The sequence below is a fragment of the Geodermatophilus sp. SYSU D00525 genome, assembly GCF_054050475.1.
Genome location: NZ_JBJGZK010000008.1, coordinates 57,672 through 115,342 on the forward strand (window position 1 = coordinate 57,672; position 57,671 = coordinate 115,342).

Consider the following 57,671-nt stretch of genomic DNA (forward strand, 5'->3'; position numbering starts at 1 on the left):
CGTCGCCCTCGCCGTAGCCGGCGTCGAGCGCCGCCTGGTTCGGGCGGTACGGGGTGTAGCTGTACAGGCCCGCGGTCGCCTTGTTGAGGATGTAGACCTGGGAGGTGCCGCAGCTGTCGGGCACGTTCCACTTGATGGTGTTGTAGCGGCCGGCGCGGTAGCTGCCCGCGACGTTGGCGGCGTACCGCTGGAACTGCCGGGAGGCGAAGTAGATCTGGCTGACCAGGCCGGAGAAGGCGGGGTCGCACGCGGCGGTGTCCGGGCAGCCGAAGCCGGTGGCCTTCGTGTAGTGCGAGGTGCCCGGCTGGCTGCGGGTCACCAGCCCCTGCTCCTTCTGCAGCAGGACCAGGAGCACCCGGGGGTTGATCCGGCAGGCGGCCGCGACCTTGGCGATCAGCGTGGCCGCGGTCTCCCCGCGGGCGCCGCGGTAGGTCGAGCAGTAGGCGTCACCGGGCTGGTCCACGGTGTCCTGCCGGTAGTCCTTGAGGCAGGGCATGGCGCCGGCGACGCACCTGGCGCCCTTGGCGTCGAGGAACGCCTGGATGGCGCCCGCGTCCATCGCGCCCCAGTCGAAGAAGACCTCGTCGCTGATGATGTTGCCCGGGTCGAACAGGCGGGTGTCGGCCGCGAGGTCGAGGGCCGGCTGCGCGGGCCCCGACGTCGGCGCCGGCGCGGACGTCGGCACCAGCAGCACCGTCGCGACGAGCGCCAGCACCAGGGTCACGAGGGGCAGCCGCCGGGCCACCCGGGGGAGCAGCCCGGTCACGGGACCACCACGTCCAGCGGTTCCGACGTGCCCGAGTACTCGTCGGACTCGTAGGTCACCGTCGCCGTCCAGGTGCCCGACGCGAGCTCCTCACCGGGCACCGTGAGCCCGGGGCAGGAGGTCGACCCGGGCTCGCGCTCGCCGGGCACCCTCGCCGAGGCGGTGCGTCCCTGGCCCTCGAGGGTGAGCGTGCAGGTGCCGCCGCTCTCGGCCACGGCCTCGACGTACGCGCCGACGGTGACGCCGGGGACGCCCTGGTCCCAGTCGGCGTAGGTCAGCACGACGGTGACGTCGCCGCCCTCCGGTGCCTCGAGGGGCGGGTCGGTGGCGACGTCGGTCGGTTCCGCGCTCGTCGCCGGGGCGCTGCCGCCGGTGGCGCCGTCCCCGCCGGCCGCGGACGAGGTGGCGGAGGCGTCCCCCGTCGCCGACGCCGTGTCCTCCGCGGCACCGCTGCTGCACGCCGCCAGCGCCAGCGCGGTCACCGCCGTGATCGCCAGGCCGCCGACGGCCCCTCGTCTCGCACCCATGCCTGCTCCCCGGTCGTCCGTCCCGGCCGGGGGTCCGCGCCACGCGCCGGCCGGGGAGCCGCACCAGCGGCCGACGGTCAATGTCGCACGGTCACCAGGTGGTCACGGTGGGTCGACGCGCCGCCGGAGGGCGATGGGGCGGTTGTGACGGAGGAGTCGCCACCGCCCGCCGGACCGCCGCTCACTACGCTGCTGGAACCGTGGGTGTCTCGTCGTCAGGTCCGGACCAGCTCCCGGTCGTCGCCATGGTCGGCGGGGGCCAGCTGGCCCGGATGACCCACCAGGCCGCGATCGCGCTCGGCCAGTCGCTGCGCGTGCTGTCCACCGGTCCCGGCGAGTCCGCGGCGCTGGTCGCCGCCGACGTCCGGATCGGCGACCACCGCGACCTGGACGCGCTGCGCGCCGTGGCCGGGGGCGCCACCGTGCTCACCTTCGACCACGAGCACGTGCCCACCGAGCACCTGCGGACGCTGGCCGCCGAGGGCGTCCGCCTCGCCCCCGGCCCCGACGCCCTGGTGCACGCCCAGGACAAGCTCGTCCTGCGCCGCGCGCTGGCCGCCGCCGCGGAGCCCCAGCCGTCGTGGACGGACGCGCGCACGGTGCACGAGGTGACCGCGTTCGCCGAGGAGGTCGGCTGGCCGGTCGTGGTGAAGGCCCCGCGCGGCGGCTACGACGGCAGGGGCGTCTTCGTCGTCCACGGGCCGGACGAGGTGGCCGACCTGCTCGAGCGGCACGGGACCCTGCTGGTCGAGGAGCGGGTCCCGCTGGTCCGCGAGCTCGCGGTGCTGGTGGCCCGCTCGCCGTTCGGCCAGGTCGCCGTCTGGCCGGTCGTGGAGACCGTGCAGCGCGACGGCATCAACACCGAGGTGCTCGCCCCGGCGCCGGGCCTCGACGAGGACACGGCGCTGGCCGCGCAGGAGCTCGCGGTGCGGGTCGCCGACCGGGTCGGCGTCGTCGGCGTCATGGCCGTCGAGCTGTTCCAGACCCCCGCGGGCGTGCTGGTCAACGAGCTGGCCATGCGCCCCCACAACTCCGGGCACTGGACGATCGAGGGTGCCCGCACGAGCCAGTTCGAGCAGCACCTGCGCGCCGTCCTCGACTACCCGCTCGGGTCGACGGCGATGACCGCGCCCGCCGTGGTCATGGCGAACGTGCTCGGCGGCCGGACCGCGGAGCCGGGCTGGGACGGGCCGGGCCTCGACGAGCGGGTCCACCACCTGATGGCGCACTGGCCCGACGTCAAGCTGCACTGGTACGGCAAGGGCCAGCGCCCCGGCCGCAAGCTCGGCCACGTGACGGCGCTGGGGGAGGACCTCGCGCAGGTGCGCGCCCGCGCCGTCGCCGCGGCCCGCTACCTCGCCGACGGCGTGGTCGACCCCGCGTTCGCCTTCCCCGAGGAGCACTGAGATGACCGGGCCGCTGGTCGGGATCGTGATGGGCAGCGACTCGGACTGGCCCACGATGGAGCCGGCCGCGACGGCGCTCGCGGAGTTCGGCGTCCCGTACGAGGTGCACGTCCTGTCCGCGCACCGCACGCCGCAGCGGATGCTCGACTACGCGGCCTCGGCGGCCGGGCGCGGGCTGCGGGTGCTCGTCGCCGGCGCCGGGGGAGCGGCGCACCTGCCGGGCATGCTCGCCGCCGCCACCCCGCTGCCGGTGATCGGCGTGCCGCGGCCGCTGGACCGGCTCGACGGCCTGGACAGCCTGCTGTCGATCGTGCAGATGCCCGCGGGCGTCCCGGTCGCGACGGTGTCGATCGGCGGCGGCCGCAACGCCGGGCTCCTCGCGGTGCGCGTCCTGGCCGCGGGCGACCCGGTGCTGCGGGCCGCCGTCGAGCGGTTCCAGGCCGACCTGGCCGACTCCGTCGTCGCCCGGGACGCGGCCCTGCGCGCCCGGCTGACCGGCGACGGCGGATCTGCTGGGACGTCCTAGCATCTACCCGTGAGTACGAGCGGGCTGTACCAGCTGACCGAGGAGCACGACGCGATCCGGGCCGCGGTCCGCGACCTCGCCGAACGTGAGATCGCCCCGCACGCCGCGGACGTCGACGCGAACTCCCGCTTCCCGATCGAGGCGCAGAAGGCGCTGACGGCGGCCGGCTTCCACGCCACGCACATCCCGGAGCAGTACGGCGGCGAGGGCGCGGACGCGATCGCCACCTGCATCGTCATCGAGGAGGTCGCCCGGGTCGACGTCTCGGCGTCGCTCATCCCGGCGGTCAACAAGCTCGGGTCGGTGCCGGTCATCCTGTCGGCGTCGGAGGACCTGAAGCAGAGGGTGGTCCCGTCGATCGCCGAGGGCCGGGCGATGATCAGCTACGGCCTGTCCGAGCGGGAGGCCGGCTCCGACGCCGCCTCGATGAGGACCCGCGCCCGGCTCGAGGGCGACACCTGGGTGCTCAACGGCACCAAGGCCTGGATCACCAACGCCGGCGTCTCCGAGTGGTACACGGTCATGGCCGTCACCGACCCGGAGAAGCGGGCCAACGGCATCTCCGCCTTCGTCGTGCACCGCGACGACCCGGGCTTCGCCGTGGGCCCCAAGGAGCGGAAGATGGGCATCAAGGGCTCGCCCACCTGCGAGCTCTACTTCACCGACTGCGCCATCCCGGCCGACCGGATCATCGGCGAGCCCGGCACCGGCTTCAAGACCGCGCTGCGGACGCTGGACTTCACCCGCCCGACCATCGGCGCGCAGGCCGTGGGCGTCGCCCAGGGCGCGCTCGACGCCGCCGTCGAGTACACCCGCGACCGGAAGCAGTTCGGCAAGGCGGTCAGCGACTTCCAGGGCGTGCAGTTCATGCTCGCCGACATGGCCATGCAGATCGAGGCCGCCCGGCACCTGGTCTACGTCGCCGCCGCCCGCGGCGAGGCGGGCCACTCCGGCGGCAAGGTGGACCCCGACCTCGGCCGGCTGTGCGCGGCGGCCAAGGCGTTCGCCTCCGACGTCGCCATGAAGGTCACCACCGACGCCGTCCAGCTGTTCGGCGGCGCGGGCTACACGCAGGACTTCCCGGTCGAGCGCATGATGCGCGACGCCAAGATCACCCAGATCTACGAGGGCACCAACCAGATCCAGCGGATGGTCATCGCCCGCAGCCTGCTCCGGTAGGACTCCCCCCGCCCCGTGACGGCGCGCCGCCGGGGGGCGCGGGAGGCGACCACAAGCCCCCGCCGCGCGGGACGATGGCAGCTCCCAGCGCGGGCCGGGCGCCGTCCGGCCCCAGCAGCGGAGGGCCGGACCGATGGGCGCAGCGGTGCGAGCGGGCGACGTCAGGCTGTGGGTCGAGCAGCGGGGGAGCGGACCCGACGTCCTGCTCGTCAACGGCGGTGGTGACCCGCTGGAGGCCTGGCAGGCCCAGCTCGACGGGCTGTCCGACCGCTACCGGCTGATCGCCTTCGACAACCGCGACGTCGGCCGCTCCACCCGCCCGGACCTCGCCTACACGGTGGGCGACCTGGCCGACGACGCGGCCGGCGTGCTGCTGGAGTGCGGCGCCGGCCCCGCCCACGTCGTCGGCTACTCCGGGGGCGGGGTGATCGCGCAGGAGCTCGCCCTGCGGCACCCGGACGCCGTCCGCAGCCTCGTGCTGGTCGGCACCTGGGGTCGCCCCGACGTCCGCTGGCACCACGTGGTCGGCTCCTGGCTCTGGATGGCCGAGCGGGCGCCGAGCGAGCGCGCCTTCCTCGAGGCCTTCTTCGCCTGGGCCTACACCCACCGCGCCCACGAGGACGGGCGGGTCGACCGGGCGATCGAGGCCGCGCTCGCCTTCCCGTACCCGCAGTCCGCGGAGTCCTTCCAGCGCTTCGCCGACGCCTTCTGGGACCACGCGACCCTCGACCGGCTGCCGCGGATCGCCGTCCCGGCGCTGGTCCTCACCGGCAGCGCGGACCCCATCGCCCCACCGGCCTACGGCCGGGCGGTGGCCGGGGCCATCCCGGGGGCGCGCTTCGAGCTGATCGAGGACCAGGCGCACGCGCCGTTCGAGGAGGTGCCCGAGGAGTTCAACCGGCGGCTCGACGCCTTCTGGCGCGAGGTCCCACCCCTGCACGGACCTCGGTGAACAGCTCCTCGTAGGCGTCGAGGACGGTGCCCAGGGCGTAGCGCTTCCGCGCCCGGGCCCGGCCCCGGTCGCGGTCCGGCGGCGCCGCCGCGAGCCGGCGGAGTCCCTCGGTGAGCGCGGGCACGTCACGGGGCGGCGCCACGACGCCGAACCCGGTCTCCTGCACCGGCGTCCGGACGCCGGGCAGGCCGCTGGCCAGCACCGGGACGCCGGCCATCATGGCCTCCACCTGCACGATGCCGAACGCCTCGAAGGCGTTCACCGACGGCAGGGCGAACACGTCGATCGACGCGTAGAGGTCGGCGATCTGCTCCTCGGGCAGGAAGCCGAGCAGCCGCACCCGCGGGTCGCCGTCGGCCGCGCGCCGCACCTCCTCGACGACCGACCCGCCGACGACGTCGGCGAAGTCGCCGCCGATGAGCAGGCGCGCGTCCGGGTCCCCGAGGGCGAGGAAGGCGCGCACCAGGTACTGCAGCCCCTTCTCCTCGACGATCCGGCCGAGGAACCCCACGTGCAGCCCGCCGCCGTCGCGGAACCGTGGTTGCCCGCCCGGCCGCTCCCGGCACGGCGGCGGGATCGCGGTGGTGCGGCCGGCCATCGCCGGCCACAGCCGGCTCGAGCGCGCGTAGTCCTCGCTGGACACCACGACGCGGGCGCTGCGCCGCAGGGTGGCCCGGCTCGCGAGGTCCACGCCGAGCGTCTGCGCCCGGTTGACCGGCCCCGGCGGAAGGCTGACGTCGCAGTGGTAGGTGCTGACCAGCGGCGTCCGCGCACCGAGCGCGAGCAGGCCGGCCTCGGGCATGGGCAGGTGCAGGTCCACGACGTCGGCGCTCCGGCCGGCCGCGCGCACCCGCCGGACCAGCGCCGGGCTCACCACCCCCTTGCCGAGCCGGGCCACGACCGGCGCCCGCTCCACCTCGACCCCGCGCAGCACCTCCCGCTCCGGCAGGGCCCGGTCGTGCCGGCTGGTGAGCACCCGGACGCGGTGGCCGCGCGCGGCGAGCCCCTCGGCGACGTCGCGGGCCACGTTGGTGAGGCCGCTGACGTAGGGCGTGTAGTAGTCCAGCGCCATCACCACGTCCAGTCGCCGGGTCACCGGGCTCCTCCCGCGGGGGTCGGCACGTCGGCGTCCGCCGGTGTGGTCGGCCCGGTCCGGAGCAGCACGACGGTGCACCAGGTCAGCGCGGCCGCCGAGCCCGCGGCGAACGCCCAGGCAGCCGCGGCCGTGACGTCCACGGCGGCGACGGCGGCCGCCGTCCCCCCTGCCACGGCCAGTCCGGCGGCCCAGGCCCGGGCGCTGTCCCGGTGCCGGCCGGCGGCCACCACGGCGGGGGCGGCGACGAGCAGGGCGAGGTGGACGACGCTGCCGGCGGCGAGCACCGCGACGTCCGCGGCCACGGGCGTGTACCGGTCCCCGAACACGAGCGCGACCAGCCGCGGCCCGGCCAGCCAGCCGAGGACGGCGGCGCCGGCGGCGAGCGCGGCCACCGCGGCCGGCAGCCGGCGCAGCAGGCGCGCCCTCCGGGCGGACCGGTGGTGCGCGCCGGCGTCCACGAGCGTCGGCACGAGGGCGCTCTGCAGCGGCACGGCGACGAACAGCGGCAACCGCACGAGGGTGAAGGCGGCGACGAACGCCGCGGCGGCCTCCCGCCCGCCGGTGCCCGCCAGCGCCGTGACGAGGACCGGCGCGGCGTTCAGGAGCGCCTGCGCGCACAGGGTGCCCACCAGGAGGTGGCCCACCGCGGGCAGCACCATCCGCGGCTCCCCCGCCCCGTCCGCGGACGGGGCGGGGGAGCCGCGTCGGCGCAGGACCGTGACGAGCACCGGCAGGTGCGCGAGCCCGATCGCCACCGGCAGCGTCCAGCCCAGGTCGGCGGCGTCCGCCGGCACCACGAGCGCGCCCACGGCGAGCGCGCCGGCCACCCGCAGGGCGGTGTCGGCCAGCAGGACCGTGCCGTACGTGCCGTAGCGCCCGCGCCCGAGCAGCAGCCCGCGCAGCAGGAACTGCGCCGGGGAGAGCAGGGCGACCAGGGCCAGGGCGGCGACCAGTCCGGGCGACCCGCCGAGCACCGGCAGCAGCAGCGGCGCCGCCACGGCCACCGCGGCGACCGCTGCGACGGTGAGGAGGGCGCACGCGCGCCCGGCGCCGGGGGGCAGGCCGCCCCCGCGCAGGTGCGCCAGCCGGGCGACCTCGAGCTCGAGGGGGAGGGACAGGCCGGAACCGATCAGCAGCGCCAGGGACCAGTAGGCGCCGAAGGACGCGTAGTCGCCGGCCGGGACGGCGCGCGCCACCAGCGCCAGGTAGGCGTAGGTCAGCACCCCGGACAGCAGCACGCTCGCGGCGACCCAGGTCAGCGACGGCGCCCGTGCCGCCCGACGTCGGGCGCTCAGCGTCCGGTCCCGGGCAGGCGTGCGGCAGGCACGACCCGACCGTAGCGGCGGTCGCGGGGGCCCGGCACGCTCCCGGGACGCGCAGCCCCTTGCCCGCCGGTGTTGACTGGCCGCCTGCGGAGGACCGGCGGGGAGGGGTGCGTGGGCGTCGTCGAACGGTCCCCGGTCGGGTCCGTGCCGGCCGACGTCCCGGCCCGCCCACCTCGCCGGCCGCTGCCCTGGCTGCTCGCCCTCGCGCTGGTCGCGGTCCTGGGGGCGCTGCTGCTCCCGCTCGCGCCGGTGCAGATGAGCGTGCCCACCGTCACCTGGCCCCAGGACCCCGCGCGCCCGCAGTCGACGATGCTGCAGCTGACCGGCCAGCGTCCCCTCGCCCTCGACGTGCGGTTCTCCTGCGCGGCCGTGACCGCCGCGGCCGCCGGCGACGGCCTGGTCCTCTCCACGATCGTCCCGGCGCAGCCAGCGGCGGGCACCGAGGGCCTGCTGGTGACGGCCTCCGACGACCGGTTGCGCGTCCTCGTCCGCGGGAGCGAGCTGCTCGACGTCCCGGTCCCGTCCGGGGACTGCACCCACCGGCTGACCGGCGACGCCGGTGGCCTCCGGCTCACCCGGGACGGCGCGGAGCTGGCCACCGTGCGGGCCGCCGGCGACGCGACCGTGCTGCCGGACGTCGACGTCCTCGACACCGGCCTGACCCGGCTGCCCACGGACGACGACCTGCGCGTGACGCTGACCGTCGACGACCAGTTCGACACCACGCCGACGCCGCTCAAGGGGGCGCTGGTCGCCGCCGTCGTCCTCGCCGCCGCCGGCTCCCTGCTGGCGCTGGCCCGGGCCGACCGGCGGCGGGGACCCGGCCCGCCGGCGCTGCGCACGCCGGCCCGGCCCGGGTGGCGGCCGCGGGCCGTGCGCGTCGCCGTGGACGCCGCCGTCGTGGCCACCGCCCTGCTCTGGCTGTTCCTGGCCCCGGACTCCGACGACGACGGCTACTACTCGGCGATGGCCCGCAACGCCGACGACGAGGGCTACGTCGGCAACTACTACCAGCTCAACAACCAGTCGTTCACGCCGTTCACCTGGTCCTACCGGCTGCTGGGGTGGTGGCAGCACCTGGGCGACGCGCCGGTCGTGCTGCGGGTGCCCTCGCTCGTCGCCGGGCTGGTCACCTGGTTCCTGCTGCGCCGGCTGACCACCCGCCCCGGCGCGCTCCCGGGACCGGTCGCCGCCTCCGCGTGGGGACCGGCCGGCGTGCAGGTGCTGCTGGCCGCGGCCTTCCTGGCGTGGTGGCTGCCCTACGGGGTCGGCGTGCGGCCCGAGGCGGTGGTGGGCGTCCTGGCCCTGGCCACCCTGACCGGCGTCCTGTCCGGACTGCGCCGCCGCAGGCTCCTGCCGGTCGCGCTCGCCGTGGGCACCGCCGGCCTCGGCGTCGCCTGCCACCCCACCGGCTTCGTCGCGCTCGCCCCCCTGGTGGCCGCCCTCCCGCGGCTGGCGGCGCTGGTGGCCGAGGGCCGGACCCGCGCCGAGGTGGTCACCCGGACCGCCCAGCTCCTGGCACCCGGCGCGTTCGCCGCGGTCGCCGCCTTCGCCGACGGCACGCTGCGCGACTTCGTGCGCGGCCAGGAGATCTTCCTCGCCGCGCAGGACCAGTCGTCCTGGTACGACGAGTGGCAGCGCTACGCCTTCCTGTTCTCCGACATCCCGATGGGCGCCTACGCGCGACGCGGTGCGGTCGTCCTCGCGCTCGCCGCGCTGCCGTGGGCGCTGGTCGTCCTGGTCGCCGCGCGCGGCCGGGACGTGCGGGTCCCCCTGGCGCTGGGCCTGTCGACCGCCACGTTCGGCGCCGCCCTCCTGCTCCTGTGGCTCACGCCGAGCAAGTGGACCCACCACTTCGGCGCCCTGTCGGGGCTCGGTCCCGCCTGGCTCGCGCTCTTCCTCGGCAGCCTGCCCTGGCTGGTGCGCTCGCTGGCCCGGCACCGCGCGCCCCGCGCCGGGGTGCTGCTCGCGGGGCTCGGCACGGTCGTCGTGGCCGCCGCGCTGGCCCTGCACGGCCCCAACAGCTGGCCCTACACCTGGCTGCCCGGGATGCCGCAGGCCAACGAGGCGCCGTCCGTGGGGCCGGTCGCGCTCGGCAGCCTGCTGACCTGGTCGGTCGTCGCCGCCGCCGTGCTGGGCGCCGCTGTCCTGCGCCACCGGCGGGGCACCGGGCTCCCGGGACCGTGGTGGGCCGGCACGCCGCCGGTGCTGGCGGGGCTGGCGCTGGGCACCTCGGTCGCCTACCTCGTCACCACCTCGGCGGTCGCCGCCGCGGCGGACACCTGGTCCCCCCAGTCCGACGCGCTCACCGACCCGCTCGCGACCCGCTGCAGCGCCGCGCAGGCGGTCGAGGTCCTCGACGTCACCGCCGCCCGGCCGCTGGCCCCGGACCCCGACGCCCCGCCGCCGGAGGGACCTGCCGACCTCACCGTCGACGGCGGCTGGTTCCCGCCCGATCCGCCGCCGGCGGCCGCCGGCCGGGTGTGGGGGAGCCTGACCACGACCGGGCCGGCCGGCGAGTACACCGTCGGCGAGCAGGTCACCCCCTGGTACCGCTTGCCGGCGACCGCGGACGGCGAGGAGGTCGCGGTGCTCGCGGCCGGCCGGCTGACCGGTGGCAACGAGCTGCGCGTCGAGTACGCCCGGGCCGGCGGCGGGCCCCTCGAGGTGGCCGACGGCGCGGTCCTCTCCGACCCCCTGGACTCCGCCCGGTGGCGGACGTTCGTCCTCGATCCGCCGGACGTCCGCGACGGCGGCGAGCTGCTGGTGCGGCTGGTGGGCCGCGACCGCAGCGGCGGCCCGGGCGGCTGGCTGGCGTTCTCCGGCCCGTCGGTGCTGCCCCGGGTGCCGCTGACCGACCTGGTCCCCGACGGCGCGCCGGTCGCCCTGGGGTGGCAGTTCGCCTTCCGCTTCCCCTGCCAGCGCCAGCCGGTCGTCAGCTCCGGGATCACCGAGCCGGTGGAGTACGCCGTGCTCTGGCGCGACGGCCCCGGGGTCGACGGGCTCGGGGACGCCGCCTGGCAGACCTCGCGCGGCAGCCTGTTCGGTCCCGCGGGGCGGACCTCCGGGATCACCGATCTCGACGCCGTCCTGCCCGGCACGCCGGAGGTCGACGCCGTCCAGGTCCTGCTCCTCGACGTGCCCCACCCCGTCGACGCCTACGACCTGACCCGCTCGCGGGTCGTCCGAGCGGGATGGGCCGCGCCCCCCGAGTGACGCCACGCCGGGGGACGTGCGCGTTCGGGGCCCGGGCCCACCCCGAGCGCCGCTCACAGGACGTGACCGCGGGCACACTCCGGGGAGGACGACCGGTCGGACCCGCGACCGGCCGTCCTGTTGCGTGGGAGGAGGGGCGCCGATGAGCGTCGAGGAGGGCCGCCGGCCCGGCACGGGCCGGGTGCTGTTCGTCGGCAACGCCGCCGCGGACCCTCCCGCGGCCGGCGCCCCCGCCACCTGGCGCGGCGGCGCGGGGAGGGTCGCGGCGGGCGTGCTGCGCACCATGCGCCCGCGGCAGTGGACGAAGAACCTGCTCGTGCTGGCCGCGCCGCTGGCCGCGGGCACCGTGCTCGAGCCGGAGGTCCTGGGGCCGACGCTCCTGGCGTTCGTGCTGTTCTGCGGCGCCGCGAGCGGCCTCTACCTGCTCAACGACGTCCGCGACGTGGAGCAGGACCGCCGCCACCCGCACAAGCGGGCGCGGCCGGTGGCGGCCGGCGTCGTCCCGGTGCCGGTCGCGGCCGTCGCCGGGTGCGTGCTGGTCGCGGCGTCGCTGGTGACCGCGGCGTTCCTCGCCCGTCCCGCGCTCACCGCGGTGCTCGCCTGCTACGTCGCGATCTCCACGGCCTACAGCTGGGGCCTCAAGGACCAGCCGGTCATCGACCTCGCCGCCGTCGCCTCGGGGTTCGTGCTGCGCGGCGTGGCCGGCGGCGCGGCGGCCGGGATCGCGCTGTCGCAGTGGTTCATCCTCGTCGCGGCGTTCGGCGCCCTGTTCATGGTGGCGGGCAAGCGCTACGCCGAGCTGGTCGCGCTGGGGGAGCAGGCGGAGACACGCCGGACCCTGCGGTCCTACTCGCCGAGCTACCTGCGCTTCGTGTGGAGCCTGTCCGCGGGGGTCGCCTGCACGACCTACGGCCTGTGGGCCTTCGAGATGCGCGCCGGCGACGGCGTGCCCTGGACGACCGTCTCCGTGGCGCCGTTCGTGCTGGCCCTGCTGCGCTACGCCGTCGACGTCGACCGCGGCAGCACCGGCGCCCCCGAGGAGGTCGTGCTGCGCGACCGGGGACTGCTGCTGCTGGGGCTGGTCTGGGCGGTCACCGTCGGACTCGGCGTCCTGACCGGCTGACCCCCGCCCGGAGGCATGTCGCGGCCGGGCACACAGCTCGCCCCCGCATACTCGGCCCCGTGCCGAGGAGGACCAGCCTGGCCCTGGCGCTGCTGCTCGCCGCCACCGTCCCGGCGTGCGGCTCCCCGGACGGCGGGTCCGCGCCACGGGCCACCGTCCTGCCGGGGACCGCCGAGCAGGGCGCCGGCCCCACGCCGACGCCCGCGCCCACGCCGGCGCCGTCGCCCACGCCGTCGCCCACGCCGTCGTCCACGCCGTCGTCCCCGGTGACGGTGTTCCTCGGTGACTCCTACACGGTGGGTGAGGGCGGGCAGGGCTACGTCGAGGAGACCGCCGCGCTGCTGGGCTGGACCGCCGTCCCCCTCGGCGAGTCCGGGACCGGGTACGTGGACGCCTCGACACGGCCGGGGCAGGCGCCGTTCGGCCGGCGGGTCCCCGCCGTCGCCGCCGCGTCGCCGGACGTCGTCGTGGTCCAGGGCAGCACCAACGACGCCGACGAGTCGCTCGCCGCCGTCGGCGAGGCGGCGCGGGCCCTCTACGTCGACCTGGCGCGCACGGTGCCCGGGGCGCGCGTCGTCGTCCTCGGACCGCTGTCCCCTCCGGAGCTGTCCGCCGACGCCGTGGCCCACCTCCGGGACGTCCTGGCCGAGGCGGCCGCGGACGCGGGGCTGCCCTTCGTCGACCCGGTCGCGGGCGGCTGGCTGGTGCCCTCCGACGGACTGTTCGCCGATGGGCTGCACCCCAACGACGCGGGCTACGCCCAGATGGCCACCCGGCTGGCCGAGGCCCTGCGCGCCGCAGGGCTCTGACCCGCGCTCAGCCGAGCAGGCGGGAGACCGCGGCCAGCCGCGAGTCGCCGGCCATCGAGGCCAGCCACGCCGACCAGCCGGGACGGGCGCGCACGGCCTCCAGCGCGGCCCGCGCCGCCGCGCGGTCGCCCCGCCGGGAGGCGGCCAGCGCCGCGTAGAGGTCGCGGGCGCCCTCGGGGGCGAACAGGGCGAGGGTCTCGTAGTCGCGCTCGTCGTAGGCGCGCTGCAGGTTGCGCAGCATCCGCAGCTGCGCGACCGGGTCGCCGGAGTCGTCGACGCGCAGGTCCATCCGCACGCCGTCGTCCTCCTCGGTGGCCGGCTCCCCGCTGACCACGAGCAGCGCCGCGGACTGCCGGCCGCGCAGGTCCCCGCCCGCGTCCTGGCCCGCGGTCAGGGCCGCGAGCAGCCGGTCGGCGAGGTCGCCGCGGGCGGCCTCGTAGGCCTGCGCCATCGCCGGCAGCACCTCCGGCGAGGTGAGCATGTTGCCCTGCACGCTCCAGCCCCCGCCGAGCAGGTGGCCGCTGACCGGGAAGGAGCCCGGGCCGGTGTCGGCGGCGACCGCGCCGGAGGGGGCGAGCACGGCGAGCTGCCGGTCCTGGTCCTCGGCGGCGTGCGCCGCGCGGCGCACCAGCACCGACGGCGCCGTCCCCTCGGCGAGCCCGGACAGCAACACGTGCCCGGTCCCGCGGGGGCTGCGCGCCTGCACCGCGACGACGCCCACGCCGGGCCGGGCGCTGGGCACCGCCCGGCCGACGGCGAGGATGCAGGAGGAGACCGCGATGCCCATCTCCCCGGTGACCGGGTCGTGGGCGACGACCGAGAACGTCACCGGGGGAGCGGTGCCGCGGTCAGACCGTGGCCGGCAGCGCCATGGTGGGGACGTCGCCCGGCACGGTCAGCGGGGCGCCGGTCCGCTCGACCACCTCGTCGACCGACACACCGGGCGCGACCTCGCGCAGCACGAAGCCCTCCGCCGTGACGTCGACGACGGCGAGGTCGGTGACCACCCGGTCGACGCAGGCCTTGCCGGTGAGGGGCAGCGAGCACTCCTCGACCAGCTTCGGGGACCCGTCGCGGGCCACGTGCTCCATCATGATCACCACGCGCTTGGCGCCGTGGACCAGGTCCATCGCGCCGCCCATGCCGTTGACCATCTTCCCGGGGATCAGCCAGTTGGCGAGGTCGCCGCGGGGGTTGACCTGCATGGCGCCGAGGATGGCGAGGTCGAGGTGCTTGCCGCGGATCATCGCGAAGCTGGTCGCGGAGTCGAAGAAGCTCGCGCCCGGCAGGATCGTGACGGTCTCCTTGCCGGCGTTGATCAGGTCGGGGTCCTCGTCGCCGTCGAACGGGTACGGGCCGACGCCGAGGATGCCGTTCTCCGAGTGCAGCACCACGTGCACGCCGTCGGGGACGAAGTTGGGCACCAGGGTGGGCATGCCGATGCCCAGGTTGACGTAGGCGCCGTCCTCGAGCTCGAGCGCCACCCGGGCGGCGAGCTGGTCGCGGGTCAGGGTCACTGGGCCTCCTCCGTGGCTTCCTCACCGGCAGCGGCCAGCGGGGCGGCCGACGGGCGGGGGCGGGTGGTGCGCTTCTCGATCTTCTTGCCCTCGGGCCCGACGACGACCACCCGGTCGACGAAGACCCCGGGCAGGTGCACGTGCTCCGGGCGGATCTCGCCGGGCTCGACGAGCTCCTCGACCTCGGCGATCGTGACCCGCCCGGCCATGCCGGCCAGCGGGTTGAAGTTCATCGCCGACTCGTGGAAGACGAGGTTGCCGTGCCGGTCGCCGACCGCGGCCCGGACGAGGGCGTAGTCGGCGGTCAGGGCGGTCTCCAGCACGTACTCGACGCCGTCGAAGACCCGGGTCTCCTTCGGCGCGCTGGTCTCGACGACGTTCCCGTCGGCGTCGTAGCGCACCGGGATGCCGCCGTCGGCGACCATCGTGCCCACGCCGGTGGGGGTGTAGAAGGCGGGGATGCCGGCGCCGCCGGCGCGCAGCCGCTCCGCCAGCGTGCCCTGCGGGGTGAGCTCGACCTCCAGCTCCCCGGACAGGTACAGCCGGGCGAGCTCCTTGTTGCCGCCGACGAACGAGCTGATCGTGCGGCGGATCCGGCCGGCGTAGAGCAGCACGCCCAGGGCCTGGTCGTCGACGCCGCAGTTGTTGGAGATCGTCGTCAGGTCCCTCGTGCCCCGCTCGAGCAGCGCGTCGATCAGCGCGACCGGCACGCCGCAGAGCCCGAACCCGCCGACGGCGAGCGTCGCACCGTCACCGACGTCGGACACCGCCTCCCCGGCGCTGGCCACGACCTTGTCCATGCGGGGCACTCCCTCTCGTCCGGTGCTGTGGCGGCCACCCGTGGCCCGGTCCGAACCTATAGCGCGCCCCGCCCGGCGGTCCGTCCGGTCCGGGACCGGTACCCGCGCGGGCGGGATCCCCGTCAGGGGGCGGCGGGGTCCGCCGTGCAGGCGGCCTCGTCGTCGCCGTCCAGGACCGACTCGTCGACGGCGTAGACGCTCGCGTCCCCGTTGCGGAAGACGAGGTCGACCTCGTCCACGTCGTCGAGCCCGGCGAAGCCCGGTGCGGCGTCGAAGAGCGGCGTGTCGACCCAGCCGAACGGCGCGGCCGCGGCCCACACCGGCGGGGAGGTCCGCGAGACGAGGAGGTGGGTGATGTCGTACCGCTGCACCAGGCAGCGCACCTTCGGGTCGGTGGCGATCCGGTCGAAGTGCTCCATCAGGTAGATGCCGTAGCGGGACTCGGCCACCCCGAGGGGGAACACGTTCACCACCGGGATGCCCTCGTAGACGTAGAGGTAGGTGCTCCCGTCGTTGCCGTTGTTGAGCACCCGGCCGACGTCGTCCTGGTCGCCCAGCCAGTCGAAGGCGGCCCGGTCGTCGGCGCTGACGCGGACGAAGCCGGGCTCGCCGTACCGGGCGGCGACCGCCTCGGTGTTGCGGTCCCGGTAGGACAGGCCCGCGGTCAGCAGGAACACCAGGGCGAGCGCCGCGGCCACGACGGGCCCGGCCGCCTGCAGCACCCGCGCGCGCCGGGACCCGGCGTCCCCGCGCCCCGGGCGGGCGGCGAGCTCCGCGGCGCCACCGAGGAGAGCGGCGAGGCCGGCGCCGGCAACGGCCGGTGCGAGGACCCAGCTCAGGTCCACCAGGCGGGTCAGGCTGTTGTAGAAGAAGCCGGCGACCTGCGCGACGACCGGCGCCCCGGAGAGCCCGGCGTTGAACGCGATCGCCAGCAGCGCCCAGGCCGCCCACGCGGCGAGCAGCGGCAGCAGCCGCAGGCGCGTCAGGCAGCCGAGCGCCCCGACGGCGAACAGCACCGCGAAGGCCGCGTGGTACAGCGTCTGGCCGGGGTCGAAGAAGCCGGAGTAGGTGAACCGCAGCAGGCGGAGGGCGACGTCGAGGAACGGCTCGGTGGCCGGCCGCTCCGGGTAGCTGCTCACCTGGTCGCCGACCCGGGAGCTGGCCAGCAGCCACGGGACGAGCAGGACCACCGTCGCCCCGCCCGTGGCGAGCAGGACCCGCCACCGCTCGGCGACCCACCGCCGGACCGGCGAGCGGGGAAGCGCCACGGCGCCGGCCACGGCCGTCGTCCCCGCGACGAACACGGCCATCGACGGGTGCACGGCGAAGACGGCCAGCACGACGACCGGCGTCACCAGCACGTCGGCGCCGAGCCGGCGGGGCAGCCGGAGCAGGCAGCAGGCCACCGCCGGCGCCAGCGCCAGGCCCGCGGCGTAGCCCAGGATGCCGCCGTCGAGGGCGAGCTGGAACGAGGGCCGGTACAGCACCGAGGCGAACAGCGCGGCCAGCGCCCCGGCCACGAGGCCGTCGCGCCGGCCGGCCACCGCGACGACGGCGGCGAACAGGGTCACCGGCGCGGCGACGCCGAGGACGAGCACCGTCGCGGCGTTGAAGCCCACCACCGGGTCGGGCGCGACGTCGCTCACCAGCCCGGCGAACGTGTGCAGGCCGCCGGGGTAGAAGCGGGCGTTCTCCCCGGTGGCGAGGTCCAGCGGCATGAGCTCGAAGGGGGAGGCCTCCCCGGTGCGGGCGACGTAGGCCGCCATCAGCAGGTGCTGCACCATGTCGTGCTCCTGCGACGGCGTGGACAGCCCGTGGAAACCGCGCAGCCACGTCGTCGAGGCCAGCCAGCAGCCGGTCCCGACGGCGGCGACGGCGAGTCCGGCCGCCCACGGCCGGGTGCGGACCCGGTCCACGGCCGACCCCAGGACCCCCCGGACGACCCCGTCCGCACCGGCGCGCACCTCGAGGACCACCCCGGCCACGGCCAGGACGGCCAGGAGCGCCGCACCTGCCGTCCAGACCGGTGCCCCGACCGGTGCGCCGAGGAGGGCGGCCACCTGCAGCAGGCCGAGCGTGACCGCCGGCGCCGCCCCCACCCACAGCACCAGGGAGCGCACCCGGCAGACGGCCAGGAACAGCAGTCCCGGCAGGTACAGCAGCGCCAGGCCCGCGAGGAGGACCCCGGTGTCGCTCACCGGACGGCCCGGGCGTGGGGGACGGGACGGGGGCTCACGGGGCGGCGGGGTCGGCGGAGCAGGCCCGCTGGTCGTCGCCCTCGAGGACGGCCCGGTCGACGGCGTACACGCTGGCGTCCGCGTTGCGGTGCACGAGGCGGACGTCGTCCGCCTGGTCGAGGCCGTCGAGGCCGGGGGCGAAGTCGAAGGTCGGCCCGTCCACCCAGCCGAAGGGTGCGGCAGCCGCACCGATCCGGGGCGAGGTCAGCGACACGAACACGTGGGTGATGGCGTACCGCTGCACCAGGCACCGGACCTTGGGGTCGGTGTCGATCCGGTCGAAGTGCTCCATCAGGTAGATGCCGTAGCGCGCCTCGGCGACACCCACCGGGTAGACGTTGACCACGGGGATGCCCTCGTAGACGTAGAGATAGGTGGAACCGTCGTTCCCGTTGTTCATGACGGTACCGACCCCGTCCTGCCGGGCCAGCCAGGCGAAGGCCTCGCGGTCCTCGGCGCTGACCCGGACGAAGTCCGGCGTCGACGCGCGGCCCGCCACCGACTGGGTGTTCACCACCCGGTAGTCGAGGGCCGAGACGAGCACGAAGGTCACCCCGACGGCGATCGCGACGAGGGGCACGAGGACCTCCGGCAGCCGCCGGCCGGACGCCGTCGCGCCGCCGCCGGTGGCCCCGGCGGTGGTGTCGGCGGTGGCCTCGGGGGTGGCCCGGCGCCGGGGGCGCCACCCGGCCAGGTCGGCGAGGCGTGCGGCGAGCCCCGCGATCCCCGCCCCCGCGACGGCGGCCGCCAGGACGTAGGTCGTGTTCGTCAGCCGCGCGGTGCTGTTGTAGAACAGCCCGCCGATCTGCTCGAGGACGGGGGCGTCGTCGAGCCCGGTGGTGAAGCCGATCGCGATGGCCAGCCAGGCGAGCCAGGCCGCGGCCAGCGGCAGCAGCCGGCGCTGCGTCAGGCAGCCGAGCAGGCCGATCAGCGCGAGGACGGCGAAGGCGGTCTGGTGGTGGGTCTGCGTGGGGTCGAGGAAGCCGCCGTAGCGCGCCCCGACGACCCGCTCGACCGCGTCCGGGAAGGGCTCGAGCGGCGGCACCTCGGGGTAGTCGGTGACCTGGCCGCCGACGCGCAGGCTGGCCAGGAGCCACGGGGTGACGAGCACGGCGCTGAGGACGGCGGTCGCCAGCAGGGCCCACCGGGTGTCGCCGATCCAGCGGCGCGCGCGGGCGTCGGTCAGGGCGGCGACACCGCCGGCCACCAGGGCGATGACGACGATGACGGCGATCGAGGGGTGGATCGCGTAGAGCCCGAGGGCCACCACCGCGGTGACGACCGGCAGGCCGCGGCCCCCGCTGCGCAGCCCGAGCAGGCAGACGACCGCGGCCGGCGCGAGGGCCAGGCCCACGCCGAACGCGAAGATCCCCGCGTCGTGGGCGAGCTGGAACTGCGGCCGGTAGAGGACCGAACTGGTCAGCGCGGCCAGCGCCCCCGCGGGCACCCCGTACCGCCGGCCGGCGACGGCGGCGACGGCCGCGGCGAGGGTCAGCGGCGCGGCGACGCCGAGCAGCAGCACCACCGCGGCGTTGAACGCGACGACCGGGTCGGGCGCCGGGCCGGCCAGCAGCCCGGCGAACGTGTGCAGACCGGCCGGGTAGAAGCGCACGTTGCCGCCCGTGGCGAGGTCCAGGGGCATGACGTCGAAGGGCGAGGCGTCCCCGGTCCGCGCGACGAAGGCGGTCAGCAGCAGGTGCTGGACGGGGTCGTGCTCCTGCAGGGGCGTGGCCAGCCCCGCCAGCCCGCGCAGCCAGCTGGTGGTCGCCAGCCAGCACGCGGTGGCGACGCCGAGGACGCCGGCGAGGACCGTCAGCGGCCGGGAGGTGACCGTGCCGAGGGCCGACCGCACGACGTCCGGGACGACGCCGGAGCGGCGGGCCCGGACCTCGAGCACGACCGCGACCACGGCGAGCGCGGCCACCACCGCCGTGGCCGCGGGCCACAGCCGGACGCCGACGACGGGGCCGGCCAGGGCGGCGAGCTGGTACACGCCGAGGGTCGCGGCGGGAGCGGCCCCGAGCCACACCTTCAGCGACCGGACCCGGCACACCACGAACAGCAGCGCGCCGGGCAGGTAGAGCAGCAGCAGGCCGACCGCCAGGACCGCGCGGTCACTCACGTCGTACTCCAGGGTCGCGAGGGGAACGGGAGGGCGAGCGGTGCGGGGGAGTGGGGCACGCTCACGCCCCGGTGCCGAGCAGCCGGACCCCGTCGACCCGGCGGCCGAGGCTCGCCGTCACCCGCTCCTCGGCGGCGCGCCGGGGGAGGGTGCCCTCGTCGGGGTGGCGGACGAGCACCAGGGAGGCGCCCGCGGCCAGCGGCGCGAGCAGCCAGGCCACCGGGCCGGCCTCCGCCGCGGTCGCGTCGTCGACGAGGACCCGGTCGCCGGCGACCAGGCCGAGCCGCTCGGCGAGTCCCCGGGCGGTGTCGACGAGGTCCCCGAGGGTCAGCGTCAGGCCGCCGGCCAGGAGCCCGGGACCGGACGGCTCCGGCGGCGTGTACGGGGCGAAGACGTCGCCGTGCGCGCGCACCTCGAGGGCGAAGTCGCGCGCCGGCCCCGCGTAGCCGGCCATGCCCAGGCCCAGTGGGTGCAGCGACAGGCCCAGCAGGTCGGGCAGGTCCTGCTCCTCGAGCGGGGCCAGCCGGTCCTGGGCGGCGAGGACGACGTCGGCGGCGTCCAGGGTGCCGTCGTCCTCGACGGCGGTGTCGAGCACCGCGGCGCCGCAGCTCCACACGGCCAGCAGCACGGCGGCGGTCTGCCAGTGCACGGGCAGGGCGACCGCGACGGTGCTGCCCGGCCCGACGTCGAACTCGTCCTGCAGCAGGTTGGCCGTCTTCGCCACCCAGTTGGCCAGGGTGGCCGCCGACAGCTCCACCCGCTCGCCGGTGGCGTCGTCGTACGCCGTGACGAGGGGGGCGGCGGCGTCGCGGCGGAGTGCCGCCGCGAGCAGGTCGCCGGGCGTGGCGGGCTGCGGGACCACGGTCAGTTGATACAGGAGGTGTCGGCCGCCGTGCGGGGCGGCTCCGCGGTCCCCGGCGACGACGGCGCGGCGGGGGTGGTCGGCCGGCCGACGCCGTTGAAGTCGCTGCCCAGGACCAGCTGGACGGTGCCCGAGGTGGCGTCGTCGGCGACCTCGGTGACGGCGCCGGGGACCTGCGCGGCGAGCGTGGCGGCCAGCGCCTCGTCGCCGGCGGCGTGCCGGATCGTCGTCGTCGCGTAGTCGCTGCTGTCGGCGTTGCCGGTGCTGGTGACCGTGAAGCCGGCCGTCTCGAGCGAGGACGCGGCGTCGGCGGCCAGGCCCGGGGTGCCCGAGCCGTTGTAGACCGCGACCGACACCTCGGCGGGCGCCACGGTGGCAGGCGCCGCCGGAGCCGCCGGGGCGGCGGCCTCGGGCTCGGCGGACAGCTCGGCGAAGAAGTCGTGCAGCTCGTCCTCGTCGGCCAGCCGCAGGATCGAGCGGCCCTCCTCGTCGCGGTCGTCGCCGACGATCGGGATCGTCTGGAACTCGATGTTGCCGGCGGTCACCGACTGCATCTGCTGGGCGAGGTCGAGCAGGTCGAGGTCCTCGTCGATGGTCAGCGACTCCGACGCCGCCTGGATCAGCTCGCGCTGCTTGCCCAGGTCCAGCAGCACGTCCTCGGACAGCATCTTGCGGAGCACGCCGCCGATGAACACCTGCTGGCGGACGATCCGGTCCAGGTCGCCGCGGGGGAGCCCGTGCCGCTGACGGACGAACTCCAGCGCGTCCGCGCCGGCGATGGTCTGCTTCCCGGCGGGGAAGACCGCGCCGGAGAAGGCGGAGTCGTCCACGGCCTCGCAGAGGTTGACCTCCACGCCGCCGACCACGCTGGTGAGGTTGAAGAAGCCGAGCAGGTCGACCTCGGCGTAGTGGTCGATCTGCAGGCCGGTGAGCTGGCTGATGGTCTGCACCAGCAGCTGCGCGCCGCCGGCCTGCCGCTCGGCCTCGGGCGCGGCGTCGTCGACCTCGCCGTACCCGTAGGCGTAGGCGGCGTTGAGCTTGTCCGTCCCGTAGCCGGGGATCTCGACGTAGGAGTCGCGCGGGAACGAGACGAACGACGCGTGCGACCCGTCGGCCGGGACGTGCACCAGGATCATCGTGTCGGTGTTGATCCCGGAGTCCTCGCCGGCGGTGAGCTCGGCGAGCTGCTCGGGGGTGAGGGCGGCGCGGCTGTCGTTGCCGACCAGCAGCAGGTTCATCGCCTCGGGGGCGTCCCCGGTGCCGGAGTTGCCGTCGTCCGGGATGGCGTCGGTGCGGTTGACCGTCGCCTCGGCGACCCGGCCCAGGTACCAGCCCCAGCCGCTCGCACCGAGCAGGACCACCGACAGGACGGCGGCCACGCCGCGGGCGGCCCGGGCCCCCCGGCGGCGGTGCGACGCGCCGGTCCCGCGGTCGGCACGGCGTCCCGCGGTCTCGTCGGCACCCCGCCCGCGGGGGCGCGAGGGACGGCCGGCGCGCGGGTCGAGCCGCGCCGGGATCGGGCGTCCCGGGGCTCCACCCTGCTCGTTGCGGTCTCGGGTCACACGACCGAGGTTAGGTGCGGGTGGAGTGGCCGGTGGCCGTGCGACACGGGGGAACGCTCCGTCCCGGGTCGCGGCTGCCCGTCGCGCACCTGCCGCCCGTCTGGTCGCGCACCACCCCACCCGCACCAGCCGTCACGGGCGGCGGGTCCCGCCCGCGCCGGAGCGTGGGCGGCCGCCGTCTGGGATGCTGGGGTCCCCGGTCCCTGCCCGCCGTGGCGCGAGGCGCGCGTGTGGTTGCTGCGCCGGAGGGGGCGGGAACGCGCCGGACGTCCCCGTGTCGGTTCTCCGGTGCGCCTACCTTTGTCCCCCGGAAACCGCCGCACGAAGACAGGAGTCCACCGGTGCGTGCCCACGAGACCCTCCGGACCGCCGAGCCCGGGGCCGCCGCGTCGGCAGCCCACACCGTGGCAGCCCCGATCGCCGGGACGCCGCACACCGCGGCCACGACCCACGGCGACCCGGCCCCGACGGCCGCGCACGAGGACGTCGAGCTGTCGATCGTCATGCCCTGCCTCAACGAGGCGGAGACTCTCGCCACCTGCGTCCGCAAGGCGCGCGGCTACCTGGAGCGCAGCGGCGTCCGGGGTGAGGTCGTCATCGCCGACAACGGCAGCACCGACGGCTCGCAGGCCATCGCCGAGGCCGAGGGCGCCCGGGTCGTCCCGGTCTCGGAGAAGGGGTACGGCAACGCCCTCATGGGCGGCATCCGCGCCGCCCGCGGCCGCTACGTGGTCATGGGCGACGCCGACGACAGCTACGACTTCTCCGACCTCGGCGCCTTCCTCGAGGAACTGCGCGGCGGCGCGGACCTCGTCATGGGCAACCGCTTCCAGGGCGGCATCGAGGACGGCGCCATGCCGCCGCTGCACCGCTACGTCGGCAACCCGGTCCTGTCGTTCATCGGCCGCCTGTTCTTCAAGGCCCGCGTGGGCGACTTCCACTGCGGCCTGCGCGGGTTCAACCGGCAGCGGCTGCTCGACCTGGACCTGCACACGACCGGCATGGAGTTCGCCAGCGAGGTCGTCGTCCGCTCGGTCCTCGCCGGGCACCGCGTCACCGAGGTCCCGACCACGCTGAGCAAGGACGGGCGCAGCCGGCCCCCGCACCTGCGCAGCTTCCGCGACGGGTGGCGGCACCTGCGCTTCCTGCTGCTGTTCGCGCCCCGGTGGCTGTTCCTCTTCCCCGGCTTCGTGCTCGCCGGCCTCGGCGCCCTCGCGACGCTGGTGCTGCTGGTCACCCCGGTGACGATCGGCTCGGCCACCTTCGACGTCGGCACGCTCGGCTACGCGGCGGCGGCGCTGCTCATCGGCAGCCAGGCCATCGCCTTCTGGCTGCTGACCAAGGTCTACGCCATCGAGGAGGGCTTCCTGCCGCCCGACCCGCGGCTCACCCGGGTGCTGCAGCGCTTCACCCTGGAGGTCGGCCTGGTCGTCGGCGGCCTGCTGTTCCTCGTCGGGCTGGTGGCCGCGGTCGTGTCGATCGTCCGGTGGGGCCAGGCCGACCTCGGTGCGCTCGACTACGGCCCGCAGGTGCGCACGGTGGTCCTGGCGATGGTCGGCTTCATCCTCGGCGCCCAGGTCGTCCTCAACAGCCTGTTCGTCTCCATCCTGGGCCTGCGCCGGAGCAACCGGCCGCGGGTGACCGAGATGGCCTGAGGCCCCCGGGGCCACGGCCTCGCCACTTCGACTCAAGGCACCCTCTCCCTCCTGCCGATGGAGGGAGGGGGTGCCTTCGTCGTGCGGCCCCCGTCCGGTGTCCACCACCTCCCGGGAGGCCGTCCCCGTGCGCCGCTTCGTGGCCTGCTCGCTGCTGACCGTCGCCATGACCGGCACCGTCCTCGTGCTGCCGGTGTACGCGGCCCCCACCCCGGAGCCGGAACCGGTCACCACGTCGGTCGACGAGGTGCCGATGGGCTCGGTGGAGGACCCGGCCCCGCGCACGGAGGTGCAGGAGGGCACGACCGAACCCGTCGCCGGGGTGGCCGAGGACACGCCGACGCTGACCGTGCGCCGCACCGGCGTGGACGAGTTCGCCCTGGTCGGCGTCACGTGGGCCCTCGACCCGGCGGTGACCGACACGCTGGTGCAGGTCCGCGTCCAGGACGCCGACGGGGACTGGGGGGCGTGGACCGAGGTCACCGCCGAGACCGCCGACGCCGACGCCGGCGCGCGCTCCGGGGCCGGGCTGCGCGGCGGGACCAGCCCGCTGTGGACCGGCCCGAGCACCGGCGTCGAGGTGGAGCTGGTGACCCGCGCGGGCGCCGCGCCCACCGACGTGCAGCTGGACCTGGTCGACCCGGGGGAGTCCGAGGCCGACACCGCGCTGACCACGCCCGCCATCCAGGACACCGCCCAGGCCGCCCTGGCGATGCCGCCGGTGTACTCGCGGGCGCAGTGGGGGGCCGACGAGCGCATCCGCACCTGGGCCCCGCGCTACGCCGCCACGGTGGAGGCCGCGACGCTGCACCACACCGCGGACTCCAACGACTACACCGCCGACGACGTGCCGGCGATCATGCGGTCGATCTACCGCTACCACACGGTCAGCCTCGGCTGGGGCGACATCGGCTACCACGTCGTCGTGGACAAGTTCGGCCGGCTGTGGGAGGGCCGGTACGGCGGGCTGGCCAGCGCCGTCGTCGCCGCGCACGCGGGCGGCTTCAACACCGGCACCTTCGGCGTCTCGATGCTCGGCAACCACGACACGGTCCCGGTGCCGCAGGCCACGGTCGACGCGGTGGCCGCCGTCGTGGCGTGGAAGTTCTCCCTCTACGGCATCGACCCGCGCGGTCGCACCACGCTCACCTCCGAGGGCGGGGGGACCTCGCGCTACGCCCGCGGCACCTCGGTGACGCTGCCCACCCTGTTCGGGCACCGCGACGTCGGCAGCACCGCCTGCCCCGGCCGCTACGGCTACGCCCGGTTGCCGGAGATCCGCGACGCGGTGGCCGCACGCATGAACGGCGCCCCGACCATCGAGGGCCGCTACGCGTCGGACCCGTCGGTCGCCTGGCTCGGCGCGCGCGTCGGCGCCCAGCAGACCTCCGGCGACGTGACCTGGCAGGTGTTCCAGAACGGCCGCATGTACAGCTCGCCCTCCACCGGGGTGCACGCCGTGCGCAACGCCATCCTCGACCGCTACCTGGCGGCCGGCGGGCCGGCGGCCCTCGGTGCGCCGACCACCGACGAGATGCACACCGCGGACGGGCGCGGCGCCTACACGCACTTCGCCCGCGGGTCGGTCTTCTGGTCGCCGTCCACCGGCGCGCAGGACGTCCGCAACGCGATCCGGGACCGCTGGGCCGCCCTCGGCTGGGAGCGCGGCGCGCTGGGGTACCCGACGTCCACGGAGCTGCCGACCGCCGACGGCTCCGGCCGCTACCAGCTGTTCCAGGGCGGGCGGGTGTACTGGTCGGCCGCCACGGGCGTGCACGAGGTGGTCAACGCGGTGCTGGGGGTCCACCAGCGGCTCGGCGGCATCTCGGGGCTGGGGTACCCGACGTCGGACGAGCTGCCGACGGCCGGGGGCGTGGGCCGGGTGCAACACTTCCAGACGGGGTCGGTGCTGTGGTCCCCGGCGACCGGGGCGTTCGAGGTGCGCAACGGCATCCGCACCCGCTGGGCGGCGCTCGGCGCGGAGACCGGCGTGCTCGGCTACCCGGTCTCGGGTGAGCTCCCCACCGCCGACGGCGCCGGCCGCTACCAGCTGTTCCAGCGCGGGCGGGTGTACTGGTCGGCCGCCACGGGCGTGCACGAGGTGGTCAACGCGGTGCTGGGCGTGCACCAGCGGCTCGGGGCGCTGACGGGGCTGGGGTACCCGACCTCGGACGAGGTGCCCACCGCCGACGGGGTGGGCCGGGTGCAGCACTTCCAGACCGGCTCCGTGGTCTGGTCGCCCCCGACGGGCGCCTTCGAGGTCCGCAACGGGATCCGCGCCCGGTGGACCGCGCTCGGTGCCGAGGCCGGTGTCCTCGGCTACCCGACGTCGGGTGAGCTCCCCACCGCCGACGGCGCCGGCCGGTACCAGGTCTTCCAGGGCGGGCGGGTGTACTGGTCGGCCGCCACCGGCGTGCACGAGGTCGTGAACGCGGTGCTGGGCGTGCACCAGGGCCTCGGCGCGCTGGCCGGACTCGGGTACCCGACCTCGGACGAGGTGCCCACCGCCGACGGGGTGGGCCGGGTGCAGCACTTCCAGACCGGGTCGGTGCTGTGGTCCCCGGCAACCGGGGCGTTCGAGGTGCGCAACGGCATCCGCGCCCGCTGGGCGGCGCTCGGCGCCGAGGCCGGCGTCCTGGGCTACCCGGTGACGGGGGAGCTGCCGACCGCCGACGGCGCCGGGCGCTACCAGCTGTTCCAGCGCGGCGCGGTCTTCTGGTCGCGGGCGACGGGCACGCACGAGGTCCTCGGCGGAATCTGGGCCACCTACCGGCAGATGGGCGCGCAGACCTCGCCGCTCGGCCTGCCGACGTCGGGGGAGACCGCGGTCACCGCCGGCTGGCGCAGCACCTTCGAGCGCGGCTCGATCACGTGGGAGGCCGCCACCGGGCGGGTCACCGTCACCCGCCGGTGAGCCGCAGGGAGCGCCCGTGACGGGCGAGCCGGGTGTGACCAGTCCGCCACACGACCCCCGCGGGTCGCCCGGGCGCCGTCACGGCGGCGGATAGCCTCGTACGCGTGAGTGTGGACATCCTGCTGCCCTACTACGGCGACGTGGCCCTCATGCAGGAGGCCGTCGAGAGCGTGCGCGCCCAGACCGTTCCCGACTGGCGGCTGCTCGTCGTCGACGACGGCACCCCGGTCGAGGGCATCGCCGAGTGGTTCGAGTCGCTGCAGGACGACCGCATCACCTACGAGCGCAACCAGCAGAACCTCGGCGCCAACCTCAACTACCAGAAGGCGCTGGGGCTGGCGACGGCCGACCTGGTCGTGGTCATGGGCGCCGACGACGTCATGCTGCCGAACTACCTCGAGGTCGTCACCCGCGCGATGACCGAGTTCCCCGAGGCCGCGATCGTGCAGCCCGGCGTCGAGGTCATCGACGAGAACGGCCAGGTCTACCTGCCGCTGGTCGACCGCGTGAAGAAGCTCATCAAGCTCGACGGCTCCGGCCGGCGGGTCTACGGCGGCGAGCAGCTGGCCCGCAGCCTGCTGACCGGCAACTGGACCCTGTTCCCGTCGCTGTGCTGGCGCACCGAGGCGGTCCGCCGCCACGGCTTCCGGCCGAACCTGCACGTGGTCCAGGACCTCGCGCTGATCCTCGACATCGTCAAGGACGGCGGCACCATGGTGGTCACCGACGAGGTGTGCTTCCGGTACCGCCGGCACTCGGCCTCGGACAGCTCGGTCAAGGCCATGCGCGGCCCGCGCTTCGACGAGGAGCGCGACTACTTCCAGGGCATGGCCCGCGAGATGGACGAGCTGGGCTGGAAGCGCGCCGCCCGCGCCGCCCGGCTGCACCTGCTCTCCCGGCTGCACGCGGCCACCTACCTGCCGCTGGCGGTGAAGAAGCAGGACCGGGAGGCCGTGCGCGCCCTCACGCGGCACGCTCTCTGAGGGCAGTCCCCCCGACCTCCACCTGCCGAGCTCCTCGGCCGGGTGGTATCGCGAGCCCCAGGCGGGGCTCCGCACGAAGGTAGCGTGGATCGACGTGGCAATCGCACAACCGGCCGGCCGGACCTGGTCCGCGGCCGTCGCGGACCTCCGGCGCGGCTGGGAGCAGCGGACGCTGTGGGGGCACCTGGGCTGGCAGGACATCCGCCAGCGCTACCGGCGCTCGGTCCTCGGCCCGATCTGGATCACCATCAGCATGGCGGTCACGGCCGTCGCGCTGGGCATCCTCTACTCCGGGCTGTTCGACATCGAGCTGGCGCGCTTCCTGCCGCACGTCCTCGTCGGGTTCATCGTCTGGAACTTCATCAGCGGCTGCATCACCGAGGGCTCCGAGGTCTTCATCGCCAACGAGGGGCTGATCAAGCACCTGCCGGCGCCGCTGTCGGTGCACGTCTACCGCCTGGTGTGGCGGCAGACGCTGTTCTTCGCGCACAACATGATCGTCTACCTGGTCATGCTGCTGGTGTACCCGCAGCCGCTGAAGTGGACGGTGGTCTACGCGATCCCGGCCTTCCTGCTGCTGGCCGTCAACGGCGCCTGGGTCGCCCTCGCCGCCGGCGTCATCACCGCACGGTTCCGCGACATCCTGCCGATCACGCAGAGCGTCGTGCAGCTGGCGTTCTTCCTGACCCCGATCGTGTGGATCTACGACGAGCTGGTCAACAGCCCGAACCCCGCGATCGCCGAGCGGGCCCGGCTGGCCGAGTTCAACCCCTTCCTGCACTTCGTGGAGATCATCCGCCGTCCGCTGCTGGGTCAGGACCAGCTGCTGCGGTACTGGGTGGTCGTCCTCGCCATCACGGTGGTCGGGTGGGTGCTCACGATGGTCGTGCTGCGCCGCTACCGGTCCCGCGTCTCCTACTGGGTGTGAACGTGTCCCACAGCATCGACGGTCAGATCGGCATCGTGACCAAGGACGCCTGCGTCGACTTCCCGATCTTCGACGCCAAGAGCCGCTCCCTGAAGAAGACCGTCATGGGCCTGGTCGGCGGCAACATCGACAGCGGCGCCAAGGTGCCGGTCATCGAGGCGCTGCGGGACATCACCGTGACCCTCGAGCACGGCGCCCGCGTGGGTCTCGTCGGCCACAACGGGGCCGGGAAGTCCACGCTCCTGCGGCTGCTGTCGGGCATCTACGAGCCGACCCGCGGCATCGCCGAGGTCCGCGGCCGGGTCGCGCCGGTGTTCGACCTCGGGGTCGGCATGGACCCGGAGATCTCGGGTCTCGAGAACATCATGATCCGCGGCCTGTTCCTCGGGATGTCCCGCAAGCAGATGCAGGACCGCGTCGACGACATCGCCGACTTCACCGAGCTCGGCGACTTCCTGCACATGCCGCTGCGCACCTACTCGACGGGCATGCGGGTGCGGCTGGCCCTCGGTGTGGTCACCAGCATCGACCCCGAGATCCTGCTGCTCGACGAGGGCATCGGCGCGGTCGACGCCGCCTTCCTCGAGAAGTCCAAGCAGCGGCTGGTGTCGCTGGTCGAGCGCTCGGGGCTGCTCGTGTTCGCCTCGCACTCCGACGAGTTCCTCCGCGAGCTGTGCGACACCGCGATCTGGATGGAGCACGGGCAGATCCGTCAGCAGGGCGAGCTCAACGAGGTGCTGCGCGCCTACAAGGGCCTGCCCGCGTGACCGCTCCCGTCCCGGCGCCGGGGGAGTGCGTCGTCGCCGTGGTGGTGACCCGGCACCGGCGCGAGCTGCTCGCCGAGAGCCTGGCCGCGATCGCCGCGCAGACCCGCCGCGTCGACCACGTCGTCGTCGTGGACAACGGGCCGGACGAGTCGGCGGCCGAGGTCGTCGCGGCCAGCGGCCTGCCGGCCACCCACCTGCCCAGCCGGCGCAACCTCGGCGGCGCCGGCGGCTTCGCCTACGGCATGCTGCACGCCCTCGCGACGGGCGCGGACTGGGTCTGGTGCGCCGACGACGACGGCCGGCCCGCCGACGGGACGGTGCTCGCCACGCTCCTGGCGGCCGCGGAGCGGCACGGCCTCGCCGAGGTCAGCCCCCTGGTCACCGACCTGGCCGACCCCGACCGCCTGGCCTTCCCGCTGCGCCGGGGCCTGCGCTGGCGGCGGCACCGCAGCGACTTCGCGGGCCTGGACCTGCTGCCGGGCTACGCCTCCCTGTTCAACGGGGCGCTGTTCCGCGCCGAGGCGCTCGACGTCGTCGGCGTCCCGGACTACCGGCTGTTCTTCCGCGGTGACGAGACCGAGATCCACCGCCGGCTGCTGCGCGCGGGCCTGCCCTTCGGCACCTGCCCGCAGGCGGCCTACCTGCACCCCGAGGGGACGACGGAGTTCGCGCCCATCCTCGGCGGGCGGCTGTCGGCGCAGTACCCGGCGAACGACGTCAAGCGGTACTTCACCTACCGCAACCGCGGCTACCTCATGGCCCAGCCCGGCATGCGCTGGCTGCGGCCGCTGGAGACGGTCCGCTTCGGCTGGTTCTTCCTGGTCTCCCGCCGCGACCGCGCCGGCTGGCGCGAGTGGCGGTCGCTGACCCGCGCCGGCCGGCAGGAGCGGCTCACCCGGCCCCGCTGACGGACCTCCCGGCCCCCGGACGCCGAACGGCCCGCCGCCCCTCCTCGGGGACGGCGGGCCGTTCGGGTGCCGGGCGGGGCTCAGGCGTGGAAGATCTTCTCCCAGGCCTGGGGGCTGGTCAGCTCCGGCAGCGCCTGGCGGTAGGCCTTCCGCAGGGCCGGGAAGCGGCGGTAGATCTGCCACTCCAGGGCGACCGAGCGCTTGAGCAGGCGCCAGAACTGCCGCGGGTCGCGGCGGCGGTAGGTGACGCCACGGCCGTCGGCGGTGCCGACCGTCGCCGAGTCCAGCCGCGCCAGCAGGAACCAGCGGGCGTCCTGCGCGGCCACGTTGAGCTGCGGCTTCTCCTTGTCGCCCTTGACCGGCAGCAGGTTGTGCGCCAGGGCACCGGCCAGGGTGCGGCTGATGGTCAGCGGGTTGGTCGGCGGCTTGAGCATCCGCTCGGCCTTCACCGGGCTCATCGTGGCCAGCGGCAGGTCGCTGGTGCTCTTGAGCACCCGGCCGTCGTCGAAGCCGCTCTGCTGCTCGCGCACCTCCGGCAGCGCCGTCGGCAGCAGGTCGTAGAGCCGGTCCGGGCCGGCGAGGAAGTCCTCGTAGGCCCGCTGGTGCAGCGCCGTGGCCGAGTACTGCAGCATGATCAGGTACTTCAGGTCCCACTTGAACAGGTCACGCAGCAGCGAGCCGCCGTGCCGGTAGGGGCTCTGCAGCGCGGCCACGATCAGCCGGTTGCGCCAGTGGAAGTAGGCCTGCCAGTCGGCGGTGTCGTCCTTGTCGCTCCAGGACAGGTGCCAGATCGCCACGCCGGGCAGCGTCACCGTCGGGTAGCCGGCCTGGGCGGCGCGCAGGCCGTACTCGGCGTCGTCCCACTTGATGAACACCGGCAGCGGCAGGCCGATCTCCTCGACCACGTGCCGGGGGATCAGGCACATCCACCAGCCGTTGTAGTCGACGTCGATCCGCCGGTGCAGCGACGTCGACTCGCGCAGGTTCTTCTTGCTGAAGTCGTGCCCGTAGTAGGTGTTCGGGGCGTTGCGCCAGAAGAACTTCTCGCGCTCGACGACCTCGCCCATGCTGTGCAGCACCGACCGGTCCTGCAGGGCCAGCATCTGCCCGCCGACCAGGGTCGGGTGCGTCGTGTACTGGGCGAAGGTGACCGCCCGCGCCACGCTGTCGGGCTCGATGAGGATGTCGTCGTCGAGGAAGACGTGGTGGGTGGCGTCGGTCGCCGTCAGCATCTCGTGCATCGTGCGGGCGAAGCCGCCGCTGCCGCCGAGGTTGCCCTGCTCGAGGATCCGCAGCCGCTCGCCGAGGGCCTCGGCCACGCCCGGGAAGCGCGGGGCGTCGGCGACCTTCTTGTTGCCCTGGTCGGCCACGATGACGTGGCTGACCTTCTCCATGACGACGGGGTCGGCCGACAGCGCCTCCAGCGCGGCGACGCAGTCGACCGGGCGGTTGAACGTGCAGATGCCGACCGACAGGCGGGCCTCGCGCAGCGGCGGGGTCGCGGCGTACCAGCCGGCGTTGCTCACCGAGACGTCGTCGTCGGCGGTGACGTCGAACCAGTACCAGCCGCCGTCGCTGAACGGGGCCAGCTCCAGCCCGAACTCCAGCGGGCCGGTGGTGCCGTCGGTGGCCGCGCCGGTGACGTGCATGACGTCGCCGTTGGCCTTCGACCGGTAGACGTCGATGCGGCAGCGGGCGTCGACCTCGATGCGCAGGACCACGTGCTCCAGCGACGTCCAGCGCCGCCAGTAGCTGGCCGGGAAGGCGTTGAAGTAGGTCGCGAACGACAGCTCGCGGCCGGCCTGCACGGTGGCCGTGCTGCGGTCGGGGCACTTCGCGCGGCCCGACGTCTCGTCCAGGTAGAGGCTGCGCACCTTGAGCGGGTCACCCTGGCGCGGCATGAGGCAGCGCTGCAGCAGCGTCGTCGCCCGGCCGGCGGCCAGCTCGCTGGTGACGGGCTCGCTGACCCGCTCCGGGGAGCTCGGGCTGTTCTCGATCGGGGTGGTGGTCACCGGGGAGTCCTCAGTGTCGGGGCCGCGGTCAGTCGTCGAGGCGGCCGTCGAGCGAGCCGCCCTCGTCGAAGAAGGGGCGGATGCGGTTGTCGAACATGCTCAGTGCCGAGCCGATCGCCATGTGCATGTCCAGGTACTTGTAGGTGCCCAGCCGGCCGCCGAACAGCACCCGCTTCTCCGCCGCCTCCTTCTTGGCCAGCTCGCGGTAGCGCTCCAGCTTCGCGCGGTCCTCGGGCGTGTTGATCGGGTAGTACGGCTCGTCGCCGGTCTGCGCGAAGCGCGAGTACTCGCGGACGACGACCGTCTTGTCGGCCGGGTAGTCCCGCTCGGGGTGGAAGTGCCGGAACTCGTGGATCCGGGTGAACGGCACGTCCTCGTCGGCGTAGTTCATGACCGAGGTGCCCTGGAAGTCGCCGATCGGCAGGACCTCGGTCTCGAAGTCCAGCGTGCGCCAGCCGAGCTCGCCGGCCTCGTAGTCGAAGTACTTGTCGATCGGGCCGGTGAAGACCGTCGGCACGTCGGCGGGCAGCTGGTCCCGGACGTCGAAGTAGTCCGTCGAGAGGCGCACCTCGATGTTCGGGTGGTCGGCCATCCTCTGCAGCCAGGCGGTGTAGCCGTCCTTCGGCAGGCCCTCGTACGTGTCGTTGAAGTACCGGTTGTCGAAGGTGTAGCGGACCGGCAGGCGGGCGATGACCGCGGCGGGCAGCTCGGTGGGGTCGGTCTGCCACTGCTTCTTGGTGTAGCCGCGGATGAACGCCTCGTACAGGGGGCGGCCGATCAGCGAGACCGCCTTCTCCTCGAGGTTCTGCGCGTCGGCGGTGTCGATCTCCCCGGCCTGCTCGGCGACGAGGGCGCGCGCCTCGGCGGGGGAGAAGCTCTTGCCGAAGTACTGGCAGATCGTGGCCAGGTTCATCGGCAGCGAGTAGGTCTGCCCCTGGTAGATCGAGTAGACCTTGTGCTGGTAACCGGTGAACTCGGTGAACTGGTTGACGTACTGCCAGACCCGCTCGTTGGACGTGTGGAACAGGTGCGCGCCGTACCGGTGGATCTCGATTCCGGTCTCGGGCTCGGGTTCGGAGTAGGCGTTGCCCCCGATGTGGTCGCGGCGGTCGAGGACGAGCACGCGCTTGTCCAACTGGCTGGCCACCCGCTCGGCGACGGTCAGACCGAAGAAGCCGGAGCCGACGACGACGAGGTCAGGTCTCGCTGAGGTCACGCCTGGCGACTGTACCGGCGGGGGCCCGGCGGCTCAGGCCGTCGACGGGGTCCGGCACGGCTTTTCGTGACGGGCCCGTCCCCCTCGTCCCACCGGTCACACGCGGCCGTCGCGCCCCGCGGCGCCCCGCGTCGGCCCGGGACCCGCCTCCTACAGTCGGTCCGTGCCCGGCTCCCCCGACGTCCTCCCGCTGCGCGTGGTGGCCGTCACCTACTCGCCCGGTGAGGCCCTCGAGGGCTTCGTCACCTCCCTGGCGGAGGCGACGGACCGTCCGGTCGAGGTGGTGCTCGCCGACAACGGGTCCACCGACGGCGTCCCGGAGCGGGTGGCCGCCGAGCACCCCTGCGTCCGGCTGCTGCGCACCGGGGGCAACGTCGGCTACGGCGCGGCGGTCAACGCCGGCCTGGCCGGGGCCCCCGGCCGGTACGCCCTGGTGGCCAACCCCGACGTCCGCTTCGAGCCGGGGTCGGTCGACGAGCTGCTCGCCGTCGCCGCCCGCTGGCCGCGCGCGGCCACCGTCGGCCCGGCGATCCGCACCCCCGAGGGCGAGCTCTACCCGTCGGCGCGCGAGCTGCCGCGGCTGTCCACCGGCGCCGGGCACGCGCTGCTGGGCTGGGCGTGGCCGGGCAACCCGTGGACCGCGCGCTACCGCCGCGAGCGCGAGGCGCCGCGCGAGCGCACCGCCGGGTGGCTGTCGGGCTCCTGCTTCCTCGTCGACCTCGAGGCCTTCCGGGCCGTGGGCGGCTTCGACCCCGGCTACTTCATGTACTTCGAGGACGTCGACCTCGGCGAGCGGCTCGGGCGCGCGGGCTGGCTGCACGTCTACGCGCCGAGCGCCGTCGTCGTCCACGAGGGCGGGCACGCCACCCGCCGCGAGCCGCACCGCATGCAGCGGGTGCACCACACCAGCGCGCTGCGCTACCTGTCCGGCCAGTACCCCGGCCCGCGCCACGCCCCGCTGCGGGCCGCGCTCCGGGTCGGCCTCGGTGGCCGGCTGCTCGTGTCCTACGTCAGCGGCCGGGTGGCCGCCGGGGCCCGCTTCCAGCGCCGCGCCGACGACGTCGGCCGGGGCCGCCGGGGAGGCGCGGCTTGAGGCACGCGGTGGTCATGGCCGGCGGGTCGGGCACGCGGCTGTGGCCGCTGTCGCGCGCCGCCCGGCCCAAGCAGCTGCTCGACGTCCTCCGGGACGGGGACGGCGGCGCGCACAGCCTGCTGGCCGAGGCCTTCGCCCGGCTGGAGACGGTGCTGCCGGCCGAGCGGATCTGGGTGTGCACCGCGGCCCGCTACGGCGACGGGGTGCGGGCGGCCCTGCCGCGGCTGCGGCCGGACCGGCTGGTGCTCGAACCCGTCGCCCGTGACACCGCCAACGCCGTCGGGCTGGCCGCCGCCCTGGTCGCGGAGGCCGACCCCGACGCCGAGCTCGCCGTCGTCAGCGCCGACCACGTGATCCGCCCGGTCGAGCGGTTCGCCGCCGCGCTCACCACCGCCTTCGACGCCCTGGCCGCGCGGCCCCGGGCGCTGGTCACCCTCGGCATCCGGCCGACCGCCCCGGCCACCGGCTTCGGCTACGTCCGCCGCGGCGCGGCCACCGAGGTGCCCGGCGTGGCCGAGGCCGCCGCGTTCAAGGAGAAGCCCGACCGCCACACCGCCGAGGCCTACCTGGCCTCGGGGGAGTACCTGTGGAACTCCGGCATGTTCGTCTGGCGGGCCCGCACCGTGCTCGACGCGCTGGCCGACCACCTGCCGGCGTCGGCGGAGGGGCTGGCGCGCATCGTGGCCGCGCCGGCCGGACCCGGGCGCGACGCCGTCCTCGCCGAGGTGTTCCCGACGCTGCCGAGGACCAGCGTCGACTACGCCGTCCTCGAGCCCGCGGCCACCGAGCCCGGCCGGGTGCTGGTCGCCGACCTCGACGTCGAGTGGCTCGACGTCGGCTCGTGGCCGGCGCTGGCGCAGACGCTGGCCACCGTCGACGGCAACGCCGTGGGCGGGCTCGCGGTGACCCTCGACAGCGCGGGCAACATCGTGTTCAGCGACGACCCGGAGCACCTCGTGGCACTGGTCGGGGTCCGCGACAGCGTCGTCGTGGCCACCGCCGACGTCACGATGGTCTGCCCGGTGTCCGACGCCGAGCGGGTCAAGCAGCTGCTGTCCGCCGTGGAGGACCGGCATGGCCGGCGCTTCAGCTAGCCCCTGGTCGGGCCCGGCCCCGGGCGTGGTGTGATGCCGGTCATGAAGAACCTCGACGTCGCAGCTGTCGTGTCCGGTGGGGCTTCCGGCCTCGGGGAGGCCACCTCCCGCGTACTCGCCGCGCGCGGTGCCGCGGTGACGATCCTCGACCTCAACGAGGAGCGCGGGAAGACGCTGGCCGACGAGCTCGGCGGGCACACGACCTTCGTCCGCACCGACGTCACCGACGAGTCCCAGGTGGCCGCGGCCATCGAGGACGCCACCGGCAAGGACCGGCCGCTGCGGATCGCGGTCAACTGCGCGGGCATCGGCTGGGCGCAGCGCACGGTCGGCAAGGGCAACACCCCGCACGACCTCGACCCGTTCCTGCGCACCGTGATGGTCAACCTGGTCGGCACGTTCAACGTGCTCCGGCTCGCCGCCGCCGCCATGGCCGCCACCGAGCCGGACGAGGACGGCGAGCGCGGCGTCGTCGTCAACACCGCCTCGATCGCGGCCTACGACGGCCAGATCGGCCAGGTCGCCTACAGCGCCTCCAAGGGCGGCATCGTCGGCATGACGCTGCCGGCCGCGCGCGACCTGTCCAGCGTCGGCGTGCGGGTGTGCACCATCGCCCCCGGCCTGGTCGACACCCCGCTGCTCGGCGGCCTCCCCGAGGAGGCCCGCACCGCGCTGGCCAACGGCATCCCGTTCCCCAAGCGGCTCGGCCGCCCGGACGACTTCGCCCAGCTCGCGCTCGCCATCGTCGAGCACGGCTACCTCAACGGCGAGGTCATCCGGATGGACGGCGCGCTGCGCATGGCCCCCCGCTGATCCCCCGGAGACCCGCGTGACCACCGCCCTGCCGGCCCCGACCCCGCCGGCACCCGCACCCCCGGCCGTCCTCGCCGGCGCCGACTTCACCGACTGCTGGCGGCCGGACTGGCGCTTCGACCTGGTGGCGGTGCTGCGCCCGCACCAGCGCAGCGCCGGGGACCCCGCGATGCAGTGGGACGGGGACGCCGTCTGGCGGACGACGACCACCCCGTGCGGGCCGGCCACGGTGCGGATCACGCACCGCGGCGGCGAGGTGCGGGTGCAGGCCTGGGGCCCGGGCGCGGAGTGGGCCGGCACGGCGGTGCCCGGCTGGCTCGGCGCGTTCGACGACTGCGCGGACTTCGACCCGGACTGCCACCCGCTGGTCCGCGAGATCGCGCGGCGCACGCCCGACCTGCGGCTGGGCCGCACCGGCCGGACGTGGGACGCGCTGGTCCCGGCGGTGCTGGAGCAGAAGGTCACCGTCGTCGAGGCGCACCGGGTGTGGCGGGCGCTGCTGCGGCTGGCCGGCGACCCCGCGCCCGGTCCCGCCCCCGAGGGCATGCGGGTGCTGCCCTCGCCGCGGCGGCTCCGGGAGGTCACCGACTGGGAGTGGCACCGCTGCGGCCTCGACGGCGCCCGCCGGCGGGCGCTGCTGCACGTGGCGTCCGTCGCCCACGCCCTCGAGCCGGACGACGACTGCGACTCGCCGACCCTGCAGCGCAGGCTGCGCACGGTGCCGGGCATCGGCGTGTGGACGGCGGCCGAGGTCGTCCAGCGCACGCACGGCTGCCCCGACACCGTCAGCTACGGCGACTACCACCTGAAGAACCTGGTCGGCTGGTCGCTGGCCGGCCGCAAGACCGACGACGACGGGATGATGGAACTGCTCGAGCCCTGGCGCGGGCACCGGCAGCGGGTGGTGCGGCTGCTGCACGTCGGCGGGAGCATGCCGCCCCGCCGCGGCCCGCGGATGGCACCCACCAACTACCGCCGGTTCTGACGGCGGCCGGCCCCGCCGAGGCCGAGTCGGCCCTCAGGGGCGCGGGTCGTCCAGGAGGCGCAGCAGGTAGTCGCCGTAGCCGCTCCTGCCCAGGGGCTCGGCGGCGCGGCGCAGGCCGTCGTCGTCGAGCCAGCCCTGCCGCCAGGCGACCTCCTCGATGCAGCCGATCTTGAGGCCCTGCCGCTCCTCGACCACCGAGACGAACTCCGTCGCCTGGCGCAACGAGGCGAAGGTCCCGGTGTCCAGCCAGGCGGTGCCCCGGTCGAGCACGGTGACCGTCAGCCGGCCCTGCCGCAGGTAGTGCTCGTTGACCGCGGTGATCTCGAGCTCGCCGCGGGCGCTGGGCCGGATGCCGCGCGCCACCTCGACCACCGACGACTCGTAGAAGTACAGCCCCGGCACGGCGTAGGAGCTCTGCGGCTTCACCGGCTTCTCCTCGATGGAGAGCACCGTGCCGCGGCCGTCGAACTCGACGACGCCGTAGTCCTGCGGGTTGGCCACGTGGTAGGCGAACACGTGCCCGCCGTCGGGCGCGGGCAGCCGTCCCAGCGCCGTCCCGAGGCCCGCGCCGTAGAAGATGTTGTCGCCCAGGACCAGCGCCACGGCCTCGTCACCGACGAAACCGGCGCCGATGAGGAAGGCCTGCGCCAGACCCTCCGGCTTCTCCTGCACGGCGTACTCGATCCGCATCCCGAGCCGGCTGCCGTCGCCGAGCAGCGCCCGGAACGCGGCCTGGTCCCCCGGGGTGGTGATCACCAGCACCTCGCGGACGCCGGCCATCATCAGCGTCGAGAGCGGGTAGTACACCATCGGCTTGTCGTAGACCGGCATGAGCTGCTTGCTCACCGCCTGGGTGATGGGGAACAGGCGGCTCCCCGTGCCTCCGGCCAGGATGATCCCCCGCATGACCGGCGACGCTATCGACTGCCCCGCGGTCAGGCCCGGGGGGAGCCCAGCCACAACCTCCCGACGAGTGACGACCCACCCGGCGTCCCGACCGGCTCCCACCGGGTCGCCCAGCCCTCGGCGTGCAGCTGGACGAGCACGGCCCCGATCAGCGCGCCCAGGTTGAGCGCGGCGGTGACCGTGGCGCGCTCGGGCAGGTGGACGTCGACCACGCCGTCGCCCTCGCCGCCGTGCCGCAGCACCACCGGGAACTCCGGCAGCGCGGCGCTGGCCACCCGGAACGCCTCGGCCACCGCCTCGCGGTCGCCGTCGCGGGGCACGAGCTCGGGGGCCGGGAGGCGGCTGGCGACCAGGTCGCGGCTGCCGTAGGGGAACAGGTCGCCGGGACCCAGCCGCACCAGCGGCCGGGTGCCGGCGTCCTCGGCCGGCACCGCGAACCGGAGCCCCCGGACGACGGCGACCGGCACACCCTCGAGCTTGCCCTTGACCAGGTCCGCGGCCGAGGCGACCTCGTCGACGACGGCCGTCTGGGTGGTCTCCAGCCGGTTGCCGTGCGCGTCGACCGCGCCGCGGTGGTCGGTGAGCGCCGCGATGCCCGCCGAGCCGACGGCGACGTCGGTCAGCCCCTCGCGCCAGGTCCGGCCGAAGGTGTCGCTGACGACCACGGCCACCTCGACGCCGAGCAGGTCGCGCAGCCGGACGCGCAGCCCGCGGGCGGAGGCGTCGGCGTCGGCGGGCAGCAGCACGAGCGAGTCGCCGGGCACGTTCGAGGCGTCGACCCCGGCGGCGGCGACCACCCAGCCGTGCCGGGTCTCGACGATCTTCAGCGGCCCGCGCCGGGCGACGACGCGGACGGTCTCCTCGTCGATCGCCCGCTGCCGGACCGCCTCCCGGTCGGCGCCCGGCGGCACCGGCACCACCCGGCCCTCCACCTTGGACACCACCTTGGAGGTCACGACGACGACGTCGCCGTCGGCCAGCCACGGCGCGGCGCCGGCGACCGCCCCCGCCAGGTCGTCGCCGGCGGTGAACTCCGGCAGCCCCCGGACGGGCAGCACCGAGAGAGCGCCGGGGATCGGGCCGCCTGCAGGGGCCCGACGCGAGCTCGCGAGCGGCGGGGGGCGTGAGGGTCCTTCCTCAGACACCCGCGGCGTCCAGCGCGGCCCGGGCCATCGCGGCCGTGGCCTCGGGCGAGCTCATGAGCAGCGGCACCGCGCGCACGTCGACGCCGGGCACCTCGGCGCGGTCCCCGGTGTGCACCAGCCAGGCGTCGAGCAGGCCGCCGTCGGACCGCGCGCCGTAGTGCCGCCCGACGCCCTCGGCGCTGACCTCCACGCCGAGCACCGGCAGACAGCGGTCGGCCATGCCGCGCACCACGTCGCCGCCGACGACGGGGGAGACCCCGACGACCCGGCCCGGGGTGGCGCGCAGCGCGTCGCGCAGGCCGGGCACGCCGAGGATCGTGCCGATCGACACCACCGGGTTCGACGGTGCCAGCACCACGGCGTCGGCGCGGGCCAGCGCCTCGACGACGCCCGGCGCCGGCCGGGCCTGCTCCGCCCCGACCTGGACGAAGGCGTGCGGCTCGAGCCCGGCGCGGTGGCGCACCCACCACTCCTGGAAGTGGATCGCGCTGCGCCGCCCGCTGGTGGGGTCGTCGACGACGACGTGCGTCTCGACCCGCTGGTCGCTCATCGGCAGCACGGTGACCCCGGGCTCCCACCGGTCGGCGAGCGCGGCGGTGACGTCCGAGAGCGGGTAGCCGGCGTCGAGCATCCGGGTGCGGACGAGGTGGGTGGCCAGGTCGCGGTCGCCGAGGCCGAACCAGGTGGGCTCGGCACCGTAGGCGGCCAGCTCCTCCTTGACCGTCCAGGACTCGCCGGCCCGGCCCCAGCCGCGCTCGGGGTCGATGCCGCCGCCGAGGGTGTAGACGACGGTGTCGAGGTCGGGGCAGATCCGCAGCCCGTGCATCGTCACGTCGTCGCCGGTGTTGACCACCGCGGTGATCGACGAGGGCGGTGCCACCTCCCGCAGTCCGGTCAGGAACCGGGCCCCGCCGACGCCTCCGGCGAGCACGACGATCTCCACGAAAGTCATCGTGCCCCATGGGCAGTTGTCCACTGTTCGACGGGCGTGTCGGGAACGTGGACGAGAAGTGACGAACGGCGTGTGACGCGTGTGGCCCGTGTGGTCAACCGCTTACACCGGGCGAAGTTGACGCTCGGGCAACGACACGCGTGTAATTCCCGCGGTGTGCGGCGCGGAGCAACCGCGTCCGGGACGAGAGCGAGAGGGGACGCATCGTCATGGCAGAGGTCTCGTGGCTGAGTGACTACATCGGCGGGTCGGAGCGGGGCTCCCGCAGCAGCGGGCCTGCCGACCAGGGCCTGATGGGGCTGCTCGGCATGGGCCTGTCCGACGACGTCCAGTCCTGGCAGGAGCGCGCGCTGTGCGCCGAGACCGACCCGGAGGCGTTCTTCCCCGAGAAGGGCGGTTCCACTCGCGAGGCGAAGAAGATCTGCACCGGCTGCGAGGTCAAGGCCGAGTGCCTGGAGTACGCGCTCGCCAACGACGAGCGGTTCGGCATCTGGGGCGGGCTCTCCGAGCGGGAGCGCCGCCGCCTGCGCCGCCGCGCCATCTGACGAAGGACCCCGTTCTCCCCACCACTCGCTCCGCTCGCGGCGGGCCCGGGACGGGGCCGCAGCCGCTCACCAGCCCCCGACGGCAGCCGCCGCCGGGGGCTGCTGCGTCCCGGTTGCGTCCCGGGGCCCGGACGGCGGTGTGGTCGGATGGCCCGGTGCGAGGCGCGGACAGGGACACCCGGACGGCGCTGGGCCGGGCCCGCGTGGTGCGCGAGGTCCGCGCCGCCGTCCCCCTCGCCCGCGACCTCGCCGCACCGGTCACCGCCGCAGCGCCCTGGCTGACGACCGTGCTGTCGGTGCAGTCGGCGCACCCGCGGCCGCGGCTGCTGCCCGCCGCGGTCGTCGTCGAGCCGCGCTGGTCGGGCCGGCCCGACGCGCTGGCCCTGCTCGCCCTGGCCACCGCCGGCCCGGTGGTCACCGCGACGCTGCTCGGCGACGGCCTCCCCGTGCCTGGCGGCCGCCCGCCCGCGCGGCTGCTGGCCCGCGACGACGACGCGGCCGGGCGCCTGGCCGCGGGCGTGCTGGGCCTGCTCACCGGGCTGCGCCGCCCCTGGCGGCTGCGGCTGGCCGGGCTGCCGCTGGGCGACCCGACCGTCCGGGCGCTGGCCCGGCTGCGCCCCGACGCCCGGGTCGCGACCTCCCGCAGCACGCTGCTCGTCGACGGGCTGGACGACGTCGCGCCGGGCCGGGTCGTGCGCAGCCGCGAGGCGCGCGACGTCGACCGCGCGCTGCCGGACCTGCTCGCCGCCGCGCCCGACGCGCGGGCCCGCGACCTCGTCCGCGCGGCCGCCCGGCTGCACGCCGCCCTCGGCCGGGTCGAGGTCGCCACGGTCGTCGACGGTGGGCGGCTGCGCGCGGGGCTGCTCACGCTGGTCGACGGCGCGGACCGGCTGCCGTGGTGGGGCCGCTCCGAGATCGGCGGGCTGGGTGCCGTGCGGGGCGCGCCGCTGGTCGGCGTCACGGTGGCCGGCCGCGGCCGGGTGCTGCGGCCGGTCCTGGACCGGGTGGCCCGGCTGGTCCCGGCGCTGCCGGTCAGCCGGCGACGCGGATCCGGCTGAGCGCCGGGTCGGGCAGCGACTCGGCCCGCTCGGTGCCGAGGAACAGCGTCCCGTCCGCCGGGGCCTCGCCGCCGTCGAGCCCGCCGGCCGGGGCCACGGTGACGCTCAGGTCGTAGACCCGGCCGGTGTAGGCCGGCGGCGTCGCGGTCGGCCGGGTGTAGGTGGGGAAGCGGCCGGCGAACCGCAGCGCGTCGCCGTCGCGGGTGACGGTCAGCGCCGGGGTGGGCAGGTCGGCGTACTCGGTGAGGACCGGCGTGCACCCGGCCGCCTCGGGGTCCCCGGGTGCGGTGGTGCCCAGGCAGTTCCAGGTGGGCAGCAGCACGTGGGCCAGCGCCGTCCCGTCGCTCCCGACGCTCACGCTCACCGACGGGTAGCCCACGGTGACGCCGACCGCACGCCGCTCGAGCACCAGCCCGCCCAGCGCCAGCCGGGCGGCGACGCCGTCGCCGCCGAGGGGCACCGACCGCGCGGCGAGCAGCCCCGCCCCGCGCTCGCCGGGCAGCGGGTCGGCGGGGACGGGCGGCAGCTCGGGCCGCGCCGTCGTGGGGGAGGCGGGCGGCGTGGACGGCCCGGGGGTGGCTGCCGGCGGTGCGCCGCCGGTCACCGGCGCGCCGGGGGAGCTGCCGAGCGCGACGCCCGCGAGGACGGCGACCAGCGCCAGGCCCGCGGCGGCCAGCGCGCCCACCGTGCGGGCGGACGGGTCGGGTCCCTGCGGTACCGCGGGCGCGGGGGCCTCGGCCGGCCGGGTCTCCGGGACCGGGGTGCCCGGCGGCGCCTCGAGGAACCCTGGCAGGTCGTCGACGGCCCAGTGCGGGCCGGGCGGCCGCTCCGGGGGCGGGGGCTCCTCCTCCCGCCGCGGCGGGGCCGGCGCCCCCCGCCTGCTCAGCGCCAGCCCCGTGACGACCGCCGCCAGGGCCACCAGGGCCACGCCGAGCACCACCCACGAGGCGAGCGGCGCGGCGGGGTCCATCCCCCCGAGCATCCCAGGGGCCCGCCCCGGTCGATCCCGTGCGGCACGCCGGAGTGCCTGACACGATCCCGGCGTGGCCGAGAACCCGGGAGTGACGTCGTCGGGGACGGCGTCGGGAGCCCGCGACCGGGTGGTCTCGCTGCTCGCCGAGCTGGGGGTGTCCGACCCGGTCCTCGGTGTCACCGACCTGTCCGCGCGGGTCGGCGTCGTGCAGGGCGTGCTCGCCGACCGGGTGCTCGACCTCGCCGTCACGGAGAGCGGCCGGGGCCGGCTGCAGGCCGAGCTGCGCGGTCGGCGGTGGGCCGAGGAGCGTCAGGTCGGGGTCCCCGAGGTGGTCGCCGCCGCCGACGACGGCCGGTGGCTGCTGTCCCGCCGCGTCCACCCCGGCCCCTCCGGTGGGCCGCGCTGGACCGCCGCCGCGGTCGAGGCGGCGGTGCGGATCGCGCCGCTGCCGGCGCCGGCCGGGCAGCCGTGGGAGCCGCCGGCCGGCCGGTCGCTGCGCCGCGCCCGGGCCACGGTCGAGGACGCGTCCCGGCTGGTGCGCGGCGGCGTGCGGCTGGGCGAGCTGCGGGCGGTGCGCGCGGCCGCCGCGCAGCTGCCGCTGTCCGAGGTCGCGCACGGCGACCTGCGTGCCGCCAACGTCGTCGTCGACTCCGGCGGTCCCGACGAGGACGGACGGCTGGTGGTCCTCGAGTGGTCCGGCGTCCGGCCCGCGGCCCGCCACCGCGACCTGCTGACGCTGTGGGCCACCACGCCCGACGCGCAGGACCGCGCGCAGGTCGGGGAGGTGGTGCTCTCCCGGACCGCCGGCTGGGAGGAGCCCGACGTCGGCCTGCTGTGGCACGCCGTCGCCCTCGAGCAGCTGGTGGCGCGGCTGACCCGCGCCGACCGGGGCGACGGCCTGGACGTCGCCTTCGCCCGCGCCCGCCTCGACGAGGCCCGTGCGATGGCCGCCGAGCTGGGCAGCCCGGTGGCGACGTGAGGGAACGGCCCGCTCGCAGGAGCCCGCGGCGAGCCTGCGAGCCGTGGGGGGCGAGGGGGTCCTCCTCTCAGCCGGTGGGGTCGATCTCCTCCGGGTCGCGGCCGAGCAGCACCGCCACCTGGTCGACGACGACGTCGCGCACGAGGTCGGCGAGGTCGTCGTGGTCGTGCGCGCGGATCTCCAGCGGCCGCCGGTAGACGACGATCCGCGCCGGCACCTCGCGCCCGTCCTCGCGGTGCGCCGGCAGCACCCGGGCGAGCGGCACCGTGCCGTCGTCGAGGACGTCGGGGTCGAGCACCACCTCGTCGGGGCTGGTGTGGTCGACCCAGGGCACGTCCTCGACGGCGAACTCCACGCCGGCCAGCTCCCGCTCCCAGCGGCGCTCGAGGTCCTCGACCGCGTCGAGCACCAGGTCGTCGAACTGCTCGGCGCGGCTGCGGGCGAGGGGGACCTCGTCGGGGACGAGGCGGCCCCGCAGGCCCCGGCCGTGCCGGTCGCGGCGGGACCGGGCGGGCCGGGAGCGGTCGGGACGGACGGGTCGGCTCATGGCGGGGCGAGCGTACGGCGCATCGCGGGACCGGGGCAGCGGGACGCCGCCGTGGCCCCCGGTGACGGGGCGCGCGGGGACGTCGGGTTGGATGGGAACGGAGGGGCGCCGGTCCGGTGTGCCTGTCGCCGACTCCGCGGGTACGCGGCTACTGTGCCCAGCGTGAGGAACCGGTGGTGAGGCAGTCACGTCGCTGCAGTCGCAGCGGCTGCGCGCAACCGGCGGCGGCGACACTGACCTACGTCTACGCCGAGTCGACCGCTGTCGTCGGTCCGTTGGCCACGTTCTCCGAGCCGCACAGCTACGACCTCTGCGAGTTCCACGCCGAGCGGCTGACCGTGCCGCGCGGCTGGGAGGTCGTCCGGCACGAGATCGACGTCGAGGACTCCGGCCCGACCGGGGACGACCTGCTCGCCCTGGCCGACGCCGTCCGCGAGGCGGCCCGCCCCGAGCCGCCGCGCGCCCCGGCCGACGACGGCCGCGGCACCCGTCGCGGCCACCTGCGCGTCCTCCCCGACCTCGACTGAACCGCCGCCCTCCGGCGGCCGGTCCCCGCGCCCGCCGATAGGGTCGGCCGGACCGGGGGACACGCCCGGCCAGTCCAGGCGAGGGTGGGCAGTGACGGACCTGTCGGCGATCATCAAGGCCTACGACGTCCGGGGCGTGGTCCCCGACCAGTGGGACGAGGACGTCGCGCGGCGCATCGGCGCTGCCTTCGCGGAGTTCGTCACCACCGAGAGCGGCGCCACCGCCGTCGTCACCGCCCACGACATGCGCCCGTCCTCGGTGCCGCTGTCCCGGGCCTTCGCCGAGGGCGTCCTCTCCCGCGGCGTCGACGTCCTCGAGGCGGGCCTGGGCTCCACCGACCTGCTCTACTTCGCCGCCGGCTCGCTGGACGTGCCCGGCGCGATGTTCACCGCCAGCCACAACCCGGCGCAGTACAACGGCATCAAGCTCTGCCGCGCCGGGGCCGCGCCGGTGGGGCAGGAGTCCGGGCTGGCCACGATCCGCGAGTGGGCCGAGCGCGACTCCTACGACCGCGTGCCCGACCGCGTCGCCGAGGTGGGGCGTCGGGACCTGCTGCCCGACTACGCCGCCCACCTGCGCGGACTGGTCGACCTGTCGGGGAGCCGCCCGCTGAAGGTTGTCGTCGACGCCGGCAACGGCATGGGCGGGCACACCGTCCCCGTCGTGCTGGCCGGCCTGCCGCTCGACGTCGTCCCGCTGTACTTCGAGCTCGACGGCACCTTCCCGAACCACGAGGCCAACCCGCTGGAGCCGGCCAACCTGGTCGACCTGCAGGAGGCGGTCCGCCGCGAGGGCGCCGACGTCGGCCTGGCCTTCGACGGCGACGCCGACCGGGTGTTCGTCGTCGACGAGCGCGGCGAGCCGGTGAGCCCCTCGGCGATCACCGCGCTGGTCGCCGTCCGGGAGCTGGCCAAGGGCCGGGGGACGACGGTCATCCACAACCTGATCACGTCGCGGGCGGTGCCCGAGATCGTCCGCGAGCACGGTGGTGCCCCGGTGCGGACGCGGGTGGGGCACTCGTTCGTCAAGGCCGAGATGGCCCGCACCGACGCCGTCTTCGGCGGCGAGCACTCCGCGCACTACTACTTCCGCGACTTCTGGCGCGCCGACACCGGGATGCTCGCGGCGATGCACGTGCTGGCCGCGCTCGGCGAGCAGAGCCGGCCGCTGTCGGAGCTGACCGCCGCCTACAGCCGCTACGCCGCCTCCGGCGAGATCAACTCCACCGTGGCCGACGCCGCGGAGCGGACGAAGGTGGTCCGGGAGGCGTTCGAGGCCGACGGCGCGACGGTCGACGAGCTCGACGGGCTGACCGTCGACCTGCCCGACGGCTCGTGGTTCAACCTGCGGGCCAGCAACACCGAGCCGCTGCTGCGGCTCAACGTCGAGGCGCCCGACCGGGCGCGGATGGAACAGCTCAGGGACCGGGTGCTGGGGATGGTGCGCGCATGACGCAGGGGACGACACAGGGACCGCTGGGACTGGACCCGCTGCTGCTGGAGGTCCTCGCCTGCCCGGACACCCACCACAGCCCGCTGACCGTCGACGAGGCGGCCGGCGAGCTGGTGTGCCCGACGTGCGACCGGGCCTTCCCCGTCCGGGACGGCATCCCGGTGCTGCTGCTCGACGAGGCACGGATCCGCGGCGGGGGGACGGCGGGCCGATGACCTCGCCCGAGCTGGCCGAGGAGGTCCTCGACGACCTCGACGTGCTGCGCGCCCGCGACCCGCGCGGCCTGCTGCCGGCCGTGGCCGGCGCCGGGGCGCAGGTGCGGGAGACCGCCCGGCTGACCGAGGAGGCCGGGCTGGGCCGGGTCACCGAGGGCGGCCGCCCCCGCGGGCTGGTGATCGTCGCCCGGCGCGAGGGGGCGGTGGCGGCGTCGGTGCTGCGGGCGCTGCTCGGCCCGGCCAGCCCGGTCACCGTCGACGTCGTCCCCGGCCCGGACCTGCCCGTGTGGACCGGCCCGACCGACATCGCCGTCGTCGCCACCCGCACCGGCGCCGGCCGCTACGCGGTGACCCCGGCCTACGAGGCGGCCCGGCGCGGGGTGACCCTGCTGGGCATCGGCGCCGACGACGCCCCGCTGCGGGCGGCCTGCTCGACCGCGCGGATGCCCTACGTGCCGCTGCCGCGCTCACGGGTCCGGCACACCACCCTGTGGTCGCTGCTCACCCCGCTGCTGCGCCTGGCCACCGACCTCGGCCTGCTGCGGCCCGAGGCCGCCGACCCCGAGGCGATCGCCGCCGCCCTCGACGAGGTCGCCGCCGAGTGCGGCCCCGCGCGCGAGTCGTTCACCAACCCGGCCAAGACCCTCGCCCTCGAGCTGCTCGACGCGTTCCCGGTCATCGCCGCCGAGGGGCCCCTGGCCGGCACCGCGGCCGCCCGCTTCGCCGACCAGCTGGCCACCCTCGCCGGCCTGCCGACCAGCGGGTTCCGGCTACCCGACCAGCGCGTCGCCGCCTGCGCGGTGCTCGGCGGGCCGCTGGCGCCGCGCGACGTCGACGACTTCTTCCGCGACCGCGCCGAGGACACCGGCCGCCGGCTGCGGCTGCTCACCATCCGCGACACCGACGCCGCCGACCACGACGGCGCCGGCGAGCGCGAGCCCCGCTCGGCGCACGAGGCGATGAGCGAGGTGCTGCGCACCGCGGCGGCCAACAACGTGCCGGTCAGCGGGCTGGCCGAGCACGGCGAGCCCGAGCGCCACGGCCGGCTGCCCCGCCTGGCGCGGCAGATGGCGGTGGCCGACTTCACCGCCGTCTACCTCGCGCTGGCCCTGGACCAGGAGCGGGCGCTGCAGCGCTGAGACCGGATCGTCCGGTGTCCGGGCGGCCGGTCCGGGGTACCGGATCGCGATCGACCGTGAGCGCACCCGACTGCTGACCGACTGGAAGGACCTCCCGTGGCCGGTGGACTCGTAGCCCTGTTCGACGACGTGGCACTGCTGGCACGCGCCGCGGCCGCCTCCGTGGACGACGTCGGGGCCGCCGCCGCCAAGGCCGGCGTCAAGGCCGCGGGCGTCGTCGTCGACGACACCGCGGTGACACCGCAGTACGTGCAGGGCATCGCCGCCGAGCGCGAGATCCCGATCGTCAAGCGCATCGCGATCGGGTCGCTGCGCAACAAGCTGCTGATCATCCTGCCCGCGATCCTGCTGCTCAGCGAGTTCCTGCCGTGGCTGCTCACGCCGATCCTCATGCTCGGCGGCGCCTACCTCTGCTACGAGGGCACCGAGAAGATCTGGCACCGGCTGCGCGGCCACTCCGCCGCGCACGGCGACGCCGAGGGGCAGCCGCCGGACGAGAACACCCTCGTACGCGGCGCCGTCCGCACCGACCTCATCCTCTCGGCCGAGATCATGGTCATCTCGCTGAACGAGGTGGCGAGCGAGGGCTTCTGGTCGCGGCTGGCCATCCTCGCCGTCGTCGGCGTGGCGATCACCGTCCTCGTCTACGGCGTCGTCGCGCTCATCGTGAAGATGGACGACGCCGGTCTGCGGCTGTCCCGGTCGGAGAAGAAGGGCGTGGCCGGGTTCGGCCGCGGGCTGGTCAAGGGCATGCCGCGGCTGCTCGCCGGGCTCACCGTCGTCGGGACCGCCGCGATGCTGTGGGTCGGCGGGCACATCCTGCTGGTGGGCAGCGACGAGCTCGGGCTGCACGCCGTCTACGGCGCGGTGCACCACCTGGAGGAGGCGGCGCACGAGGCCACCGGCCCCCTGGGCGGGGTCGTGGGGTGGCTGGTCAACACGTTCGCCAGCGCCCTCGTCGGCCTGGTCGTCGGCGCGGTGGTCGTCGCCGTCGTGACGCTGCTGTTCCACCGGAAGAAGGAGCCGGCCGCCGGGCACTGAGCGCCGGCGCCCGTCCGGGGAGGACGGCGGGGCCGGAGGCCCGGACAGGCGGGTCGGGCCGCACTAGCCTCCCCGGGTGATGTGGCAGATGACCAGCGCGGTGCGGCACTACCCGTGGGGGAGCCGCACCGTCATCCCCGAACTGCTGGGCGAGACCGTCCCGGCCGAGCAGCCGTACGCGGAGCTCTGGATGGGCGGGCACCCCGACCAGCCCAGCCTGCTGTCGGACGGCACGCCGCTGGACGCGGCGATCGCCGCGCACCCCGACGCCCTGCTCGGCCCCGCGGTGCACGAGCGCTTCGGCCCGCGGCTGCCGTTCCTCATGAAGGTGCTGGCCGCCGACAGCCCGCTGTCGCTGCAGGCCCACCCGACCATGGCGCAGGCCCGGGCCGGCTTCGCCGCGGAGGAGGCCGCCGGGATCCCGAAGGACGACCCGACCCGCACCTTCAAGGACCCCTGGCACAAACCCGAGCTGCTGCTCGCGCTGACCACCTTCGAGGCGCTGTGCGGCTTCCGGCCGGTCGAGGAGTCGCTGCACTGCCTGGCCAAGCTGCAGCTGCCCGAGCTCAAGCCGACCATCGCGGCGCTGGCCCGCGGCGGGCTGCAGGCGGCGATCCCGCAGCTGCTGGCGCTGTCCTGCAAGCGGCGCACGCACCTGGTGGACGTCGTCTCGCACAAGGCGGCCGAGTTCGTCGCCGCCCACGACCCGGAGTTCATCAACACCTACCGCTGGGCCACGACCCTGGCCGAGAAGTACCCCGGCGACTCCGGCGTCGTCATCTCGCTGATGTGCAACCACCTCAAGCTCGCCCCCGGTGAGGCGGTCTTCCTGCCGGCCGGCAACCTGCACGCCTACCTGTCCGGAGCCGGCGTCGAGGTCATGGCCAGCTCGGACAACGTGCTGCGCGGCGGCCTGACGAACAAGCACGTCGACCTCGCGGCGCTCATCGAGGTGCTCGACTTCTCCGACGGCAAGGTCCCGGTGCTGCACCCGGTGCTCGGTCCCGGCGGCCTGCGCTACCCGGTGCCGGTCGACGACTTCGACCTCACCCGCTGCCAGCTCGACGAGCTGGCCGGCTCCCTGAGCACCCGCGGCCCCCAGGTCCTGCTGTGCACCGAGGGGGAGGCGGTCCTCGAGTCCGCGGACGGCGAGGTCCGGCTGACCCGGGGCCGGTCGGCGTTCGTGCCGGCCGGCTCCCCGGTCACCGCCCGCGGCCCCGCGGTCCTCTACCGGGCCACCACGAACCTGCGCTGACGGGGCGCGTGTCGCGGCCGCCGGCGGCGCGGCCGCGGACGTAGCGTCGGTCGTGCCCGTCCGACCGGCCCGGCTGCGCCCCGCCCCGCTGCGGGCGGCGCTGGCGCTGGCCCTGGCGGCCGCGCTGGGGTCCGGGTGCACCGCCCTGCTCGGCGACCCGCCCGCCGTCCCGTCCGCCGGCAGCGCCCTCGAGGCGCTGGACTCCGTCGAGGTCCGCGGCCGCGCGCCGCAGACCGGCTACTCCCGCGAGCGGTTCGGCGACGGCTGGGTCGACACCGACCACGACGGCTGCGACACCCGCAACGACGTCCTGGCCCGCGACCTCACCGGCGAGCGCTTCGAGCCGGGCACCCGCGACTGCGTCGTCGTCAGCGGCACCCTCGCCGACCCGTACTCCGGCCGCACCATCGCGTTCCGCCGCGGCGAGGGGACCAGCGAGGCGGTGCAGATCGACCACGTGGTGGCGCTGTCCGACGCCTGGCAGAAGGGCGCCCAGCAGTGGGACGCCGCCCGGCGCACCGAGTTCGCCAACGACCCGCTCAACCTGCTCGCCGTCGACGGCCCGCTCAACCAGGCCAAGGGCGACTCCGACGCCGCCACCTGGCTGCCGCCGGCCCGGTCCTACCGGTGCGCGTACGTCGCCCGGCAGGTCGCGGTGAAGGTCGCCTACGGGCTGTGGATGACCCGCGCCGAGCGGGACGCCGTCGCCGGCGTGCTGGACTCCTGCCCGGACGAGCCGCTGCCCGGGCGCGGGCCGCTCCCGGGCCGGGAGCCGGAGAGCACGCCGCCGGCGCCGGCCACGCCCTATCCCGACTGCGCCGCGGTGCGCGCCGCGGGCGCCGCGCCCATCCGCGAGGGCGACCCGGGCTGGAACCCGTCCCTGGACGGCGACGGCGACGGCGTCGGCTGCGAGGGCTGAGCCCGCCGCGTCCGCTGCGTTAGGCTGGACGACGGCACGAGCCCCGCCGAAGCCTCGGCATGCTCGCTCACCTCAGCGACCCCGAGTCCCCGCCGCACCCGGTGGGGGCCTCGACCCTGGAGCGACATGACCGCCTCTACCGGCACCCGCACGCTGTCCGACGGCGACTTCAAGGTCGCCGACCTCTCCCTGGCGCCGTTCGGCCGCAAGGAGATCCAGCTCGCCGAGCACGAGATGCCCGGCCTCATGGCGCTGCGCGCCGAGTACGGCGACGAGCAGCCGCTGGCCGGCGCCCGCATCGCCGGCTCCCTGCACATGACCGTGCAGACCGCCGTCCTCATCGAGACCCTCGTCGCGCTCGGCGCCGACGTCCGCTGGGTCTCCTGCAACATCTTCTCCACCCAGGACCACGCCGCCGCCGCGATCGTCGTCGGCCCCGAGGGCACCGCCGAGCAGCCCGCCGGCGTCCCGGTCTTCGCCTGGAAGGGCGAGACGCTCGAGGACTACTGGTGGTGCACCCAGCGGCTGTTCGAGTTCCGCGACGAGAGCGGCGCCGTCGTCGGCCCGAACATGCTCCTCGACGACGGCGGCGACGCCACCCTGCTGGTGCACCTCGGCACCCGCTTCGAGGCCGAGGGCGCCGTCCCCGACACCACGGAGGCCGACTCCGAGGAGTACGGCGTCATCCTCGCCGCGCTGCGCGAGAGCCTGGCCACCGACGCTGGCTACTGGACCCGCATCGGCCAGGGCATCAAGGGGGTCACCGAGGAGACCACCACCGGCGTCATGCGGCTGTACGAGCTGGCCCGCGACGGCCGGCTGCTGTTCCCGGCGATCAACGTCAACGACTCGGTCACCAAGAGCAAGTTCGACAACCTCTACGGCTGCCGGCACTCCCTCATCGACGGCATCAACCGCGCCACCGACGTCATGATCGGCGGCAAGGTGGCCGTGGTCTGCGGCTACGGCGACGTCGGCAAGGGCTGCGCGGAGTCGCTGCGCGGCCAGGGCGCCCGGGTCATCGTCACCGAGATCGACCCGATCAACGCCCTGCAGGCGGCGATGCACGGCTACGAGGTGACCACGCTCGACGAGGTCATCGGCAAGGCCGACATCATCATCACCGCCACCGGCAACCGCGACATCATCACCGCCGAGCAGCTCGGGCAGACCAAGCACCAGGCGATCGTCGGCAACATCGGCCACTTCGACAACGAGATCGACATGGCCGGCCTCGCCCGCACCCCGGGCATCGAGCGGACGCAGATCAAGCCGCAGGTCGACGAGTGGCGGTTCGCCGACGGCCACACGATCATCGTGCTCTCCGAGGGCCGGCTGCTGAACCTGGGCAACGCCACCGGGCACCCCAGCTTCGTCATGAGCGCCTCGTTCTCCAACCAGGTGCTCGCCCAGATCGAGCTGTGGGGCAACCGCGCCGCCTACGAGGGCCGGACCCCCGGGGTCACCGTGCTGCCCAAGAAGCTCGACGAGCACGTGGCCCGCCTCCACCTCGACGCGCTCGGCGTGAAGCTCACCGAGCTCACCAAGGTGCAGGCCGACTACATCGGCGTGCCGGTCGAGGGCCCGTTCAAGAGCGAGCACTACCGCTACTGAGGAAGGACCCCCTCGCCCCCACCGCTCGCTCCGCTCGCGGTGGGCCCCTGCGAGGGGGCCGTTCCAGCACCTCGCCTCGCCCTGCGGGCAGGGATCCGTGGGACGGATGGTGGCGCCGGACCGGTGATTCGGTCCGGCGTCACCGTTATCCGGCCGTGACGTCGCAGAATGGTCACGTGCCTCCGACCGCAGCGAACACCGGGCCCAGTCGCGGCCGTGTCCTGGTCGTCGACGACGACGCCGCCCTCGCCGAGATGCTCGGCATCGTCCTGCGGCGCGAGGGCTACGACCCCGCCTTCGTCTCCGACGGCAACCGGGCGCTGTCGGTCTTCCAGCAGACCCGGCCCGACATCGTCCTGCTCGACCTCATGCTGCCCGGCCGCAACGGCCTGCAGATCGCCCAGGACATCCGCAGCCAGTCGACCGTCCCGATCGTCATGCTCACCGCCAAGGGCGACACCATCGACGTCGTCCAGGGGCTCGAGGCCGGCGCCGACGACTACGTCACCAAGCCGTTCAAGCCCGTCGAGCTCGTCGCCCGGGTGCGCGCCCAGCTGCGCCGCGGCGAGACCGGCCAGGCCGAGACGCTGTCCATCGGCGACGTGCACATCGACGTCCCCGCCCACCAGGTCACCCGGGACGGCGCGCCGATCCCGCTGACCCCGCTGGAGTTCGACCTGCTGGTCGCCCTGGCCCGCAAGCCGCGCCAGGTGTTCACCCGCGAGCTGCTGCTCGAGCAGGTGTGGGGCTACCGGCACGCCGCCGACACCCGGCTGGTCAACGTCCACGTGCAGCGGCTGCGCGCCAAGATCGAGCGCGACCCGGAGAAGCCGGAGATCGTCCTGACCGTCCGCGGCGTCGGCTACAAGGCCGGCCCCCCGTGATCCCGTGAGCACCACCGAGCGGGCGCCGGCCGCGCCGGCGGACGACGCCGAGGCCCCGGCGCCGGCGCGCCCGGCCGTGCTCCGCCCGCCCCGGCGGCGGCCGGCCGACCTGCCCGCGCTGCGGCGCGGGCTGCGCCGGCGGGCGGTCCGGGCGCGGATCCGCGCCCGCCGGCTGGCCGGCCGGGCGGTCACCGCCTGGCGGCGGTCGCTGCACGTGCGCATCGGCGCGATCACGATGGTCGTGGCCGGCACGGTCGTGGTGATCGTCAGCCTGGTGCTGTTCAGCCAGATCCGGACCCAGCTGCTGTCGGTCAAGGAGCAGGCGGCGATCGACCAGGCGCAGGCCGGCGTCGTCTACGCCCGGTCCGAGGTGGTGGGCATCGCCGCCGGCGACTCCGCCAGCGTCCGCGCGACCCTGGGCCGCACCGTCAACGGGCTGCTCACCCGCGGCGGCTCGGCCGGCGACTTCGACGTCGTCATGGTCTACCGGACCGGCAACGCCGAGCGGCCGCCCGCGGTGAGCCGGCCCGGCGTCTACCCCGCGCTGCCCGACGACCTGCGTGCCGGCGTGCAGGGCGGCGGCCAGTACACGCAGTACGCCCTCGTCCCCGACGACAACGGCGAGCCGCAACCCACGCTGCTGGTGGGGGTGCCCGTCCCCGGCGACGTCTCGTCCGCCGAGGCGATCGAGCTGTACTACGCGTTCCCGCTCGACCAGGAGCAGGAGACGCTCTCGCTGATCCGCAGCACCGTCGCGATCAGCGGCATCGCGCTCACCCTCTTCGTCGCCGGGATCGGCGTGCTCGTGACCCGGCTGGTCGTGGACCCGGTGCGCCGCGCCGCCGGCACCGCGCAGCGGTTGGCCGAGGGGCAGCTCGAGGAGCGGATGACCGTCCGCGGCGAGGACGACCTCGCCCGGCTGGCCACCAGCTTCAACGCCATGGCCGACAGCCTGCAGCGGCAGATCACCCAGCTCGAGGGGCTGTCCCAGCTGCAGCAGCGGTTCACCTCCGACGTCAGCCACGAGCTGCGCACCCCGCTGACGACGGTGCAGATGGCCGCCGACGTGCTGCACGAGTCGCGCGGGGACTTCCCGCCGCACGTGGCGCGGTCGGCCGAGCTGCTGCACGAGGAGCTCGACCGCTTCGAGCGGCTGCTGTCGGACCTGCTGGAGATCAGCCGCTACGACGCCGGCGCCGCCGTCCTCGACTGGGCGCCCACCGACCTCGGCGCGCTGGTCGGGCGGGTGGCCGACGGCATGTCCGCGCTGGCCGAGCGGCACGGCTGCGAGCTGCGCGTGACCGGCCCGGCCGACCCGGTGATCGCCGAGGTCGACGCGCGGCGGGTCGAGCGGATCCTGCGCAACCTGGTCGGCAACGCCGTCGAGCACGGCAGCGGGCAGCCGATCGAGGTGACGCTGGCGGCGAACCGGACGGCGGCGGCGGTCACCGTCCGCGACCACGGCGTCGGGCTGTCCTCGACCGAGGCGGCGCACGTCTTCGACCGCTTCTGGCGGGCCGACCCCTCGCGGGTGCGCACCGTCGGCGGCAGCGGGCTGGGCCTGTCGATCAGCCTCGAGGACGCCCGGCTGCACGGCGGCTGGCTGCAGGTGTGGGGCCAGCCGGGTCTGGGCGCGCAGTTCCGGCTCACCGTCCCGCTGGTCGCCGGCACCGACCTCACCAGCTCGCCGCTGCCGCTGCGGCCGACGATCGTCCGCCGGCCGGGGGAGCGGCGGTGAGGCGGCTGCCGGCCGCGCTGGCCGCCCTGCTCGTGGGGCTGCTCGCCGGGTGCTCGACCGTGCCCACCGGCTCCGCGCCGCAGGCGATCACCGACGCCCAGGCCCGGCCCACCGGCGACGTCGGCATCGAGCCGCTCGGCCCGCGCACGGAGGCGCCGCCGGAGGAGATCGTCCGCGGCTTCATCGACGCCGCCGCCAGCTCCGTCAACGGCCACCCCGTCGCCGTCGAGCACCTGACCCCCGAGGCCGGCGCGACCTGGAGCGACGAGGCCGGCATCACCCTGGTGGGCCCGGACTACGCGACGGTGACCACCGGGTCGGGCACCGTCGTCATGACCGGCGACCTGGTCGGCACCGTCGACCCGCGCGGGGTGTTCACGGCCGCGAACGACACGGTGTTCACCCGCGAGTTCACGCTGGCCGAGGTGGACGGCGAGTGGCGGATCACCAACCCGCCGGACGGCCTGGTCATGCTCGTGCCCGACTTCGAGCGCCTCTACGACGACCTCGCCGTCTACTTCGTCGACCCCACCGGCGCCCGCGTGGTGCCCGACCCGCGGTACCTGATCTCCGGGGAGGCCCAGCCGACGACGCTGGTGCAGCGGCTGGTCGAGGGCCCCTCGCCGGCCCTGGCCGCCGGCGTGGCCAACGCGCTGGACGGCGTGACGCTCACCCGGGCGGTGACCGTGTCCGGGTCGACGGTCAGCGTCGACCTCGCCGGCCTCGACGACCTCGCCCCCAACCAGCTCGCGCAGCTGTCCGCCCAGCTGGTGTGGACGCTGGACCAGCTCGAGGGCACCAACTCGGTCGAGGTGCGCAGCAACGGCGAGCCGGTCGCCATCGACGGCGTCCCCACCGTCCAGCGCACCGACGACTGGGCCTCCTACAGCCCCGACTCGGTGCCCGCCGACGCCGCCGGCCACTACCTCGACGCCGGCCGGCTGATGACCGTCGAGGGGCAGCCCGCACCCGGGCCGGCCGGCGAGGGCGCCTACGGGCTGACCGGCGCGGCGGTGTCCGCCGACCCGCGCACCAGCGCCCTGACGGCGATGGCCGGGGTCTCGGTCAGCGGGGGCACCGCCTCGCTGCTGGCGGGCACCTACGGCCAGGCCTTGGCGCCGGTGCTCACCGCGAGCCGGCTGTCGGTGCCGACGGTCGCGGCCACCCGGGCGGAGTTCTGGGTGGTCCGCGACGAGAGCACCGTCGTCCGGGTGCCGGCCTCCGGGGCGCCGCAGCCGGTGAACGCGCCGACCCTGCCCGGGCAGGGCCGCGTGACGGCGCTGCAGCTCTCGCCCGACGGCGTCCGCGCCGCCGTGGTGGTCAGCCGCGGGGACGGCGCCGTGCTGCTGGTGGGCACGGTCGTGCGCTCCGACGAGGGGCAGGTCGCGCTGCGCGACCTGCGGGAGGTGGCCCCGTCGCTGACCGCCGTGGTCGACGTCGGCTGGCGCACCGCCGGCAGCCTGATGGTGCTCGCAGACGGCGAGGAGGGCGTGGTGCCCTACCTCGTCGGCGTCGACGGCTGGGGGCTGGCCACGGTGCCCACCGCCGGCCTGCCCAGCGCGCCGACGGCGCTGGCGGCCGCGCCCGGCCAGCTGCCGCTGCTCAGCGCCGGCGGGACGATGTGGCTGCTGGTCGGCGGCACCTGGGTGACGCTGCTGCGCGGCCAGGAGCCGGTGCCGGGCACCGAGCCCCTGTACCCGGTGTAGCCGGAGGACCCCTCTGCCCCCGCCGCTCGCGTGCCCGCGCCAGGCCCCGTCCGGAGGCTCGCCGCGAGCTCGCGAGCGGTGAGGACGGGGTCCTCCTGCGCACAGAGGGGCCGCTCTCCACAGATCCCGCCGGAGCCGGGTGACCGGGACCGCCGAGCCGCAGGCTGGGGAGGTGGGAGGTCTCGGCGCGGCGCTCGCCGGCAGCCTCGTGGACCTGGTGCTCCCGCGCACCTGTGCCGGCTGCGGGGTGCCCGGCCCGGCGCTGTGCCGGCGCTGCGCGGCCCTGCTCGGCGCACCGCGCGAGGCGACGCCGCGGCGGCTCCCGCCGGGCATGCCGCCCACCGTGGCCGCCGGCGCCTACACCGGCCCGGTCCGGCCCGCGGTCGCCGCGTTCAAGGAGCACGGCCGCGCGGAGCTCGCCGGCCCGCTCGGCGCGGCGCTCGCGCTGGCCGTCGGGGTGCACGCGGTGCTGCTGCCCGGCCGGCCGGTGCTGCTGGTCCCGGTGCCGCCGACCCGCGCGGCGCTGCGGGCGCGCGGCCGCGACTGCGTGCGGGAACTGGCCACGGCCGCCGTCGCCGACCTGCGCGCCGCGGGGGTGCCCGCCGGCTGCGGGCGGGTGCTGACCCGGGCCGGGCGGGTGCGGGACTCGGCGGGGCTGTCGGTGGCGCAGCGGCGGGTCAAC

Annotated in this window: 50 protein-coding genes (2 of these 50 cut by a window edge); 32 read left to right on the top strand and 18 right to left on the bottom strand. The window is 75.6% G+C overall.

The window, feature by feature from the left end; all coding sequences use genetic code 11:
• Both ACI796_RS09090 and ACI796_RS09095 read right to left on the bottom strand, forming a co-directional pair.
• Positions 1–766, bottom strand: partial view of a hypothetical protein gene (locus ACI796_RS09090; RefSeq protein WP_456940904.1) — the 5' portion only. It extends 2,156 nt beyond the left edge of the window; only the first 766 of its 2,922 coding nucleotides appear in the window; the start codon lies at positions 764–766; the stop codon falls past the left edge of the window.
• Positions 763–1,293 (bottom strand): hypothetical protein, encoded by a 531-nt coding sequence (locus ACI796_RS09095; protein ID WP_456940905.1) that lies wholly within the window; start codon positions 1,291–1,293, stop codon positions 763–765. Before ACI796_RS09095 ends, ACI796_RS09090 begins: the two co-directional genes overlap by 4 nt.
• Positions 1,294–1,493: 200 nt before the next feature.
• Between ACI796_RS09095 and ACI796_RS09100 the strand changes: the two genes are divergently transcribed.
• From ACI796_RS09100 to ACI796_RS09115, 4 genes are all read left to right on the top strand, one after another.
• A complete protein-coding gene (locus ACI796_RS09100) occupies positions 1,494–2,699 on the top strand; it encodes a 5-(carboxyamino)imidazole ribonucleotide synthase (protein WP_456940906.1) in 1,206 nt (401 codons plus the stop codon).
• Between the two features lies 1 nt (position 2,700).
• Positions 2,701–3,225 (top strand): 5-(carboxyamino)imidazole ribonucleotide mutase, encoded by a 525-nt coding sequence (gene purE / locus ACI796_RS09105; protein WP_456940907.1) that lies wholly within the window; start codon positions 2,701–2,703, stop codon positions 3,223–3,225.
• A 9-nt stretch (positions 3,226–3,234) separates the two neighbouring features.
• A complete protein-coding gene (locus tag ACI796_RS09110) occupies positions 3,235–4,404 on the top strand; it encodes an acyl-CoA dehydrogenase family protein (RefSeq protein WP_456940908.1) in 1,170 nt (389 codons plus the stop codon).
• Between the two features lie 133 nt (positions 4,405–4,537).
• Positions 4,538–5,356, top strand: coding sequence for an alpha/beta fold hydrolase (locus tag ACI796_RS09115; RefSeq protein WP_456940909.1), 819 nt, complete (start codon positions 4,538–4,540; stop codon positions 5,354–5,356).
• Here the strand turns inward: ACI796_RS09115 and ACI796_RS09120 are convergent.
• Together ACI796_RS09120 and ACI796_RS09125 are read right to left on the bottom strand one after the other, a co-directional pair.
• Positions 5,298–6,452: a glycosyltransferase family 4 protein gene (locus ACI796_RS09120; protein ID WP_456940910.1), complete on the bottom strand. Its 1,155-nt coding sequence runs from the start codon at positions 6,450–6,452 to the stop codon at positions 5,298–5,300. The two genes, ACI796_RS09115 and ACI796_RS09120, sit on opposite strands and share 59 nt — an antisense overlap.
• A complete protein-coding gene (locus ACI796_RS09125; RefSeq protein ID WP_456940911.1) occupies positions 6,449–7,690 on the bottom strand; it encodes a hypothetical protein in 1,242 nt (413 codons plus the stop codon). The genes ACI796_RS09120 and ACI796_RS09125 overlap by 4 nt, the downstream gene beginning before the upstream one ends.
• A gap of 198 nt (positions 7,691–7,888) precedes the next feature.
• Here ACI796_RS09125 and ACI796_RS09130 point away from each other — a divergent pair, with 198 nt between their 5' ends.
• From ACI796_RS09130 to ACI796_RS09140, 3 genes are all read left to right on the top strand, one after another.
• The gene (locus ACI796_RS09130; RefSeq protein ID WP_456940912.1) at positions 7,889–10,993 is read left to right on the top strand and encodes an arabinosyltransferase domain-containing protein; all 3,105 of its coding nucleotides are present in this window, start codon (positions 7,889–7,891) and stop codon (positions 10,991–10,993) included.
• Positions 10,994–11,135: 142 nt separating this feature from the next.
• A complete protein-coding gene (locus ACI796_RS09135; RefSeq protein ID WP_456940913.1) occupies positions 11,136–12,116 on the top strand; it encodes a decaprenyl-phosphate phosphoribosyltransferase in 981 nt (326 codons plus the stop codon).
• A gap of 59 nt (positions 12,117–12,175) precedes the next feature.
• A complete protein-coding gene (locus ACI796_RS09140; RefSeq protein ID WP_456940914.1) occupies positions 12,176–12,925 on the top strand; it encodes an SGNH/GDSL hydrolase family protein in 750 nt (249 codons plus the stop codon).
• Positions 12,926–12,932: 7 nt separating this feature from the next.
• Here ACI796_RS09140 and ACI796_RS09145 read toward each other — a convergent pair whose 3' ends face one another.
• The 7 genes from ACI796_RS09145 to ACI796_RS09175 all read right to left on the bottom strand — a co-directional run bounded on the left by ACI796_RS09145 (position 12,933) and on the right by ACI796_RS09175 (position 21,842).
• Entirely contained in the window at positions 12,933–13,754 is an 822-nt protein-coding gene (locus ACI796_RS09145; RefSeq protein WP_456940915.1) for a DUF1028 domain-containing protein, read from the bottom strand.
• A 19-nt stretch (positions 13,755–13,773) separates the two neighbouring features.
• On the bottom strand, positions 13,774–14,442 hold the full coding sequence (locus ACI796_RS09150) for a CoA transferase subunit B (protein WP_456940916.1): 669 nt from the start codon (positions 14,440–14,442) through the stop codon (positions 13,774–13,776).
• Positions 14,439–15,242 carry a CoA transferase subunit A gene (locus tag ACI796_RS09155; RefSeq protein ID WP_456940917.1) on the bottom strand — a complete coding sequence of 268 codons (804 nt, stop codon included), beginning with the start codon at positions 15,240–15,242 and terminating at the stop codon, positions 14,439–14,441. Before ACI796_RS09155 ends, ACI796_RS09150 begins: the two co-directional genes overlap by 4 nt.
• 122 nt (positions 15,243–15,364) lie before the next feature.
• A complete protein-coding gene (locus ACI796_RS09160) occupies positions 15,365–17,440 on the bottom strand; it encodes a DUF6541 family protein (protein ID WP_456940918.1) in 2,076 nt (691 codons plus the stop codon).
• A 34-nt stretch (positions 17,441–17,474) separates the two neighbouring features.
• Entirely contained in the window at positions 17,475–19,601 is a 2,127-nt protein-coding gene (locus ACI796_RS09165) for a DUF6541 family protein (RefSeq protein WP_456940919.1), read from the bottom strand.
• A gap of 61 nt (positions 19,602–19,662) precedes the next feature.
• Positions 19,663–20,463, bottom strand: coding sequence for a TIGR03089 family protein (locus ACI796_RS09170; protein ID WP_456940920.1), 801 nt, complete (start codon positions 20,461–20,463; stop codon positions 19,663–19,665).
• Between the two features lie 2 nt (positions 20,464–20,465).
• Complete coding sequence (locus ACI796_RS09175; protein ID WP_456940921.1) at positions 20,466–21,842, bottom strand: LCP family protein; 1,377 nt, start codon at positions 21,840–21,842, stop codon at positions 20,466–20,468.
• A 587-nt stretch (positions 21,843–22,429) separates the two neighbouring features.
• On the opposite strand from ACI796_RS09175, the gene ACI796_RS09180 reads away from it, so the two are divergent.
• The 6 genes from ACI796_RS09180 to glfT1 all read left to right on the top strand — a co-directional run bounded on the left by ACI796_RS09180 (position 22,430) and on the right by glfT1 (position 30,180).
• Positions 22,430–23,680 carry a glycosyltransferase family 2 protein gene (locus ACI796_RS09180; RefSeq protein WP_456940922.1) on the top strand — a complete coding sequence of 417 codons (1,251 nt, stop codon included), beginning with the start codon at positions 22,430–22,432 and terminating at the stop codon, positions 23,678–23,680.
• 97 nt (positions 23,681–23,777) lie between these two features.
• Positions 23,778–26,594 carry an N-acetylmuramoyl-L-alanine amidase gene (locus ACI796_RS09185; RefSeq protein WP_456940923.1) on the top strand — a complete coding sequence of 939 codons (2,817 nt, stop codon included), beginning with the start codon at positions 23,778–23,780 and terminating at the stop codon, positions 26,592–26,594.
• Between the two features lie 104 nt (positions 26,595–26,698).
• Entirely contained in the window at positions 26,699–27,577 is an 879-nt protein-coding gene (locus ACI796_RS09190; protein ID WP_456940924.1) for a glycosyltransferase family 2 protein, read from the top strand.
• A 94-nt stretch (positions 27,578–27,671) separates the two neighbouring features.
• Positions 27,672–28,505 (top strand): galactan export ABC transporter permease subunit Wzm/RfbD, encoded by an 834-nt coding sequence (gene wzm, locus ACI796_RS09195; protein WP_456940925.1) that lies wholly within the window; start codon positions 27,672–27,674, stop codon positions 28,503–28,505.
• 2 nt (positions 28,506–28,507) lie between these two features.
• Positions 28,508–29,272: a galactan export ABC transporter ATP-binding subunit Wzt/RfbE gene (wzt, locus tag ACI796_RS09200; protein ID WP_456940926.1), complete on the top strand. Its 765-nt coding sequence runs from the start codon at positions 28,508–28,510 to the stop codon at positions 29,270–29,272.
• Complete coding sequence (glfT1, locus tag ACI796_RS09205) at positions 29,269–30,180, top strand: galactofuranosyltransferase GlfT1 (protein ID WP_456940927.1); 912 nt, start codon at positions 29,269–29,271, stop codon at positions 30,178–30,180. Before wzt ends, glfT1 begins: the two co-directional genes overlap by 4 nt.
• 80 nt (positions 30,181–30,260) lie before the next feature.
• Here the strand turns inward: glfT1 and ACI796_RS09210 are convergent, their stop codons facing one another.
• Together ACI796_RS09210 and glf are read right to left on the bottom strand one after the other, a co-directional pair.
• Positions 30,261–32,192: a glycosyltransferase gene (locus ACI796_RS09210; protein ID WP_456940928.1), complete on the bottom strand. Its 1,932-nt coding sequence runs from the start codon at positions 32,190–32,192 to the stop codon at positions 30,261–30,263.
• A 28-nt stretch (positions 32,193–32,220) separates the two neighbouring features.
• Positions 32,221–33,408: a UDP-galactopyranose mutase gene (gene glf, locus ACI796_RS09215; RefSeq protein WP_456940929.1), complete on the bottom strand. Its 1,188-nt coding sequence runs from the start codon at positions 33,406–33,408 to the stop codon at positions 32,221–32,223.
• A 163-nt stretch (positions 33,409–33,571) separates the two neighbouring features.
• Here glf and ACI796_RS09220 point away from each other — a divergent pair, with 163 nt between their 5' ends.
• Genes ACI796_RS09220 through ACI796_RS09235 form a run of 4 tightly spaced genes read left to right on the top strand, consistent with a single transcriptional unit; the run spans position 33,572 to position 37,393 of the window.
• The gene (locus ACI796_RS09220) at positions 33,572–34,501 is read left to right on the top strand and encodes a glycosyltransferase family 2 protein (RefSeq protein ID WP_456940930.1); all 930 of its coding nucleotides are present in this window, start codon (positions 33,572–33,574) and stop codon (positions 34,499–34,501) included.
• A complete protein-coding gene (locus ACI796_RS09225; protein ID WP_456940931.1) occupies positions 34,498–35,595 on the top strand; it encodes a mannose-1-phosphate guanylyltransferase in 1,098 nt (365 codons plus the stop codon). The genes ACI796_RS09220 and ACI796_RS09225 overlap by 4 nt, the downstream gene beginning before the upstream one ends.
• A gap of 42 nt (positions 35,596–35,637) precedes the next feature.
• Positions 35,638–36,408 carry an SDR family NAD(P)-dependent oxidoreductase gene (locus ACI796_RS09230; protein WP_456940932.1) on the top strand — a complete coding sequence of 257 codons (771 nt, stop codon included), beginning with the start codon at positions 35,638–35,640 and terminating at the stop codon, positions 36,406–36,408.
• A gap of 16 nt (positions 36,409–36,424) precedes the next feature.
• On the top strand, positions 36,425–37,393 hold the full coding sequence (locus ACI796_RS09235; protein ID WP_456940933.1) for a DNA-3-methyladenine glycosylase family protein: 969 nt from the start codon (positions 36,425–36,427) through the stop codon (positions 37,391–37,393).
• 33 nt (positions 37,394–37,426) lie between these two features.
• Here ACI796_RS09235 and rfbA read toward each other — a convergent pair whose 3' ends face one another.
• From rfbA to cofD, 3 genes are all read right to left on the bottom strand, one after another.
• Positions 37,427–38,299 (bottom strand): glucose-1-phosphate thymidylyltransferase RfbA, encoded by an 873-nt coding sequence (gene rfbA / locus ACI796_RS09240; protein ID WP_456940934.1) that lies wholly within the window; start codon positions 38,297–38,299, stop codon positions 37,427–37,429.
• A 29-nt stretch (positions 38,300–38,328) separates the two neighbouring features.
• Positions 38,329–39,357 carry a coenzyme F420-0:L-glutamate ligase gene (locus ACI796_RS09245; protein WP_456940935.1) on the bottom strand — a complete coding sequence of 343 codons (1,029 nt, stop codon included), beginning with the start codon at positions 39,355–39,357 and terminating at the stop codon, positions 38,329–38,331.
• Positions 39,358–39,436: 79 nt separating this feature from the next.
• Positions 39,437–40,387: a 2-phospho-L-lactate transferase gene (gene cofD, locus ACI796_RS09250; RefSeq protein ID WP_456940936.1), complete on the bottom strand. Its 951-nt coding sequence runs from the start codon at positions 40,385–40,387 to the stop codon at positions 39,437–39,439.
• 302 nt (positions 40,388–40,689) lie between these two features.
• On the opposite strand from cofD, the gene ACI796_RS09255 reads away from it, so the two are divergent.
• A complete protein-coding gene (locus ACI796_RS09255; protein ID WP_456929453.1) occupies positions 40,690–40,941 on the top strand; it encodes a WhiB family transcriptional regulator in 252 nt (83 codons plus the stop codon).
• Between the two features lie 155 nt (positions 40,942–41,096).
• On the top strand, positions 41,097–41,999 hold the full coding sequence (locus tag ACI796_RS09260; RefSeq protein WP_456940937.1) for a hypothetical protein: 903 nt from the start codon (positions 41,097–41,099) through the stop codon (positions 41,997–41,999).
• Here ACI796_RS09260 and ACI796_RS09265 read toward each other — a convergent pair.
• Positions 41,974–42,969 carry a hypothetical protein gene (locus ACI796_RS09265; RefSeq protein ID WP_456940938.1) on the bottom strand — a complete coding sequence of 332 codons (996 nt, stop codon included), beginning with the start codon at positions 42,967–42,969 and terminating at the stop codon, positions 41,974–41,976. The two genes, ACI796_RS09260 and ACI796_RS09265, sit on opposite strands and share 26 nt — an antisense overlap.
• Before the next feature lie 73 nt (positions 42,970–43,042).
• Here ACI796_RS09265 and ACI796_RS09270 point away from each other — a divergent pair, with 73 nt between their 5' ends.
• Positions 43,043–43,951, top strand: coding sequence for a hypothetical protein (locus ACI796_RS09270; protein ID WP_456940939.1), 909 nt, complete (start codon positions 43,043–43,045; stop codon positions 43,949–43,951).
• Between the two features lie 67 nt (positions 43,952–44,018).
• On the opposite strand, the gene ACI796_RS09275 is transcribed toward ACI796_RS09270, so the two are convergent.
• Positions 44,019–44,498: a metallopeptidase family protein gene (locus ACI796_RS09275; protein WP_456940940.1), complete on the bottom strand. Its 480-nt coding sequence runs from the start codon at positions 44,496–44,498 to the stop codon at positions 44,019–44,021.
• Between the two features lie 176 nt (positions 44,499–44,674).
• On the opposite strand from ACI796_RS09275, the gene ACI796_RS09280 reads away from it, so the two are divergent.
• The 12 genes from ACI796_RS09280 to ACI796_RS09335 all read left to right on the top strand — a co-directional run.
• Positions 44,675–45,025 carry a DUF3499 domain-containing protein gene (locus tag ACI796_RS09280; RefSeq protein WP_089402638.1) on the top strand — a complete coding sequence of 117 codons (351 nt, stop codon included), beginning with the start codon at positions 44,675–44,677 and terminating at the stop codon, positions 45,023–45,025.
• Between the two features lie 91 nt (positions 45,026–45,116).
• On the top strand, positions 45,117–46,478 hold the full coding sequence (locus ACI796_RS09285) for a phosphomannomutase/phosphoglucomutase (RefSeq protein ID WP_456940941.1): 1,362 nt from the start codon (positions 45,117–45,119) through the stop codon (positions 46,476–46,478).
• Complete coding sequence (locus tag ACI796_RS09290) at positions 46,475–46,693, top strand: Trm112 family protein (RefSeq protein ID WP_456940942.1); 219 nt, start codon at positions 46,475–46,477, stop codon at positions 46,691–46,693. The genes ACI796_RS09285 and ACI796_RS09290 overlap by 4 nt, the downstream gene beginning before the upstream one ends.
• The gene (locus ACI796_RS09295) at positions 46,690–47,832 is read left to right on the top strand and encodes an SIS domain-containing protein (RefSeq protein ID WP_456940943.1); all 1,143 of its coding nucleotides are present in this window, start codon (positions 46,690–46,692) and stop codon (positions 47,830–47,832) included. Before ACI796_RS09290 ends, ACI796_RS09295 begins: the two co-directional genes overlap by 4 nt.
• 96 nt (positions 47,833–47,928) lie before the next feature.
• Complete coding sequence (locus ACI796_RS09300; RefSeq protein WP_456940944.1) at positions 47,929–48,873, top strand: DUF808 domain-containing protein; 945 nt, start codon at positions 47,929–47,931, stop codon at positions 48,871–48,873.
• A gap of 79 nt (positions 48,874–48,952) precedes the next feature.
• The gene (manA, locus tag ACI796_RS09305; RefSeq protein WP_456941007.1) at positions 48,953–50,128 is read left to right on the top strand and encodes a mannose-6-phosphate isomerase, class I; all 1,176 of its coding nucleotides are present in this window, start codon (positions 48,953–48,955) and stop codon (positions 50,126–50,128) included.
• A 52-nt stretch (positions 50,129–50,180) separates the two neighbouring features.
• On the top strand, positions 50,181–51,047 hold the full coding sequence (locus ACI796_RS09310) for a GmrSD restriction endonuclease domain-containing protein (protein WP_456940945.1): 867 nt from the start codon (positions 50,181–50,183) through the stop codon (positions 51,045–51,047).
• A 126-nt stretch (positions 51,048–51,173) separates the two neighbouring features.
• Positions 51,174–52,661 (top strand): adenosylhomocysteinase, encoded by a 1,488-nt coding sequence (gene ahcY / locus ACI796_RS09315; RefSeq protein ID WP_456940946.1) that lies wholly within the window; start codon positions 51,174–51,176, stop codon positions 52,659–52,661.
• 176 nt (positions 52,662–52,837) lie between these two features.
• Positions 52,838–53,545 carry an MtrAB system response regulator MtrA gene (gene mtrA, locus ACI796_RS09320; RefSeq protein WP_456940947.1) on the top strand — a complete coding sequence of 236 codons (708 nt, stop codon included), beginning with the start codon at positions 52,838–52,840 and terminating at the stop codon, positions 53,543–53,545.
• 4 nt (positions 53,546–53,549) lie between these two features.
• Entirely contained in the window at positions 53,550–55,283 is a 1,734-nt protein-coding gene (gene mtrB, locus ACI796_RS09325; protein WP_456940948.1) for an MtrAB system histidine kinase MtrB, read from the top strand.
• Complete coding sequence (locus ACI796_RS09330) at positions 55,280–56,989, top strand: LpqB family beta-propeller domain-containing protein (protein WP_456940949.1); 1,710 nt, start codon at positions 55,280–55,282, stop codon at positions 56,987–56,989. The genes mtrB and ACI796_RS09330 overlap by 4 nt, the downstream gene beginning before the upstream one ends.
• 172 nt (positions 56,990–57,161) lie before the next feature.
• Positions 57,162–57,671 carry the 5' portion of a ComF family protein gene (locus tag ACI796_RS09335; protein ID WP_456940950.1) on the top strand. Its footprint extends 258 nt past the window's final position, so only the first 510 of its 768 coding nucleotides appear in the window; it begins with the start codon at positions 57,162–57,164; the stop codon falls past the right edge of the window.

Excerpts from the sequence above, each read along its gene's own strand:
- ACI796_RS09095 (WP_456940905.1), bottom strand. The coding sequence starts at position 1,293 with ATGGGTGCGAGACGAGGGGCCGTCGGCGGCCTGGCGATCACGGCGGTG.
- purE (WP_456940907.1), top strand. The coding sequence starts at position 2,701 with ATGACCGGGCCGCTGGTCGGGATCGTGATGGGCAGCGACTCGGACTGG.
- ACI796_RS09115 (WP_456940909.1), top strand. The coding sequence starts at position 4,538 with ATGGGCGCAGCGGTGCGAGCGGGCGACGTCAGGCTGTGGGTCGAGCAG.
- ACI796_RS09135 (WP_456940913.1), top strand. The coding sequence starts at position 11,136 with ATGAGCGTCGAGGAGGGCCGCCGGCCCGGCACGGGCCGGGTGCTGTTC.
- ACI796_RS09155 (WP_456940917.1), bottom strand. The coding sequence starts at position 15,242 with ATGGACAAGGTCGTGGCCAGCGCCGGGGAGGCGGTGTCCGACGTCGGT.
- ACI796_RS09230 (WP_456940932.1), top strand. The coding sequence starts at position 35,638 with ATGAAGAACCTCGACGTCGCAGCTGTCGTGTCCGGTGGGGCTTCCGGC.
- rfbA (WP_456940934.1), bottom strand. The coding sequence starts at position 38,299 with ATGCGGGGGATCATCCTGGCCGGAGGCACGGGGAGCCGCCTGTTCCCC.
- ACI796_RS09255 (WP_456929453.1), top strand. The coding sequence starts at position 40,690 with ATGGGGCTGCTCGGCATGGGCCTGTCCGACGACGTCCAGTCCTGGCAG.
- ACI796_RS09265 (WP_456940938.1), bottom strand. The coding sequence starts at position 42,969 with ATGGACCCCGCCGCGCCGCTCGCCTCGTGGGTGGTGCTCGGCGTGGCC.
- ACI796_RS09275 (WP_456940940.1), bottom strand. The coding sequence starts at position 44,498 with ATGAGCCGACCCGTCCGTCCCGACCGCTCCCGGCCCGCCCGGTCCCGC.
- ACI796_RS09290 (WP_456940942.1), top strand. The coding sequence starts at position 46,475 with ATGACGCAGGGGACGACACAGGGACCGCTGGGACTGGACCCGCTGCTG.
- ACI796_RS09295 (WP_456940943.1), top strand. The coding sequence starts at position 46,690 with ATGACCTCGCCCGAGCTGGCCGAGGAGGTCCTCGACGACCTCGACGTG.
- manA (WP_456941007.1), top strand. The coding sequence starts at position 48,953 with ATGTGGCAGATGACCAGCGCGGTGCGGCACTACCCGTGGGGGAGCCGC.
- ahcY (WP_456940946.1), top strand. The coding sequence starts at position 51,174 with ATGACCGCCTCTACCGGCACCCGCACGCTGTCCGACGGCGACTTCAAG.